This is a genomic window from Variovorax sp. OK212, from assembly GCF_900112425.1.
GTDB lineage: Bacteria > Pseudomonadota > Gammaproteobacteria > Burkholderiales > Burkholderiaceae_C > Variovorax.
In genome coordinates this window covers 1-55,646 of the sequence record NZ_FOLP01000013.1, presented here as the reverse complement: position 1 = coordinate 55,646, position 55,646 = coordinate 1, and the positions used below count along the sequence as shown (strand labels likewise).

Sequence of the window (55,646 nt, the reverse complement as noted above, 5' to 3'; positions counted from 1 at the left end):
TGGCCGATCCTGCGGCTGACGCTGGCGGTGGCCATCGTCTCTTTCCTGGTCAACGTGGTCACGGTGCAGCCGCACCGCGCGGCGGCGTTCTATTCGCCGCTGTCGCGCGCGTGGGAGCTGATGGCCGGCGGGTTGCTGGCGGCGATGCGCCTGCAGGCCGCGAACGCAACGAGTGCGGCGTCGGTCTCGACGGATCCGCGGCCCTGGACGAAGCACGTGCAGTCCATCGTCGGCGTGGGCCTGCTCGTGCTGGGCCTGTTCATGACGCGCAGCACCAAGGCCTTTCCGGGCTGGTGGGCGCTGCTGCCGGTGCTGGGCGCGGTGAGTTGCATTGCCGCGGGGCCGAACGGCGTGCTGAACAAGTACCTGCTGTCGAACCGGGCGATGGTGTGGATCGGCCTCATCAGCTACCCGCTGTACCTGTGGCACTGGCCGCTGCTTTCGTATGCGCGCATCGTCGCGGGCGGGGAGCCTTCGCTGCAGGTGCGCATCGCGATGGTGGTGGCGGCGATCGTGCTGGCGTGGGCCACGTACCGTTTCCTGGAGCGCTTCGTGAAGCTGCATCTGTCGCAGGGCATGCTGCGCGGGCTGGCGGCCAGCGGCGCTGCGCTGGCGCTGGCTGGCGTGGTGGTGTTCCTGGGCACGCCGCTGCCGCGCAACGACAGCCAGGCCTTGCAGGCCGTGGCCGATGCCACGCGCGAGGACAACTACTACGATGGCTTCGAAGAAGCCGCGCTGGGCGACCAGTTCGTCTACCGCGCTGGCAACGGCAAGCACAACGTGCTGTTGATCGGCGACAGCCACGTCGAGCAGTACGCGCCGCGCGCGCTCGAGCTGCAGCGCACGCAGCCCGGCAAGGCGCGCACCGTGTACTTCGCGACCAAGGGCTCCTGCCCGCCGGTGCCGGGCCTGTTCAGCGGCGCCGACACGTCGTGCGACGAGCGGCGCGCAGCGGTGCTCGACCTGGCGCTCAAGCCGGAAGTCGATTCGGTGGTGATCGGAGCCTGCTGGAGCTGCTACTTCACCGGCGCCGGGCCCACGGTGAACTACTTCGTCGACGGCAAGACGGCCGTGCATCCGTTCCTCAATGGCGATGGCATCGACCTGTCGCTGCAGTCGCTGGGCGAGGTGCTGAAGCGGCTGTCGGCGCACAAGAAGGTCTACCTGGTGCTGGGCAACCCGGTCGGCATGGACTTCGATCCGCTCAAGCAGATTCGAGGCAGCCGACTTGGCGGCATGACCGCCGAGAGCGGGCAGCTCAAGGCCCCGATGCCGGAAGACCAGGCGCAGTTCAACGCGCGGTTGAAGGCGGTGGCCGAGGCCAACGGGGCGCAGGTGATCGCGCCTTTCGCCAGCTTGTGCGCGAACGGCCAGTGCCTGCGCAGCATGCCGGACGACGGTTCGCCGGCGTACAAGGACATCGGTCACCTCCGGCCACGCTATGCGCGCAGCTTCGCGACCTACATGGATCCGGCACTGCTGGACGAGGACGCGGGCGGCAAGTAGCCTGCGTGGCGCGGCCGTGGGCCGCTCGATCGACTATTGAATCTTGGGATCGCCGAACGGCTCGTCGTCGGGCGGAGCCTCGGCCGGCATGCGGAATTCTTCGCTCGCCCAGGCCCCCAGGTCGATGCCCTTGCAGCGCGCGCTGCAGAACGGCCGGTAGGCATTGCTCGGCGCGTAGATGCTGTCGCCGCCGCACGAGGGGCAGCGAACGATCCGCTCGCCCTTGTCGTTCACCGCGGTCATGCGCAGAGGGTCAGCTCGAAGGGCGCGTCGTCCGAGCTTTGGTGCAGGCGGTCGTCCTTGTCGTGGCGCATGAGGCGCACGGACACCATGAGACGGTTGCCGCTGATTTCAGGAATCAACCCCAGCTTGGGATCGATGCGCAGGCGCAGCAGCTGGAAGCTGCGGCCCTGCGGCAGGTTCTGCTGGAACTGGCCGTGGGTGGCGATGACCTTGTAGGGCACGTCGGTGTCGCGCAGCAGCTTGAGCAGCAGGTAGATCGACGATGCCAGTGGGGAGAGGGTGTTCGACCAGCGCTCCAAGTCCGCGCGGCGGTTGGGTGCGGGGCGGTGCTGCCAGGCGTAGTAGGCCGGCAGATCGAACTCGCAGGTGCCACCCGGAATGCCGGCGCGGCTGCGGATGCTCATGAGCCACTCGTTCTCCGTCAACGCCTGGCCGGCCTTGCCCGCCACGCCGTTGAGCGTGGTGAAGTTGCGTTCGAGCTGGCCGACGACCTGGTCGAGCACGGCCTCGGCGATCGCCGGATTGCCGCGGTAGCTGTTGAAGACGTTCTTGTGCTTGTCCAGGTCGCGCAGCACGTCGGCCTTCAGGTCGGCGCGCGCGGCGACGTCCATGATCTCGAAGATCGTGATCAGGGCGTAGTGATGGGACAGCGGCGATTCGGAGGGCACCAGCTCGCCGAGGCGGCGAAACAGGTGCTCCAGCCGCAGGTACGTGCGGATGCGCTCGTTGAAGGGGTACTCGTAGAGGATCACGCGTATCGGTTTTTCACGTCAGGTTCGAGCTTGTTGCGCTCATTGCGATTTGGCAGCCGGGGCGGGCAGCACCTGGCGTACAGCCTCCAGCATACGCTGACCGAAAAGAATGTAACCCCGGGTCGAGACGTGGGTCTCGTTGGCGGGGAAAAGATCCATCATCTTGAAGCGATTCTGCTCGGCAAGCTCGAACAGGTCCGGCCCGACATTCTGCGGGTTGAACACGGCCCTGAACGCGTCGGCATGGTTTTGTTGCAAATACACCGTGCTCTTGTTGGGCACGACCATCCACACGACCTTGTAGGGCGCGGCGGTGGTCTCGAAGCTCTTCATGAAGCGTGCCGACCCGGGCGACAGCGCATCGTTGACGCGGTCTTCGGCCGTCACCAGCAGCTTGTTGCAGGCGTGGTGGCTGAACTGCTTGCAGCCGTCGGGCACCACGCGCGAGTCGATCAGCGGACCCCAGCGCTCGGGCGTGTTGGTCCAATTGTCGGAGCGCAGGATGGCCTTGGTGTTGTGGTACGTGAACCAGCCGCTGAGCAACTGGGCATCCCAGTTGAGCTGGAAGCCGGGCGCGGGCCTGGCCGGGTTCTCGAAGGGCGGCGGCGTCGGCTTGAAGGCGTGCTTCATGGTCTTGCAGCCCTCGGACTTCTTCATGCGGTCCTCGAGCAGGCGCTCGATGCTCTCGACGATGACGACCTTGCCCTTGAAGCCCGACTTCTGGAGCCAGCCCGGGAAGTCCTCGCACAGCGCGCCGTTGAGGTTGTCCCAATGGGTGGTCGTCACCTTGTAGCCGGCGCCCACGAGCGACGCCTGCCAGGCGTAGCGCACGGAGAAGCTGTCGCCGATGACCAGGACGTCGGATTCGTTGATCGGCCAGGTCTTGACGTCGGCGTCGGGGATGGGCGGCGGCGGCGTGTGCCAGCCGAACTCGCGCTCCGAGATGCGGCCGATGCGCGTCAGGTCGCCGTAGGGAATGGGCGTGAAGAGGCTGACCAGCAGGAGTGCGCAGCACACCAGGTAGCCCGCGGCGAAGATGCGAAGCCAGGTCTTGGCCGATTTTGTGTCGTCCATGTCAGAACTGGAAATAGAGGAACGGGCTGTAGCTGCCGAACTTCGACACGCACAGGCCAAAAAGATAGATGCAGCCCAGGCCCGTGACCACGGTCGCCAGGCGCTGCAGGCGCGGCCGTCCGGCCAGGCCCGCCACGCTCGGGATCCAGCGGTCGAGCGTGATGGTGGGTGGCAATGCCAGGCAGATCAGCAGGCCGACGAAGAGGGTCTGGAAGAACTCGGGCTTGCGGAACGGCACGCGGAACTCGCTGAAGGCCGACACGGGCGCGCCGTGCAGGCCCAGCATGCCCTTGTAGATCTCGATGGCCGCCGGCAAGCTGTCGGCGCGGAACACGACCCAGGCGATCATCACGCACAGGAAGGTGATGAACCAGCCGATCACGCGGCCGTACCAGGTGGTCTTGGTGTTGCCGCGGCGCACCTTGGCGTTCCAGAAGTGGTTGACCATCAGGTAGGCGCCGTGCAGCGCGCCCCAGATCACGAAGGTCCAGGCGGCGCCGTGCCACAGGCCGCCCAGCAGCATGGTCAGGAACAGGTTGATGTAGCGGCGTGCCGGGCCCTTGCGGTTGCCGCCCAGCGGCACATAGAGGTAGTCGCGCAGAAAGGTCGACAGCGAGATGTGCCAGCGCCGCCAGAACTCGATCATGTTGGTCGATTTGTAGGGCGAGCGGAAGTTCAGCGGCAGCTGCACGCCCAGCACCAGCGACAGGCCCACCGCCATGTCGGAGTAGCCCGAGAAGTCGAAGTAGATCTGCAGCGTATAGGCCAGCACGCCGAACCACGCCGTGTACAGCGAGGGCATCACGCCTTCGTGCACGCCCTTGAACATCATGTCCGCGTACTGGCCCAGCGGGTCGGCGATCAGCATCTTCTTGCCCAGGCCGAAGACGAAGATGCCCAGCCCGAGCGCCACATTGTTGGCGTTGATCCTGTAGGTGGCCGGGTTGTTGAACTGCGGCATCATCTGCGCGTGATGCAGCACCGGACCCGCGATCAGGTGCGGGAAGTAGGTCACGAACAGTGCGTAGTGGATGAAGCTGCGCTCGTGCACCTTGCCCTGCCAGCAGTCGACCAGGAAGGCGATCTGCGTGAAGGTGTAGAACGAGATGCCGATCGGCAGCACGATGTGCACCAGGTCGATCTGCGAGAAGCCCGCAGCGGCCAGGCCGGCGTCGATGTTCTCCAGGAAGAAGTTGGCGTACTTGAAGACGGCCAGCACCCCGAGGTTGAGCACCAGCGCGATGATCAGCAGGGCCTTGCGGTGCTTGTCGTCGCGGCCGGGCGAGGGCGTGAGCCGCAGGCCGAACCAGTAGTTGACGCAGATCGACCCCAGCAGCAGGGGCAGCGCCTTGACGCTCCACCAGCCGTAGAAGAAGAGCGAGGCCAGGGCCAGGAAGCCCGCCGCCGATCGGGGACTGCGCGCACCGATCAGGAAGAAACCGATCAGGACCAGCGGGAAGAAAACGAAGATGAAGGGATACGAATTGAAAAGCATCGTGAGGGGCGCTGAGGCGTGCGCCGTTTGACGTGATCGTCGTGTAGCCGTCGCGGCGTCAACCCTAAATTATCGCGTGCCGGCCCGAACCCACCGTTCCCAGAGACCCCACACCTGCGAACCGAGTTCCGCCAGGCTCAGGGTCTCGTTGTAAATAACCGCGTCAGCGGCCGCCCGGCGCGCCTTGCGCGGGGCCTGCTGGACGATCACCGCCTTGACGGCGTCGGGCGCCCAGCCCGAGCGCGCGATCACGCGTTGCAGCTGGGTTTCTTCGGTTGCGTCGACCACCAGCACCCGGTCGACGATGGCGCGCCAGCGGCCGGATTCGACCAGCAGGGGCACGTCGAACACGACGATCGCGTCTTCACCGGCGGCCACGGCCTGGCGCTGTGTTTCGGTACCGATCAGGGGGTGGAGGATGGATTCGAGGCGCAGCTTGGCGCCGGCATCCGCGAAGACGATCTGGCGCATGGCGGCCCGGTCCAGCCCACCGTCGGGGCCGATGACGCCGCGGCCGAAGGCGCTTTCGAGCGCTGGCATGGCGATGCCGCCGGGCAGGGCGATGGCGCGGGCGATGGCGTCGGTGTCCACAAGGACCGCGCCCTGCTGTACGAGCAGTCCGGCGACAGTGCTCTTGCCGCTGCCGATACCGCCCGTCAGGCCGATGCGCCGCACCATGCCCGTGTCAGTGGATCAGTGCGCCCAGGGGGAAGGCGAACGGAATCCAATGCCTCACGACTTCAGGGCCTGCAACGAGGCAGATGAGGCCCGCTCCGGCCAGGAAGGGGCCGAAGGCGATGGGAATGTCCTTGTGCGCCAGCTTGCCGGCCACGCGCAGCGTGATGCCGATCACCGCGCCCACCAGCGAAGACACGAGGATGATCGCGATGAGATAGTCCGCGCCGAGCCATGCGCCCAGCGCGGCGAGCAGTTTGAAGTCTCCATAGCCCATGCCTTCCTTGCCCGTGACCAGGCGAAAGGCATGGTACACAAACCAGAGGCTCAGGTAGCCGAACACCGCGCCCCAGAGGGCCGAACTCAGCGGCACGCCGGTCCAGCCCATGGCCGCACCGATCAGCCCGAGCCAGAGCAGCGGGTAGTTGAGCGAGTCCGGCAGGAACTGGGTGTCGAAATCGATCAGGAACTGGCAGACCAGCAAGGCACCGAAGGCCGCCCAGAGCGCGCCCGACGGCGTGATACCGAAGCGCCACGCGCACAGCGCGAAGAGGCCGGCCGTGACCAGCTCGACCAGCGGATAGCGCGGGCTGATGAAGGTCTTGCACGACGCGCAACGCCCACGCAGCGCGGCATAGCTCAGCACGGGGATGTTCTCGTACCAGCGGATCTTGTGGCCGCAGGCGCCGCAGCGCGAGGCGGGGCGGGTCAGGTCGAAAGGAGGCTGCGCTTCGATGACCTCGGCCGCCTTGTCCGCCGCGGCTTCCAGCCCCGCAGGCGAAGCGACCTTCGGGCCGAAGGCCAGCGACCACAGCGAGGGCGCGTCCTTCGACGACATGAGATTGGCGACCGCATCGGCGAGCCAGTCGCGGTACATCATCACCGGCGTGCGGTAGATGACGACGTTGAGGAAGCTGCCGATCAATAGCCCCAGCACACCGGCGAACGCGGTGTCGAACTCCCTCGAAACGAGCATCAGACGACCTGGCCGAGCTTGAAAATGGGCAGGTACATCGACACCACGATACCGCCGATGATGGTGCCCAGGAACACGATGATGATGGGTTCCATCAGGCTGGACAGGCCGGCGACCATGTCGTCCACTTCGGATTCGTAGAAGTCGGCGGCCTTGCCGAGCATGTGGTCGATCGAGCCGGATTCTTCGCCGATGGCGGTCATCTGGATGACCATCGAGGGGAAGAGGTTCACGTTGGTCATGGCCGCGGTGAGGCTGGTGCCGGTGGAGACTTCCTGCTGGATCTTTGCGGTGGCGTCGCCGTAGACGGAATTGCCGGAGGCGCCGCCCACGGAGTCGAGTGCTTCGACCAGCGGCACGCCAGCGGCGAACATGGTGGCAAGCGTGCGGGTCCAGCGGGCAACGCAGGATTTTTCGATCAGTGTGCCGAAGATCGGGATGCGCAGCAAAACGCGATCCATGGCTCTCTGGAAGCGCTCATTGCGTTTCCAGGCCTGCAGGAAAAAATAGATTCCGCCGCCGATGCCGCCGAAGATCAGCCACCAATATGAAACGAAGAATTCACTCATTCCCATCACAAACAGAGTCGGTGCAGGCAGATCAGCTCCGAACGAAGTGAATACCTGTTTGAACGCCGGAATCACGAAGATCATGATGATGGCCACGACCACGAACGCCACGACGACCACTGAAGTGGGGTACATGAGCGCCGACTTGATCTTCGACTTGATCGCCTCGGTTTTTTCCATGTACGTGGCCAGTCGGTCCAGCAGGTCTTCCAGGATACCGGCCGCTTCGCCTGCCTCCACCAGGTTGCAGTAGAGGTTGTCGAAGTACTTCGGGAACTTGCGGAATGCGGCCGATAGCGAGGTGCCGGTTTCCACGTCCGTACGGATATCGTTGAGCAGCTTTGCCACGCTTGCGTTCGCGTTGCCGCGGCCGACGATGTCGAAGGACTGCATCAACGGGACACCAGCCTTCATCATCGTCGCCAACTGGCGCGTGAAGATTGCGATGTCCTTGGGTTTGATCGCCTTGCCCGAGCGCATGCGGCGCTTCTTGATCTTCGAGGCAAGCACGCCTTGGCGGCGCAGCGCGGCCTGCACCTGGTTTTCTCCGGCGGCCCGAAGTTCGCCGCGTACCAGTTTGCCGTTACGGTCCTTGCCTTCCCACTCGAAGACAAATTCCTTGTGGGTGGGCTGTGAGCGGGTGGATGCCACGGTTGCCATTCGATCTCCGGTTTCTCGGTGTGTTCGTTATAAGTTGGTGCAGGCCACCACTTCTTCGAGCGAAGTGAGACCTTGCATGACCTTGCGCAAGCCCGATTGCCGCAGCGAACGCACGCCTTCGGCCTCCGACTGCTGCGCGATGTCGAGTGCGCTGCCGTCGCGCAGGATGATTTCCTGGATGGCCTCGGTGATCGGCATCACCTGGTAGATGCCGACGCGGCCCTTGTAGCCGCCGTTGCAGACTGAGCAACCAACTGGGCGATAGGGCTTCCAGCTTCCGTCCAGTGCATCTTCCTGGAAGCCAGCCTCCAGCAGCGTTTCTCGCGGAACGTCGGCGGGTGCCTTGCATGCGGGGCACAGCCGCCTTGCAAGCCGCTGCGCAGTGATCAGGATGACGCTCGATGCGATGTTGAACGGTGCGATGCCCATATTGCGCATTCGCGTCAGCGTGGTCGGTGCGTCGTTGGTGTGCAGCGTGGAAAGTACCAAGTGGCCGGTCTGTGCGGCCTTGATCGAGATGTCGGCGGTTTCCAGGTCGCGGATTTCGCCGACCATGATGATGTCGGGATCCTGCCGCAGGAAGGCACGCAGCGCGGCCGCGAAGGTCAGTCCAGCCTTTTCATTGACGTTGACCTGGTTGACGCCGGGCAGGTTGATTTCGGACGGGTCTTCCGCCGTCGCGATGTTCACGCCGGGCTGATTCAGCAGGTTCAGGCAGGTGTAGAGCGACACCGTCTTGCCCGAACCCGTCGGGCCGGTCACCAGCACCATGCCGTAGGGGCGGCCGATTGCGTGGAGGAGGCGTTCCTTTTCGTCGGCGTCGTAACCCAGCGCATCGATGCCCAGGCGGGCGCTGCTCGGGTCGAGAATCCGGATGACGATCTTCTCGCCGAACAGCGTGGGCAGGGTGCTCACGCGGAAGTCGATGACGCGGTCAGGCCCGATCTTGAGCTTCATGCGGCCGTCTTGCGGCACGCGCTTCTCCGAGATGTCGAGCCGTGAGATGACCTTGATGCGCGAGGCCAGCTTGTCCTTGATGACGGTGGGCGGGCTGGCGATCTCGCGCAATTCGCCGTCGATCCGGAAGCGCACACGGTACTGGTGCTCGTACGGCTCGAAGTGGATGTCCGAGGCTCGCATGCTGATCGCGTCGAGCAGCATCTTGTGCAGGAAGCGCACGACCGGCGCGTCTTCTACTTCTGCGACCGCTTGATCGTTGGCTTCGCTTGAAGTTTCAGCGGAAGCCTCGTCGAATTCGAACTCGCTACCAACGATGCTGTTGATGGTCTCCGCAGCGCTCGCAGCGGTGGCCTCGACCATGCGCGACAGCTTGTCGTATTCGGCGATGACCCAGTCGACACCCATCTGAGAGGCGAACTTGATCTTCTCCGCCGCCTGCTGATCCGAAGGATCGGCCGTCGCAACGATGAGACGGTTGTTGCGCTTGCTGAGCACCACGATGCGGTACGCGTGGCACAGCTTGGGGTCGAGCAGGTCCCTGGGCAGGCGCTGCGGATCGATGGCGTCGAGGTCGAGCAGCGGTGCGCCGAAGGCTGTCGACAGCGTGTGCGCCAGATCGGCTGCCGACACGGCACCGGAGCCCGTCAACTCCGCGATGAAGCTGGTACGGCCGCTCAGTGACTTTTGATAGATGTCCTCCGCGGATTTGGCGGGGAGCTTGCCGGCCGAGACGAGGGCACGCGCAAGCCCTGGGAGTGCGATTTGCGAGTTTTCTTTGACGGGAAGTTCGGCAGCGGCCATTCAGCAAATGCAAAAGATGTGAAAAAGTGCTTCACGATCATCGCTGAACAGGCCTGTGCTGTAAATCGCCACACAGCAACAGGCACGGCCATTTATTTATGCCAGCCAAAGGCTGGTCGGGGTGAGAGGATTCGAACCTCCGGCCTCTACGTCCCGAACGTAGCGCTCTACCAGGCTAAGCTACACCCCGATGGTTGCAAGAAAAAAGTAATCGTTCCTAGATGCCAACTCAATGAGGTGTTCAGGCACGTCGCTCAAGCAACTGAGCCGCCAATTGTAGCAAACCTGAAGCGTGCAAATTGGACGGGAAGCCTTTTAATGCGTGAATCGCGCGCTCTGCTTCGGCGGCTGCGGCTGCGCGCGAGGCGTCGAGGGCGCCGGTTTCGCGCACGATCTCGACGATCTTGCCCAGTTGCGCAGTGTCTCCGGCCTCGATGGCGGCGCGCACCAGTTCGCTCTGGGCAGAGGTGCCGCGCTGCATTGCAAAGATGAGCGGCAGCGTGGTCTTGCCTTCGCGCAGGTCGTCACCGACGTTTTTTCCGGTTTCCTGTGCATCGCCTGCGTAGTCGAGAACGTCGTCGATCACCTGGAAGGCGGTGCCAAGCGCTTGTCCGTAGGTGGCGCAGGCTTCCTCGACTTCAGGCGTGGCGCCGGCAAGAACGGCGGCGAGCCGGGTGCTGGCTTCGAAGAGCTTGGCGGTCTTCGAGCGGATCACTCGCAGGTAGGCCGCTTCGTCCAGTGATGCGTCGTGCATGTTCATCAACTGCAGCACCTCGCCTTCCGCGATCACATTGGTCGCCTCGGCCAGGATCTGCATCACGCGCATGTTGTTTGCGTCCAACATCATCTGGAATGCACGTGAATAGAGGAAGTCGCCGACCAGCACGCTGGCCGGGTTGCCGAACGACTCATTGGCGGTGGCGCGGCCACGCCGCAGGGTCGATTCGTCGACCACATCGTCGTGCAGCAGGGTCGCTGTATGGATGAACTCCACGACGGCCGCGAGATTGAAGCGCTGTTCGCCGGTATAACCGAGCGCGCCCGACATCAGCAGCAGCAGTGCGGGCCGCAGGCGCTTTCCGCCCGCGGAGATGATGTATTTGGAAACTTGGCTGACCAGCGGCACGCCTGTATCGAGGCGGCGGGCAATCACACGGTCGACTTCGACCATGTCGCCGGCAATCAGGTCCAGCACTGTGGCGGTGGGGGGGGTGTCGGCGGCGGGAACTGGCAAGGCGTGGGCGCAGAGCGCTGCTGGAAGGGGGCGACCCAAGTAAAAAGAGGGTCGGAAGCCTCAAATTATAGGGAGCCATCGCCTTGCGCCGGTTACGCGCCGGGCTCGGGCTGGCTCGCGACCGCAAACCGCGCTATAATCTTGGGCTCTGCGGAATTCGCTGCGGAGACTCAATTTCTAAGAGGTTTACATGTACGCGGTCATAAAAACCGGCGGCAAGCAGTATCGCGTTGCTTCCGGCGAAAAAATTAAAGTAGAACAGATTGCTGCGGACGTAGGCCAGGAAATCGTGATCGACCAGGTTCTGGCTGTCGGAAACGGCGCTGAAATCAAGGTTGGCACGCCCCTGGTGTCCGGCGCAACGGTGACAGTCACGGTACTGTCGCACGGCAAGCACGACAAGGTCGGCATCTTCAAGATGCGCCGTCGCAAGCACTATCAGAAACGTCAAGGCCATCGCCAGCAGTTCACCGAACTGCAAATTGGCGCGATCGCCGGCTAAGGAGCACATTCCATGGCACAGAAAAAAGGCGGCGGCTCAACGCGAAACGGGCGCGATTCCAAGCCCAAGATGCTCGGCGTGAAGGCGTTCGGCGGCGAACTGATCAGCGCAGGCTCGATCATCGTGCGCCAGCGCGGCACCCAGTTCCACCCCGGCGTGAACGTCGGCGTGGGCAAGGACCACACGCTGTTTGCCCTGGTCGACGGCCACGTGTCGTTCGGTCACAAGGGTGCTCTGAACAAGCACACGGTCAACGTGACCCCCGCGGCGTAAGCCTCGCAGTCACTTCGATCACCCGAGGCCCCGCATTGCCGGGGCTTCTTCATTTGTAAACTGGACATCCCATGAAGTTCGTCGACGAAGCCTTCATCGACATCGCCGCGGGCGATGGCGGCAACGGCTGCGTGTCGTTCCGTCATGAGAAGTACAAGGAATTCGGCGGCCCCAACGGCGGCGACGGCGGCCGCGGCGGCCACGTCTTCGCGGTAGCCGATTCCAATCTCAATACCCTGGTCGACTTCCGCTACTCGCGCCGCCACGAGGCCAAGCGCGGCGAGCACGGCATGGGCTCCGACATGTTCGGCGCCGCGGGCGATGACATCACCCTGAAGATGCCGGTCGGCACGATCATCTCCGACGCCGAAACGGGCGAGGTGCTGTTCGAGCTGCTGAACGAGGGCGAGGTCATCACCATCGCCAAGGGCGGCGACGGCGGCTTCGGCAACATGCGCTTCAAGAGCGCCATCAACCGCGCGCCGCGTCAGAAGACGCCCGGCTGGCCTGGTGAGAAGCGCAGCGTCAAGCTCGAGCTGAAGGTGCTGGCCGACGTGGGCCTGCTCGGCATGCCCAATGCGGGCAAGTCGACGCTGATCAGCGCCATCTCCAATGCCCGTCCGCGCATCGCGGACTACCCCTTCACCACGCTGCACCCGAACCTCGGTGTGGTGCGCGTCGGTCCGGAGCAGAGCTTCGTGGTGGCCGATCTCCCTGGTCTCATCGAAGGTGCCGCCGAAGGCGCCGGCCTGGGCCATCTCTTCCTGCGCCACCTGCAGCGCACGCGTTTGCTGCTGCACGTCATCGACATGGCGCCGTTCGACGACGCCGTCGACCCGGTCGCGCAGGCCAAGGCCATCGTCGGCGAGCTCAAGAAGTACGACGCTGCGCTCTATGAAAAGCCGCGTTGGCTCGTGCTCAACAAGCTGGACATGGTGCCGGCCGAAGAGCGCCCGGCGCGTGTCAAGGACGTCGTGAAGCGCCTTCGCTTCAAGGGCCCGGTGTTCGAGATCTCGGCGCTCACGCGCGAAGGCTGCGAGCACCTGGTGCAGGCCGTCTACCAGCAGGTCAAGGCGCAGCAGGTGGCCGAGCAGGAGCCGGTCGTCGTCGATCCGCGTTTCGTGCCGCTGCCACCCGAGGGCACCTGAGCGGCACCGCCGCACCGCCTCGCGGTGCTGCCCAAAGACAGACAGACAACACAGCAGCATTCAAGACCGCACCGCCCCAAATGACCTCGAACTCCGGATCCACTGCCTTGCGGGACGCCCGCCGAATCGTCGTCAAGGTGGGCTCCAGCCTCGTGACCAACGAGGGGCGCGGTCTTGATGAAGCGGCCATCGGCGAGTGGTGCCGGCAGCTCGCGGCACTGGTGCGCGATGGGCGCGAGGTCGTCATGGTGTCTAGCGGCGCGATCGCCGAAGGCATGAAGCGCCTTGGCTGGCGCACCCGCCCGCATGAAATCAACGAGCTGCAGGCGGCCGCGGCCGTGGGCCAGATGGGCCTGGCCCAGATGTACGAGACCAAGTTGCGCGAGAACGAGATCGGCAGCGCCCAGGTGCTGTTGACGCACGCCGACCTGGCCGACCGCGAGCGCTACCTCAACGCACGCTCCACGCTCGTCACCTTGCTCAAGCTGGGCGTGGTGCCCGTCATCAACGAGAACGACACCGTCGTCAACGACGAGATCAAGTTCGGCGACAACGACACGCTCGGCGCGCTCGTGGCCAACCTGGTCGAGGCCGACGCGCTGGTCATCCTGACGGACCAGAAGGGCCTGTACACCGCAGATCCGCGCAAGGACCCCGACGCCAAGTTCGTCCACGAAGCCGCTGCCGGCGACCCGGCGCTCGAGGCGATGGCAGGCGGCGCGGGGTCGAGCATCGGCCGCGGCGGCATGATCACCAAGATCCTCGCGGCCAAGCGCGCCGCCGGGTCGGGCGCTTCCACCGTCATCGCGTGGGGCCGCGAGCCCGAGGCGCTGTTGCGCCTGACGCGCGGCGAGTCGATCGGCACCCTGCTGGTGGCGCAGACCGCCAAGCACCAGGCCCGCAAGCGCTGGATGGCCGATCACCTGCAGCTGCGCGGCGCCGTGGTCGTCGACGCAGGCGCGGCCGCCAAGGTGCGCGCAGAAGGCAAGAGCCTGCTGCCGATCGGCATGACCAGCGTTTCGGGCGAGTTCTCGCGCGGCGACGTCATTGCCGTGCGCGACGACAGCGGTGTCGAACTGGCGCGCGGTCTTGCCAACTACTCGAGCGTGGAAGCACGGCTTTTGTGCCGCAAGCCGTCGACCGAGTTCGAACGGCTGCTGGGCTACGTGGCGGAGCCTGAAATGGTCCACCGCGACAACATGGTGTTGATGCCGGGCTGAAAATAAAAAACGGGGCACAAGGCCCCGTTGTTGTTTGTCTCTCCGTGCAGGTTTACTGCACTTCCCGCACCGGGTTCCGCAGGTTCTGCACCATCGCTCCCACCGAGTCGCGCGGCGCGTTGCCGCGGCACAGGGCCTGTGTCGACAGAGCTCGCGTGTAGCTGGAGTTCATGTCGTTCAGGCGCTTCCACTCCGGCTTCGGCGTGTCCTGCCAGGCGCCGTTGTTGTAGCGGGCGTAGCTCTTCATTTCCGCGGTCGAGCAGCGCACGCCCTCGTAGAAGGCGTTCACTGCGCCGCCGCTCTTGTTGTGCGCGACCACCACGTAGCGAACGATGCCGTCGCCGGTGATGGCGATCGTCTGCGGGTCGACCCCGAAGCGCAGGCTCATGTACGGCGGCATCTCGATCGGCAGCAGCCGGCTTTCGCTGAAGGTCGGCGGCGCTGGCGTGGCGGTCTCTTCCCACTCCCTGTCCGTCTCGTAGCGCTTCGGTGGAGGTGGCATGCCTGCCTGCGCCCAGTCGGGGTTCTCCGTGTCGTGCGGACCCGATGCGCATCCCGCGAGGATGCCGAAGCAGGCGAGGAGGAGGGCGCGTTCAGCGTGGCGTCGGAAGGAAGGGCGCTTTGTTGTGGGGAAGAGGAGGTTCATCGCTCGCGGAAGGAATGTCGGGATGCGGATCGAAACTGCCGCCGGGCGGCAGGTCCAGTCCGGGAGGCGCTCCGGCGTCCAGCGAGTGGCGCTCGAACTCTCGAGCACGCACGTTGCTGCGCAGGAAGCGGTTGCGGAAATCCTGCCGTGGCAGGTAGCGAGCAAGCTCGGTCAGCGCCATCTCGTAGACGCCGCGCTTGAACTCGACGACCACGTCGAGCGGCACCCAGTAGTCGTGCCAGCGCCAAGCGTCGAACTCCGGATGGTCGGTGGCACGCAGGTTGAGATCCCAGTCGTGGCCGACGAGTTGCAGCAAATACCAGATTTGTTTCTGGCCCTTGTAGTGGCCCCGTGCGTCACGGCGGATGAACCGATCCGGCACCTCGTAGCGCAACCAGTCGCGGGTACGGGCCACGATGCGCACATGCTCCGGGTGGAGCCCCACTTCCTCGTGCAGTTCCCGAAACATGGCTTGCTCGGGACTCTCGCCGCGATCTATGCCGCCTTGCGGGAACTGCCAGGAATGTGTGCGTATGCGCTTGCCCCAGAAAACCTGGTTTCTCTGGTTGAGCAGGATGATGCCGACGTTGGGCCTGAAGCCGTCCCGGTCGAGCATAATCAAACCCCAATTTTTGAACTGAGTCGATTATGCATGCCGGGGTGCCCCCGGCAAGCTGCCGATGCCAGGCTCTCAGGGTCTCTCCGGGGGAGCAGTCCCCCACTTCCGAACCTCGAATCCAGCCAATCCATCACCACGATCCCGATGAAAGCTTCCCGATTTTTTGTCTCCACCCTCAAGGAAGCGCCGGCTGACGCAGAGGTCGCGAGCCACCGGCTCATGACGCGTGCCGGCATGATCAAGAAGCTCGGCACGGGCATCTACACCTACATGCCCATGGGCCTGCGCGTGATCCGCAAGGTCGAGGCGATCGTGCGCGAGGAAATGAACCGTGCCGGTGCCGTCGAGATGACGATGCCCGTGGTGCAGCCCGCCGAGTTCTGGCAGGAGACCGGCCGCTTCGAGAAGATGGGCCCCGAGCTGCTGCGCATCAAGGACCGCCACGACCGCGACTTCGTGATCCAGCCGACCAGCGAAGAGGTGGTGACCGACATCGCGCGCCAGGAGATCCGCAGCTACAAGCAGCTGCCGAAGAACTTCTACCAGATCCAGACCAAGTTCCGTGACGAGCGCCGTCCGCGCTTCGGCCTGATGCGCGGGCGCGAATTCATCATGAAGGACGCCTACAGCTTCGACCGCGACCTCGACGCCGCCAAGGCCAGCTACCAGGTCATGGCACAGGCCTACCGCAACATCTTCGATCGCTTCGGCCTGCGCTACCGCGCCGTCGCGGCCGACAGCGGCGCCATCGGCGGCGACCTGAGCGAAGAGTTCCAGGTCATCGCCGCGACGGGCGAGGACGCCATCGTCTACTGCCCCGACAGCAATTACGCGGCCAACATGGAAAAGGCCGAGGCGCTCGCTCCGGCCGGCCCGCGTCCCGCCGCCGCCAACGCGCTCGAGAAGACGCCCACCCCGGGCAAGAGCACTTGCGAAGACGTGGCCGTGCTGCTCGGCGTGCCGTTGTCGACCACGGTGAAGTCGCTCGTGCTGGCCACCGAGATCGTCGACGCCGCCGGCAACGCCAAGGGCTCGCAGGTCTGGCTGCTGCTGCTGCGCGGCGACCATGACATGAACGAGATCAAGGTCGGCAAGCTGCCCGGCCTCGACAAGGGCTTCCGCTTCGCGACCCTGGCCGAGATCGACGAGCACTTCGGCTGCAAGCCGGGCTACCTGGGCCCGCTCAACCTCAAGAAGCCCGTGAAGATGGTGGCCGACCGCGAAGTGGCGGTCATGGCCGACTGGATCACCGGTGCCAACGAGGCCGACTTCCACATGACCGGCGTCAACTGGGGCCGCGACCTGCCCGAGCCCGAAATCGTGGCCGACCTGCGCAACGTGGTGGCGGGCGACGCCTCGCCCGACGGCAAGGGCGTGCTGGCCATCGAGCGCGGCATCGAGGTGGGCCACGTGTTCGTGCTGGGCACCAAGTACAGCAAGGACATGAACGCCACCTACCTCGACGAAGGCGGCAAGCCGCAGTTCCTCGAGATGGGCTGCTACGGCATCGGCATCACGCGCCTGCCCGCCGCCGCCATCGAACAGAACCACGACGAGCGCGGCATCATCTGGCCCGACGCGATCGCGCCCTTCACCGTGGTGGTCTGCCCGATCGGCATGGACCGCAGCGCCGAGGTCAAGACCGCCGCCGAGGCGCTCTACGAAGAGCTGCTGGCCAAGGGCGTCGACGTGCTGCTCGACGACCGCGGCGAACGCCCCGGCGCGATGTTCGCCGACTGGGAGCTCATCGGCGTGCCGCACCGCGTGGTCATCTCCGACCGCGGCCTGAAGGAAGGCCAACTGGAATACCAGGGCCGCCGCGACACCGCTGCCACCAAGGTGCCTGCGGCCGGCATCGCCGACTTCATCGCCGGCAAGCTCGGGAAATGAGCCTGGAGGGCGGCCTCTCGCGACGCCAGTGCCTGGGCGCCGCCGTGACGGCCGCCGGTGCCCTGGCCGGGCTGTCGCTGCCGCAGACCGCCCTGGCCGGTGCACAGATCGAGGAGCCGCTGATCGACTCGGTGCGCACCGCGTTGAGCTCGGCCATCCACAACAAGGCCCCGCCGGTGCCGCAGTTCGCGAACACCGACGCCCGGCTGGCCTACCTGCGCTGGCTCGGCGAGATGAGCGAGCGCCTCAAGAAGAAGGTGGCCGACGCGCCGTCTCGCATCGAGTTCCTGCAGACCGCCTGGTACGAAGCCAAGCGCTCGGGGCTCGAGGTGAGCCTGGTGCTGGGGCTGGTGCAGGTCGAGAGCAACTTCCGCAAGTTCGCGGTGTCCAGTGCCGGCGCGCGCGGCTACATGCAGGTCATGCCGTTCTGGACGCGTGTGATCGGCGACAGCGACTCGGCCAAGCTCTTCCACATGCAGACCAACCTGCGCTTCGGCTGCGTCATCCTGCGCCACTACCTCGACCGCGAGAACGGCGACCTGTACATGACGCTGGGCCGCTACAACGGCAGCCGCGGCAAGTCGCCGTACCCCAACGCCGTGTTCGCGAACCAGCGGCTCTGGGCCTTCAGCGACAAGGAACGCGAGCGGGACAACAAGGACCGCGTCGCCGCGGGCTGAACCGCGGTCGAGTCCCGTCAGCCGGCCGGCGCCTTCGCGGTGCCCGAGCCCTTCGTGACCATCACCTGGTCGATGCGGTAGCTGTCCACGTCCATCACCTCGAAGGTGTAGCCGCCCCAGGTCACGTTGTCGGTGCGCTTGGGCACGCGGCGCAGCATCACCATCAGGAAGCCGGCGAGCGTTTCGTACTCTTCGGGGTGCGGCAGCTCGTCGATGTGCAGCGCGCGCTGCACGTCCTGGATGGGCGTCACGCCGTCGATGAGCCACGAGTTCTCGTCGCGCTGCACGATCTGCTCTTCGTCGGGCATCGACACCAGGTCGCCCATCACCGTGCTCATCACGTCGTTGAGCGTGATCACGCCCACCACCAGGCTGTACTCGTTGACGATGATCGCGAAGTCTTCATGCGCCTGCTGGAACTGCTCGAGCACTTCGGTGAGCGACAGCCGGTCGGGAATCACCAGCGCCTTGTGCAGCGGCAGGCCCTGGTCGAAGGCCAGCGGCTGGCCGCTGAGCACGCGCTGGAACATGTCCTTGGCGTCCACGTAGCCCAGCACATGGTCGATGTCGCCGTCGCACACCGGGTAGGCCGAGAAGGGCTCGGCCACGATGCGCGCGCGCAGCACGGTCTCGGGGTCGTCATGCAGGAACCAGGCGATGCTGTCGCGCGCGGTCATCACGCTGCTCACCAGGCGCGTCTCCAGCTCGAACACGTTGGCGATCACCTGCTGCTCGCGCACCGCGAGCACGCCGGCGCGCGCGCCGGCTTCGGTCATGGCGAGGATGTCGGCGGAGGTGATCTTGTCGTCGCGCGCCATCGGCATGCCCAGCACCTTGAACAGCAGGTCGGTGCAGCGCGTGAAGAACCACACCAGCGGCTTGAAGGTGGTGATGAGCAGCTGCATCGGCCCGACCATGCGCACCGCCAGCTGCTCGGGGTTGCTCATGCCCAGGCGCTTGGGGAACAGGTCGGCGAACACCAGGAACACCGCGATGACGATCACGAACGAGCAAAGGAAGGCCACGCTGGCCGAGGCCTCCACGCTCAGCCAGCGCTCGAAGAAACCCGCGAAGTAAGGGCTCAGCGAACCCTCGCCGACCACGCCGCCGAGGATGGCCACCGCGTTCAGGCCGATCTGCACCACGGTGAAGTAGTGGCCGGGCTGCTCCTGCACACGCAGCACCTTCTCCGCGCGCGGGTCGCCCTCGTCGGCCATCTGGCGCAAACGCAGGCGGCGCGAGGCGGCCAGGGTGATTTCGGCAAGGGAGAAGAACGCGCTCAACGCGATCAGCAAGACGATGATGAGCAGGCTTTGGGTCAGGGTCATGGTGGCACTGTGAAGAGCGCCATGGTGCCATGACTCGGCCCGCTGGAAACGCTCAGACGCCGCCGTGCGGGTGGGTCGGGTCGACCCAGAGTACCGATTCGGGCTTTTCCACAGGCTCGATGTCGAGGTTCACGGCCACTGCCTCGCCGTCGCTGCGGCACAGCACGCATTCGAGCGGCTCGGTCGCGCTGGCGTTGATTTCCTGGTGCGGCACATAGGGCGGCACGTAGATGAAGTCGCCCGGTCCGGCCTCGGCCGTGAACTCGAGCTTCTCGCCCCAGCGCATGCGGGCCCGCCCGCGCACCACGTAGATCACCGACTCGAGCGGGCCGTGGTGATGGGCGCCGGTCTTGGCGTCCGCGTGGATGGTGACGGTGCCGGCCCACAGCTTTTGCGCACCGACACGCGCGAAGTTGATGGCGGCCGCCCGGTTCATGCCGGGCGTCTGCGCGGTATTGACGTCGAGCTGGTTGGCGCCGACCACGCGCACGCCGTCGTGCTTCCAGGCCGGTGCGGCCTCATGGCCGTCGTCATGCGGGTGGCCGTGATCGTGGCTCATGGCGTGCGCCGTGAAATCAGGCGATCAGGCCGGGCTGCCGTTCACCACTTGCTGCAGCTCGCCGGATTCGTACATCTCCATCATGATGTCCGAGCCGCCGATGAACTCGCCCTTCACGTAGAGCTGCGGAATGGTGGGCCAGTTGCTGTATTCCTTGATGCCCTGGCGAATGCCGTCGTCTTCGAGCACGTTGACGGTCTTGAGCGCCTTGGTGTCGACACCGACCGCCTTCAGGATCTGGATCGCGCGGCCCGAGAAGCCGCACATCGGGAAACTGGCGTTGCCCTTCATGAAGAGCACGAGTTCGTTGGTTTTGACGAGATCGTCGATGCGTTGTTGAGCGTCGGACATGGGGACTCCTGAAAAGTGGGCTGAGGGGATTATTTCACTGCGCGCCAGATTCCGCCGGAGCAGCGCGGGATGCCGGCGAGGTCGTCGCGGCTTTGCACCTCGGCAAAACTGCGATCGGCGAGCAGTTGGCGCACGGCGGCGGCCTGGTCGTGGCCGTGTTCGAGCAGCAGCCAGCCGCCCGCTGCGAGGTGCGCGGGGGCGTGGCGCACGATCTGGCGGATGTCGTCGAGGCCGTCGGCGCCCGCGACCAGCGCGGAAACGGGTTCATGGCGCAGGGCGGGCAGGTGCGGATCGCCGGCGGCGATGTACGGCGGGTTGCTGGCGATGACCATGTAGCCGCTGGCGGCGCCGTCGAGCCAGTTCGCCTGGGCGAAGCGCACCGGCAGGCCCAGGCGCCTGGCGTTGGCTTCGGCCACCGCAAGCGCATCGGCGCTGGCATCGACCGCATCGACCTGCGCGTCGGGCCGGGCGTTCTGCAGCGCCAGTGCGATGGCGCCGCTGCCGGTGCCGAGGTCGAGCACGCGCGGGGCGGGCTGGCCTTCGAGGCACAGCAGCGCCCATTCGACCAGCGTCTCGGTGTCCGGGCGGGGCACCAGCACGCGGGCATCGACGTGCAGGTCGAGGCCGTGGAATTCCTTCTCGCCCAGCAGGTAGGCCACCGGCTCGCCCGCCAGGCGGCGCGACAGCTGCGCGGCCAGCGCGGACCAGGCCGCCTCGGGCATGGCGTCGGTGTCGTGCGCCAGCAGCCACGCCCGGTCGTGCGGGGCCCGGCCCAGCGCATGCAGCAGCAGCAACTGCGCGTCGAGCCGGTCCGCGCCCAGCGCAACGGCCGCGGCCAGCGCCTGCGCCACGGTCGACGGCAACGGGTTCCCGGTGTCCATCACGCCGGCAGGCTCGACTCGAGCTCGGCCAGTTGTTCGGCCTCGCGCGCGGCGCGCAGTGCTTCGAGCACGTCGCCCATGTCGCCCTCCATGATGGCGAGCAGCTTGTAGAGCGTGAGGTTGATGCGGTGGTCCGTGAGCCGGCCCTGCGGGAAGTTGTACGTGCGGATGCGGTCGGAACGGTCGCCGCTGCCGATCAACCCCTTGCGCATGGCGGCGTCCTTGGCGGCGCGCTCGCTGCGCTCCTTCTCCTGGATGCGCGCCGACAGCACCTGCAGCGCCTTGGCCTTGTTGCGGTGCTGGCTGCGGTCGTCCTGGCATTCGGCCACGATGCCGGTCGGAATGTGCGTGATGCGCACGGCCGAGTCGGTCTTGTTGATGTGCTGCCCGCCGGCGCCGCTCGCGCGGTAGGTGTCGATGCGCAGGTCGGCGGGGTTGATCTGCACCGCCACGGTTTCATCGGGCTCGGCCAGCACGGCGACCGTGCAGGCGCTGGTGTGGATGCGGCCTTGTGTCTCGGTGGCCGGCACGCGCTGCACGCGGTGGCCGCCCGACTCGAAGCGCAGGTGGCCGAACACGTCGTCGCCCGAGATGCGCACCACCACTTCCTTGTAGCCGCCGAGCTCGCTCTCGCTCTCGCTCACCACCTCGCAGCGCCAGCCGGCGCGCTCGCAGTAGCGCGTGTACATGCGCAGCAGGTCGCCCGCGAACAGGGCCGATTCGTCGCCGCCCGTGCCCGCGCGGATTTCGAGGAACGCGTTGCGCGCGTCGTCCGGGTCCTTGGGCAGCAGCAGGCGTTGCAGCTCTTCCTCGAGCTGGACCAGCTCGGCCTCGGCGCCGTCGATTTCTTCCTTCGCCATCTCGGCCATGTCGGGGTCGTCGAGCATGTCCCGGGCGCCGGCGATGTCGGATTCACGCTGCTTGAAGCGTTCGTAGCGGCCCGCGATCTGCGTGATTTCGGCATGCTCGCGCGAGATGGTGCGGTACTGCGCCATGTCGCTCATGATGTCCTCGCGCGAAAGCAGGAAGTCGAGTTCGCCCAGGCGCTGGGCATAGCGTTCGAGTTGGTGGCGCAGGAAGGATTTCACGGCTGAAAAGGACTCGGGAAAGCTCGAAAAAATGAGGAGTGCCGCCGTGCGGCCGCAGGGCGCATGAAGAAGCCGCGGCCGCGAAGGGCCCGGCGCCGACCAGCGTCGCTAACGCTCTTTGCGCAGGAACAGGCGCGAGATGGTCTGCGCCGTCTGTTCGCGCGAGGCGGCGTCGCCCGCGTGCAGCTCGGCCATGGCGCCGTGCATCATCTTCTGCGTGAGCCCGCGCGACATGGCCTCGAGCACGGCCTCGACCGGTTCGCCCTTGGCCAACAGCTTGCGGGCGCGCGCCATCTCGGCGGCGCGCCACTCGTCGGCCTGCGCGTTGAGCTGCTGGATCAGCGGCACGGTGCCGCGCTGGCCCAGCCAGTGCATGAAGCTCTGCACGCCGGCGTCGATGATCACTTCGGCCTGCGCCACGGCGGCCTGGCGGTTGGCCTGGCCCTGTTGCACGACCTGTGCGAGGTCGTCCACGGTGTAGAGGTAGATGTCCTCGAGCGCCTTCACTTCGGGCTCGATGTCGCGCGGCACGGCCAGGTCGACCATGAACATCGGGCGGTGCTTGCGTGCCTTGAGCGCGCGCTCCACGGCGCCCAGGCCGATGATCGGCAGCGTGCTGGCGGTGCAGCTCACGATGATGTCGAACTCGGCCAGCCGCGAGGGCAGGTCGGCCAGCCGCATGGCCTCGCCGCCGAAGCGCGAGGCCAGCTTCTCGCCGCGTTCGAGCGTGCGGTTGGCAATGGCGATCGACTTGGGTTCCTTGGCCGCGAAGTGCGTGGCCGCGAGGTCGATCATTTCGCCCGCGCCGACGAACAGCACGCGCGTGGTGCGCAGGTCTTCGAACAGCTGGCCGGCCAGGCGCACGGCGGCGGCGGCCATGCTGATGGAGTGCGCGCCGATCTCGGTGGCGGTGCGCACTTCCTTGGCGACGGCAAACGAACGCTGGAACAGCTGGTTCAGCGTGCTGCCGAGCGCGCCGGCGGTTTCGGCCGCGCGCACGGCGTCTTTCATCTGGCCGAGGATCTGCGCTTCACCAAGCACCATCGAGTCGAGCCCGCTGGCCACGCGGAAGGCGTGGCGCGCGGCTTCGTCGTTGTGCAGGGTGTAGGCATGGGAGCGCAGCAGGGCCGGGGCCACGCCGCCGCTTTGCGCCAGCCAGCCGAAGGTGTGGTCGAGCGCGATGTGCTCGGAGGCGCAATAGATCTCCGTGCGGTTGCAGGTGGAGATGATCGCGGCCTCGACCTGGGGGTGGTGGCCGGGGGCAAAGGAACTGCGCAGGCTCTGCAGCGTCGGGGCGATCTGGTCGAGCGCGAACGCGAAACGACCGCGCAGATCGAGCGGCGCGGTCGTGTGGTTCAAGCCAAGAGCCCAGACAGACATGCGCGTGATTATAAAATCAGCAGCCGCACCAGGCTTGCGCGGGGACAAATGGCTTTCCCTATGACAGCCATACCCCTTGCCGCATGGCCTCGCGCCTGCGGCCCCCTCCCGATACACCCCGATGGACCTGCTGGCCCTCCTGAATCACCTGCTTAATTTTGTGGCACCCGCGGCCTTCCTGGCGCTGGTGCTGGCCTTTGCCGGGCGCTTCCTGGGCGGCCGGCGCGCTGGCGTGCCGGGCTGGTGGGTGCAGTGCGCGTTCACCTTCCTTGCAGGCGTCGCCGTGCTGGTGGCCGGCCTCGTGGTGTCCGGGCGCGACGGGCTGATGACGACCTATGCCGCGCTGGTGGTGGTCTGCGGCGTCGTCCAGTGGCTGGCGATGCGCGGCTGGCGCCGCTGAAAGCCAGGCGAGCCGGGCCGGCCGGTCAGTCCAGCCGCCGCATCATGAAAACCGAATCGCCGGGGTAGGTGGCCAGCCGGGCCAGTTGCCCGGGGCCGGCGGGCTGTGTCGCCACATAGCCCTGGCGCTCCCAGAACCCCACCGACGACTGCACCGACACCAGCGTCGAATGCCGCCAGCCGGCCTGTGCCGCATGCGCCCAGGCATGGCGCACCAGCCGTGGCCCCAGGCCCAGCCCCGAGGCGTCCGGGTGCACGGCCAGGTCGTGCAGGTAGAGCGCATCGGCGGCGGCTGCCACCTCGAACTCCCCGTGCAAGGGCGTGAGCTTGCCCACCATCGACGGATACCCCGCCAGGTAGGCCCGCACGTGTCCCAGGTGATCCGCGACCCAGCCCGTGTGCGGCGCAGCCGCAAGCCGCCGCGCGATCAGCTCGCCGCTCTCCACGAACCCCGCGCCGTAGCAGGCGAGCTGGACCGCGAGCACGGCGTCGAGGTCGTCCGCGCGCATGGCGCGCACGAGGGGGGTGGCCGATGCGTCCATCAGGCCAGCAGCAGCTTGTCGTCGTCCAGCTTCTCGCCGCGCGTCTGCTCGAACATGCGCAGCAGGTCGGGCACGTCCAGCCCCGCGCGCTGCGGCCCGGCCACGTCGAGGATCACCTGGCCCTCGTGCAGCATCACCGTGCGCGAGCCGTAGTCCAGCGCCTGGCGCATGCTGTGCGTCACCATCATCGCGGTGAGCTGGCCGGCCTCGACGATCTTGGCCGTGAGTTCCAGCACGAAGGCAGCGGTCTTGGGGTCGAGCGCGGCGGTGTGCTCGTCCAGCAGCAGGATGCGCGAGGGCTTGAGCGACGCCATCAGCAGGCTCACCGCCTGCCGCTGGCCGCCCGACAGCAGCCCGATGCGGTCGGCCAGCCGGTTCTCCAGCCCCAGCTTCAGGATCGACAGCTTCTCGCGGAACAGTTCGCGCAGCTTGCGGTTCAGCGCAAAGCCGAAGGCCCGGCGCTCGCCGCGCTTCCAGGCCAGCGCCATGTTCTCCTCGATGGTCAGCGCCTCGCAGGTGCCGGCCATCGGGTCCTGGAACACGCGGGCCACCATGCCCGAGCGCTGCCAGGCGTTCATGCGCGTCACGTCCTTGCCGTCGATCTCGATGCGGCCCTTGTCGACGATCAGGTCGCCGCTCACCGCATTGAGAAAGGTCGACTTGCCCGCGCCGTTCGAGCCGATCACGGTGACGAACTGTCCGGTGGGAATCTCCAGGCCGAGCCCGCGCAGCACGCGGTTCTCGATGGGTGTGCCCGGGTTGAAGGTCATCTCGAGTTGTTGGGCGCGCAGCATCAGTTCTTCCCCTTGAAAAGCGCGCGCAGCTTGCGCTTGTACGCGGGCACCAGCAGCGCGAAGGCCACCAGCACGGCGGTCACGAGGTTCAGGTCTTGCGCCTGCAGGCCCATGAAGTCGGTGTTCAGCGCCAGCGCGATGAAGAAGCGGTACAGCAGCGCGCCCAGCACGCAGGCCAGCGTGGTGATGACCATGCTGCGCGCGGGCAGCAAGGTCTCGCCGATGATCACCGCGGCCAGGCCGATCACGATGGTGCCCACGCCCATCGAGATGTCGGCCGTGCCCTGGCTCTGCGCGAACAGCGCGCCGGCCAGCGCCACCAGCGCGTTCGACAGCGCCAGCCCCGCCATGGTGTGGAAGTCGGTCGAGATGCCCTGGGCCCGCGCCATGCGCGCGTTGCCGCCGGTGGCGCGCATCGCCAGGCCGGCTTCCGAGGCGAAGAACATGTCGACCACGATCTTGGCCGCGATCACGATCAGCAGCAGCAAAAGCGGCTTGGCCCACTGCTCCGGCATGCCGCCGAAGTCGATCATGCTGAACACCGTGGGCTCGGTGATGAGCGCCACGTTGGGCTTGCCCATCACGCGCAGGTTGATGGAGTACAGCGCGATCATCACCAGGATGCTGGCGAGCAGCTGCATGATCTTCAGCTTGACGTTGAGCCAGGCCGTGATCAAGCCCGCCGCAGCGCCGGCCACGCAGGCCGCCGCGGTGGCGGCCACCGGGTTCCAGCCGGCGACGATCAGCGTCGCGGCCACGGCGGCGCCGAGCGGAAAGCTGCCGTCCACCGTGAGGTCGGGAAAGTTGATGATGCGAAACGACATGAAAACGCCCAGCGCGACCAGTCCGAATATCAGACCGATCTCGATGGCGCCCAGCGATGCAATGAGGGACATGTGGGGGCTTCCGGCAGGCAGCGAGACAGGAACAGGCGCGCGCCCCGGCCGCTGAGGGCGGGGCGCGGGCCCGTCGGAGGGCTTACTTGGTGCTCACGACCTTCGCGGTCTTCAGCAGCTCGTCGGACAGGGTCACGCCCTGTGCCTTGGCCGCGCCGGGGTTCACCACCAGCTCGAAGTTGGTGCTGGTCTGCGAGGCGATGGTGCCGGGCTTCTCGCCCTTCAGGATGCGCACCACGATCTTGCCGGTCTGGCGGCCGATGTCGCTGTAGTTCAGGCCCAGCGCCGCCACGGCGCCGCGCTCCACGGTGGCCGTGTCGGCCGCCACCACCGGCAGCTTGGCCTGCTGCGCCACCTTCACGATGCCTTCGAAGGCCGAGACCACGTTGTTGTCGGTGGGCGTGTAGATCACGTCGGCCTTGCCGACCAGGCTCTGCGCGGCGGTCGGCACGTCCACCGTGCGGGCGGCGGCGGCCTCGACCACGGTCATGCCGGCGTCGGCGGCGGCCTTCTTCAGCGCGGCGACGATGGCCACCGAGTTGGCTTCGCCGGGGCTGTAGATCACGCCCACGCGCTTGGCGGCGGGCACCACCTGCTTGATGAGGGCAATGTGCTTTTCCAGCGGCGACAGGTCGGACACGCCCGTCACGTTGGTGCCCGTGGCGTCCCAGTTCTTCACCAGCTTGGCGGCCACCGGGTCGGTGATGGCCGAATACACGATCGGAATGGTCTTGGTCGAGGCGACCACGGCCTGTGCCGACGGCGTGGCGATGGCCACGATCACGTCGGGCGCATCGCCCACGTACTTGCGGGCGATCTGGGCGGCGGTGCCCACGTTGCCCTGCGCGCTCTGGTAGCTGAACTTGAGGTTCTTTCCTTCTTCGTAGCCGGCGGCCTTCAGCTCGGCCTTCACGCCGTCGCGCACCGCGTCCAGCGCCGGATGCTCGACGATGGCCGTCACGGCCACCGACTTGGTGTCGGCCGCGAACGACGGGGCGGCGGCCAGCATGCCGAGGGCCAGGGCCACTGCGCTGAAGGGGGTGCGAAGCAAAGCGTTTTTCACGAGAAAGAGTCTCCGGGTGGGGATGGAATGCGTCTGAAACCGCCGGCGCGGGCCGGTGGTGGGGGATTCAGCGGCCTCGGATCGCGGCATGCGTTTCCGGGGCGCTTCGGAGTCTAGATCGTACTTTGCACAATTAAGGTGCATGACAGGCCGGGATTTACCCCGCTTTGCGCCATAAAATTGCATGAATTTGGTGCATGAGGAGAGTAAATTGCATGACGTCGCACTGGATCGGATCGACCGGAAGATTCTCGAGCACCTGCAGGTGAACGGCCGCGCGTCCAACCTGGAGCTGGCGGAGGTGGCCAACCTTTCGCCCGCGCAGTGCCTGCGGCGGCACCGGCGGCTGGAAGAACTGGGCCTGATCCACGGCTACGCGGCGCGGCTGAACGCGCGCCGCATCGGGCTGGGCGTGATCGCCTTCATCCACGTGACCATGGCGCGCGGCCATGTCGACGAGCTGCCCAAGTTCCAGGACCTGATCGCCGACATGAAGCAGATCCTGGAGTGCTATTCGGTGACCGGCGACTTCGACTACGTGCTCAAGGTGGTCGCGCAGGACCTGGAGGCGCTTTCGCAGTTCCTCATGCACACGCTGATGCACATGCCCGGCGTGTCGGCGGTGCGCTCGAGCGTGTGCCTCAACGAGGTCAAGTTCACCACGGCTCTGCCACTGGAATGAGCGCTGGAGCGAGCGCTGCCGGAGAGCGCGCGTTCCGCCAGCCTCAGGTCTGCACGCCGGGAATGGGCGAGGCCGGCGACGAAGGCACGCTGGGCGTCGCCAGCGGCTCCGGCGTGGCGGTGGCCGCCATCACCATCGTCGGCACCGCCAGTGGCAGCGAGGCTTTCTTCAGCTCGTCGAGGATCACGAACAGCAGGTCGCTGCGCACACCGCCCGCCAGCCGGGGGCTCGGCACGTAGGCAATGGCCTGGAAGATCAGCAGCCCGTTTTCGATGCCTTCGAGCGTGAGCGACGGCGCCGGTGTTTCCAGCACGCCCTCGTGCGCCTTGCAGGCGGCCAGGATCAGGTCGCGCACGCGCAGCGCGTCGGTGGTCAGCGGCATCGGCAGGCGGATCAGCACGCGGCCCTCGGCATTGGCCAGCGTCATGTTGCGCACGGTCTTGGTGATGAACTCCGAGTTCGGCACGATCAGCGTGGAGCGGTCGCCCAGCTGGATCTCGGTGGCGCGCACGTTGATGCGCCGCACGTCGCCCTCGGCCGTGCCCAGCACCACCCAGTCGCCCACCTTCACCGGCTGCTCCGCCAGCAGGATGAGCCCCGAGATGAAGTTCTGCACGATCGCCTGCAGGCCGAAACCGATGCCCACCGACAGCGCGCTGGCCACCCACGCGATGCGCTCGATGCCGATGCCCAGCGCCGACAGCGTGAACGCGATCACCAGGATGCCGCCCACGTAGCCCAGCAGCGTGGTGATCGAGCTCTGCATGCCCGGCTCGAACTGCGTGTTCGGCAGGTAGCTGCGCGTGAGCCAGCGCTTGAACACCCGCAGCACGATGAAGCCCACCACCGCCACCGTGAGCGCGCTCAGGATCGCGCCCGGCACCAGCTGGAACTCGCCCACCTTCACGCCCGTGCCGAGCTTGCCGCTGCGCTGGAACACCTCGCCCGGCGTGGTGCCCAGCGGCGCGGCGAGCGCGATCAGCATGTAGACGAACAGCGCCACGCGGCTGATGCCCGACAGCACCGTGGCCGCCTGGTCCAGCGTCTGCGGCGCGAGGCCGAAGCTCTTCTGCAGCTTCTGGCCGAAGGTGCTGCGCGACGCCACGATGGCCATGAACACGTCGTCGGCGAACTTGAACAGCACGTAGAAGGCCGCGGCCACGATGCCGCTCCAGGTCAACTGCGACGCCAGGAAGCTGCCCAGCGCCACGTAGCCGAGCGCCACCAGCACCCAGATGGCGATCATCAGCATGCCGATCAGCGCCACCAGCAGGCCGACCCACATCGGCCGCTCGGGCAGGCCGGCCTCGGGCGCATCGGCGCGCAGCGCCTTGAGCCGGTAGATCACCGTGCCCACCAGGGCCGTGAGCACCAGCGCCGTCAGCACGTGCGTGGCCACCACGGCCGCGAAGCTGGCGTCGATCAGCGCGTTGATCTCGGCCGGCGTCCAGGCCAGCGCCGCCACCAGCGCCACCAGCCAGGGGAGCACGGCGAGCTTGCTGGCCGTGGCGTCGGGAATCGGCGGCAGCCGCCACGAGGGGCGGCCGGTGGCCAGCAGCGCGCGGCCCAGGCCGATCACGAAGGCCATGAAGGTCAGCGCCTGCGCCGCCGATTGCAGCGCCTTGCGCGCCTGCGAGTCCCAGGTGGCGTAGTTCTTGAGCACTTCCACGAAGCCGTGCGCGGCCACCGCCACCAGCAGCACGTGGGCCGCGACGATGGCGATCACCAGCAGCGAGCGGCGCAGCCGGCCGGCCGGCAGCATGCGCGTGGCGAGCCGCGTCAGGGCGTGCTCGGCGGCCCACACGCCCAGGAAGGCCAGCAGCAGCGCGCCGATCAGCGCGGCGATCACCGGCGTGCGCGACGTGCTCGCCAGGGCCTGATCGAGGCCGTCGCCCAGCGCCGTGCCCATGGCCTGCAGCCGGTCCAGGTCGTCGGGCCAGGCCTCCTGCAGGTCGTTCCAGAAGGTGTCGGAGAGCGGCGACGCCGCGCGCTCGGTCAGCTGGGCCTCGAACAGCGCGCGCCGCTGCGTGACCAGGTCGGCGCCGCGCTGGCGCACGTCGATGGACAGCAGCTTCGCCAGCCGGATGTCGGCGTCGAGCGCGTTGCGCTCCTTGGTGAGCCGCGCGCGCTGGCGCGTGATGTCGGGGTCTTCGGTGCTGCCGGCGGCGGGCGGGTTGCCGAGTTCGCCCAGGCGCGCGTTGAGGTCGGCGAGGTCGCCGGTGCGCGCGGCGACGAACTTGTCGGCCTGCGCGCCGATGTCGTTGATCTGCGCGAGCTGCTTGCGCGGGTCTTCGTCGGGGCTGTCGCCCTTGCCGTCCTTGCCTGAATCGGCCGTGAGCTTGTTGAACTGCGTGCGCAGCTCGGCCACGGTGGGCGCGGGGACGGCGGCCGCCGCCGCTGCGGCCGCGGCCGCGCTGTTGTTCGGGTTGCCGGAGCCGGCGTTCATGCTGGCATCGGGCTGTGCGAGCGCGCCGCCGCACATCGACAGGGCCAGCAGGATGGCGAGGCCGCAGCCCGCCAGGCGAGAGGTCCAATTCATGGCCGCATCATAGAAGCGGCCATGAGGTAAGCGCCTGTAAGAAACGTGCGCCTCAGCCGGCCGGGCTGAACAGGTCGACCCGGTCGGTGATGATGCCGTCGGTGCCCAGTTCGATCAGGCGTTGCGCGGCCCACTCGTCGTTCACCGTGTAGCTCAGCGCGCGCATGCCTGCTTCGTGCACCTGCGCCACCACCGCGGCGTCCCACAGCGCGTGGTTGCAGACGATGGCCACGCAGCCGAGTTGCTTCGCGGTGCCGAGCCAGCCGTCCCACAGCCTGTCGAGCAGCAGCCCGCGCGGCAGTTCGGGTTGCGCGGCCTGCGCGCCCTTGAGCGAGTCGACCTGGAACGACGTGAGCAGCGGCGGCACGGCCGCGCCTTGCCACAGGCGCGCGGCGTCGCGCGCCACCACTTCGCCGGTCTCGCGCTCGGCGCCCGGCGTGGGCTTGATCTCGATGTTCAGCAGGTAGCCGTTCGCCAGGCAGTAGCGCGCTAGGTTCTCCAGCGTGGGCAGCGGCTCGCCCGCATAGGCGCGCGAATGCCAGCCGCCCGCGTCGAGCTGTGCCAGCGCGCTCCAGGGCTGCGCGCCGCCGGTGCCATGGCCGTTCGTGGTGCGCTCGAGCGTGGCGTCGTGCATCAGGAAGGGCACGCCGTCGGCGCTGAGCTTGGCGTCGCACTCGAACATGCGGTAGCCGTGCGCGGCGCCGAGCCGGAACGCGGCCAGCGTGTTCTCGGGCGCCAGCTTGCCCGCGCCGCGGTGCGCGACCCAGCGCGGGTAGGGCCAGGGTGTCGGCGCGGCCATCGGTCAGTCGGCGCGCTTGCCGGAGCCGGCGTCGAACCAGTGCAGCTTGTCTTCGCGCGCGGCGATCTTCACCGTGTCGCCGGCCATCGGCGGATGGTCGCCTTCGTCGGTGCGCATGATGATCTGCTCGTCGCCGATGCGCCCGTACACCAGGCGCTCGGCGCCCAGCAGTTCGACCTGCTCGACCTGCACCGTCCAGCCGCTTTCGTCGAGCTTCATGTGCTCGGGGCGGATGCCCAGGATCTGGCCCGGGCGCACGCCCGGCGCGTGCTTGAGCAGGTTCATCGGCGGCGAGCCGATGAAGCTGGCCACGAAGGTGGTGGCGGGGCGGTTGTAGACCTCTTCGGGCGTGGCGAACTGGTCCATCACACCGCCGTTCATCACGATGATGCGCTGCGCCAGCGTCATGGCCTCGACCTGGTCGTGCGTGACGAACAGCGAGGTGATGCCCAGCTCGCGGTGCAGCTTCTGGATTTCGAGGCGGGTCTGCGCGCGCAGCTTGGCGTCCAGGTTCGACAGCGGTTCGTCGAACAGGAACACCTGCGGCTGGCGCACGATGGCGCGGCCCATGGCCACGCGCTGGCGCTGGCCGCCGGAGAGTTCGCGCGGCTTGCGCTCCAGCAGGTGGCCGAGCTCGAGGATCTTGGCGGCCTTGTCGACGCGCACCTTGATCTCGTCGACCGGCACCTTGGCGATCTTCAGGCCGTAGGCCATGTTCGCGAACACGCTCATGTGCGGGTACAGCGCGTAGTTCTGGAACACCATGGCGATGTCGCGCTCGGAAGGTTCGAGCTGGTTCACCACCTTGTTGCCGATGGCGATCTCGCCGGCCGAGACTTCCTCGAGGCCGGCCACCATGCGCAGCAGCGTGGACTTGCCGCAGCCCGAGGGGCCCACGATCACGATGAATTCATGGTCGGCGATCTCGGCGCTCACGCCGTGGATGACCTGGTTGGCTTTCGGCCCGTGGCCGTAGCGCTTGATGACGTTGCGTAGAGAGAGAGCAGCCATTTTTCGTTCAGCGTTTTATTTGTCGGTATCGACCAGGCCCTTGACGAACCACTTCTGCATCAGCACCACCACGATGCCCGGCGGCAGCATGGCCAGGACGGCGGTGGCCATCACCACGTTCCAGTCCACCGGCGACTCGCCGTTGCCGGTCATGGCCTTGATGCCCACCACGATCGGGTACATGTTCTCGCTGGTCGCGGCGATCAGCGGCCAGAGGTACTGGTTCCAGCCGTAGATGAACTGGATCACGAACAGCGCCGCGATACTGGTCTTCGACAGCGGCAGCAGGATGTCCTTGAAGAAGCGCATGGCGCCCGCGCCGTCGACGCGCGCGGCTTCCACCAGCTCGTCGGGCACCGTCAGGAAGAACTGGCGGAACAGGAAGGTGGCCGTGGCCGAGGCGATCAGGGGCACCGAGAGCCCGGCGAAGGTGTTGATCATGCCGAGGCTGGCCACCACCTGGTAGGTCGGGCCGATGCGCACTTCGACCGGCAGCATCAGCGTGATGAAGATCAGCCAGAAGCACAGGCTGCGCAGCGGGAAGCGGAAGTACACCACCGCGAAGGCCGACAGCAGCGAGATGCTGATCTTGCCGAAGGTGATGATGAAGGTGATGACAGAGCTCACCCAGATCATGCGTGCCACCGACACGTTGGTGCTGGTGCGCCCGCCGCCGGTGAGCGCCGCCTTGTAGGTTTCCCAGAAGTGGCCGCCGGGCAGGATCGGCATCGGCGCCTGCATGATTTCCTGCGGCGTGTGCGTGGAGGCCACGAAGGCCAGGTAGATCGGGAACACCACCAGGATCACGCCGAAGATCATGATGGCGTGCGCGAGGATGCCCAGGGAGGCGCGGCGCTCAACCATGGCGGGCCTCCGTCGTCGAGAGATTGAATTGCATGGGGGAGGTGAAGGAGGTCATCAGTACTGGACCTTCTTTTCGACGTAGCGGAACTGCAGCACCGTGAGGCAGATGACGATGGCCATCAACACCACCGACTGCGCGGCGGCGCCGCCGAAGTCCATGCCGCGGAAGCCGTCGAAGTACACGCGGTAGACCAGCGTGGCGGTCTCCTTGCCCGGGCCGCCTTGCGTGGTGGCGTCGATGATCGCGAAGGTGTCGAAGAAGGCGTACACCATGTTGATCACCAGCAGGAAGAAGGTGGTGGGCGTGAGCAGCGGGAACTGGATGGTCCAGAAGCGCCGCATCGGGCGCGCGCCGTCGATGGCGGCCGCCTCGATCAGCGACTTCGGGATCGACTGCAGGCCCGCGAGGAAGAACAGGAAGTTGTACGAAATCTGCTTCCACACCGCCGCCATCACGACCAGCGCCATGGCGTCGTTGCCGTTGAGCAGGTGGTTCCAGCTGAAGCCCATCTTCTTGAGCCAATAGGCCACGATGCCGATCGACGACGAGAACATGAACGACCACAGCAGGCCGGTGACCACCGGCGCCACGGCGTACGGCAGGATCAGCACGCTGCGGTAGAAGCGCGAGCCGCGCACCACGCGGTCGGCGAAGACGGCCAGCAGCAGCGCGATGCTCAGGCCCAGCACCGTGACCAGCGCCGAGAAGACCAGCGTGGTCTGGAACGAGGCCATGTAGGTGCTGTCGTTCCACAGCGCCACGAAGTTGTCGAGGCCGACCCAGGTGATCGAATTACCGAACGCATCCTGCTGCTGCAGCGATTGCACCAGCGCCTGGCCGGCGGGCCAGAAGAAGAAGACGCCGACGATGATCAGCTGCGGGGCGAGCAAAGCCCAGGGCAGCCAGCTCGAACGAAAAAGGACGCGTTTTTCCATGAGGGAGCGTTCAGGTCACAGACACACTAATAAGCAAACAGCCAGCACTGCACGGAGGCAGGCTGGCTTGCGGGGGTAAAACGAACCGAAACGAACATTCGTTCGCGCCGGTCAGCCGGGTGCAGAGCTTACTTGTTTGCGGCCTGGAATTTCACCAAAAGTTCGTTTCCGCGCTTCACGGCGCTGTCCAACGCTTCTTTCGGGGTCTTCTTGCCGGTCCAGATCAGCTCGGTTTCCTCGTCTTCGATGGCGCGGATCTGGGGCAGGTTGCCCAGGCGCACGCCGCGCGACTTGTCGGTGGTCTTCTTGATCATCTGGTTCACGGCAACGTCCGTACCCGGGTTTTCCTTGTAGAAACCGGTCTTCTCGGTCAGCTCATAGGAAGCCATGGTGATCGGCAGGTAGCCGGTGCGCATGTGGCTGTCGGACTGGACCTTGGGGCTCGACAGGAACGTGAAGAACGCGGCCACGCCCTTGTAGTTGGCGGCCGGCTTGCCCGACATCACCCACAGGCTGGCGCCGCCCACGATGGTGTTCTGCGGCGTGCCCGCCACGTCCGGGTAGTACGGCAGGGCCGACTCGGCGAACTTGAACTTGGCGTCGCGCTTCACGCTGGCGTAGCTGCCCGACGAGCCGATGAACATCGCGCATTCACCCGAGGTGAACGACGTGATCGGCTTGCTGGCGCGGCCCTTGTAGACGAACAGGCCCTGCTTGGACATGTTCGACAGGTTCTCGAAGTGGCGAACGTGCAACGGCGAGTTGAATTCCAGGCGGGCGTCGAGGCCGCCGAAACCGTTGTTCTTGGTCGCGTACGAGGTGTTGTGCCATGCCGAGAAGCTCTCGAGCTGGGCCCAGCTCATCCACGAGGTGGTGAAGGGGCACTGGTTGCCGCTGGCCTTGAGCTTGGCGGCGGCCGAAACGACTTCAGGCCAGGTGGCGGGCGCCTTTTCGGGGTCCAGGCCGGCGGTCTTGAAGGCGTCCTTGTTGTAATAGAACACCGTCGTGGAGCTGTTGAACGGGAACGACAGCATCTGGCCGTTGGGGGCCGTGTAGTAGCCGGCCACGGCGGGAATGTAGGCCTTGGGGTCGAACTTCTGGCCGCCTTCCTTCATGACGTCGGCCACGGGCTTGATGGCGCCCTTGGAGTACATCATGGTGGCGGTGCCCACTTCGAAGACCTGCAGGATGTCGGGCGCGTTGCCCGAGCGGTAGGCGGCGATGCCGGCAGCCATGGACTGGTCGTATTCACCCTTGTAGGTGGGCACGATCTTGTAGTCCTTCTGGCTTTCGTTGAATTGCTTGGCCAGGTCGTTGACCCAGTCGTTCAGGGCGCCGTCCATCGAATGCCACCACTGGATTTCCGTCTGGGCCTGGGCGATAACTGGCATCGCCAGCGTGGTGGCCAAAGCCGAAGCGATGGCAAGCGTCTTGAAGCGCATGAAGACTCCTGAAGGGGAATTTGAAAAGCCGCGATGTTAGGTTACATGTGTGAATGTTTCGCGGCGGATGTTGTCGCATGAAGCAGAAATAGCTCAAACCCGGGGAAACCCTTTTGACTGTCCGCGCTCATGCCTGGTGCATCCGCTTGCTGCGCTGCACCATGCTAGCCTCCGGGAATGAGCAAAACCTCTCTCGACAAAAGCAAGATCAAGTTCCTTCTTCTTGAAGGCGTTCATCCTTCGGCCATCGAGGTGATCCGCGGAGCTGGCTACAGTCAGATCGAGACCCTGCCGAAGGCCCTGCAGGGCGAAGAGCTCAAGGCCAAGCTGGCCGACGTGCACTTCCTGGGCATCCGGTCGCAAAGCCAGCTCACCGCCGACGTGCTGTCGGCCGCGCCCAAGCTGGTGGCGGTGGGGTGCTTCTGCATCGGCACCAACCAGGTCGACCTGAACGCGGCCCGCGAACGCGGCGTGGCGGTGTTCAACGCACCCTATTCGAATACGCGCTCGGTGGCCGAACTGGTGCTGGCCGAGGCCATCCTGCTGCTGCGCGGCATTCCCGAGAAGAACGCGCTGGCGCACCGCGGCGGTTGGCTCAAGTCGGCCGTCAACTCGCACGAAATCCGCGGAAAAACGCTGGGCATCGTCGGTTATGGCTCCATCGGCACGCAACTGTCGGTATTGGCCGAGGCGCTGGGCATGCATGTGGCCTTCTACGACGTGGTCAGCAAGCTGCCGCTGGGCAACGCCCGACAGGTGCCCAAGCTGCACGACCTGCTGGCGCAGAGCGACATCGTCACCCTGCACGTGCCCGAGCTGCCCTCCACCAAATGGATGATCGGCGAGGCCGAGATCGCCGCCATGAAGCCGGGCGGCATCCTGATCAACGCCGCGCGCGGCACGGTGGTCGAGATCGAGGCGCTGGCCAACGCGATCAAGACCAAGAAGCTCTGGGGCGCCGCCATCGACGTGTTCCCGGTCGAGCCGGGCAGCAACAAGGACGAGTTCGTGTCCGCGCTGCGTGGCCTGGACAACGTGATCCTGACGCCGCACATCGGCGGCTCGACCATGGAGGCGCAGGCCAACATCGGCGGCGAAGTGGCCGAGAAGCTGGTCAAGTACAGCGACAACGGCACGTCGATCTCGTCGGTCAATTTCCCGGAAGTGGCGCTGCCTGCCCACCCGGGCAAGCACCGGCTGCTGCACATCCACAAGAACGTGCCGGGCGTGCTGTCCGAGATCAACAAGATCTTCTCGGACAACAACATCAACATCGCCTCGCAGTTCCTGCAGACCAACGAGAAGGTCGGCTACGTGGTGATGGACATCGACGCCGCCTCGTCCGACCTCGCGCTCGAGAAGCTGGCCCAGGTGCCGGGCACCATCCGCAGCCGGGTGCTGTTCTAGGCCTTCGCGGGGACCCCGGGGCACGTCTCCGGGCGCTGTCCTAAAATCTCCGGCCCGGCTGAATGGGCACGCAGTGCCTGGCCGTGGCGCCACCCCGATGAATGCTCCGACCGCGTTGAACACGCTGTTGTCACAGGCCGCAGAGCCTGTGCGACTGCGCGAGATCCCGTACAACTACACCAGCTTCTCCGACCGAGAAATCGTGATTCGCCTGCTCGGCGAGCGCGGCTGGGAACTGCTGCAGACCCTGCGCGCCGAGCGCCGCACCGGCCGGTCGGCGCGCATGCTCTACGAGGTGCTGGGCGACATCTGGGTGGTCCAGCGCAACCCGTACCTGGTCGACGACCTGCTGGACAACCCGCGCCGCCGAGGCCAGCTGGTCGATGCCTTGAAGCACCGCCTGAGCGAGGTGCAGAAGCGCCGCACCCCCGACAGCGATGCCTCGCGCGACCAGCTCGTGGGCGAGCTCACCGCGCTGGTGGGCGAGGCGGTGGCCGCCTTCGACACCACCTTCCGCGAAGTCGCCTCCCTGCGCCGCAAGGCCACGCGGGTGCTGCGCCGCCTCACGGCCAAGGACAACATCAAGTTCGACGGCCTGTCGCGCGTGTCGCACGTGACCGACGCCACCGACTGGCGCGTGGAATACCCGTTCGTGGTGCTGTGCCCCGACACCGAGGCCGAGATGGCGCTGCTGGTGAAGGGCTGCATCGAGCTGGGCCTGACCATCATTCCGCGCGGGGGCGGCACCGGCTACACCGGCGGTGCCATTCCGCTGACCTGGAAGAGCGTGGTCATCAACACCGAGAAGCTCGAGGCGATGACCGAGGTCGAGCACATGCCGCTGCCCGGCCTGGCCGACCCCGTGCCCACCATCTGGACCGAGGCCGGCGTGGTCACGCAGCGCGTGGCCGACGCGGCCGAGCGCGCGGGCTTCGTGTTCGCGGTCGATCCGACCTCGGCCGAAGCTTCGTGCGTGGGCGGCAACGTGGCCATGAACGCGGGCGGCAAGAAGGCCGTGCTGTGGGGCACGGCGCTGGACAACCTCGCTTCGTGGCGCATGGTGACGCCGCAGGCCGAATGGCTCGAGGTCACGCGCATCGGCCACAACCTCGGCAAGATCCACGACGCCGAAAGTGCCCTGTTCGAGCTGCAGTACTACGCCGCCGACGGCAAGACCAAGCTGCGCACCGAGCGCCTCGACATTCCCGGGCGCACCTTCCGCAAGGAAGGCCTCGGCAAGGACGTGACCGACAAGTTCCTCTCGGGGCTGCCGGGCATCCAGAAAGAGGGCTGCGACGGCCTCATCACCAGCTGCCGCTGGGTGGTGCACAAGATGCCGGCGCACACGCGCACCGTGTGCCTGGAGTTCTTCGGCAACGCCAAGGACGCGGTGCCCAGCATCGTCGAGATCAAGGACTTCATGTTCGCCGAGCAGAAGCGCTCGGGCGTGCTGCTGGCCGGCCTGGAACACCTGGACGACCGCTACCTGAAGGCGGTGGGCTACGCCACCAAGTCGAAGAAGCACGGCGGCCTGCCGAAGATGGTGCTGTTCGGCGACATCGCCGGCGACGATGCCGACGACGTGGCGCGCATCACCTCGGAAGTGGTGCGCATCGCCAACTCGCGCAGCGGCGAAGGCTTCATTGCCATCAGCCCCGAGGCGCGCAAGAAATTCTGGCTCGACCGCAAGCGCACGGCCGCCATCAGCAAGCACACCAACGCCTTCAAGATCAATGAAGACGTGGTGATCCCGCTGCCGCGCATGGCCGAATACAGCGACGGCATCGAGCGCATCAACATCGAGCTGTCGCTGCAGAACAAGCTCGCGCTGACCGACGAGCTCGAGGCCTTCCTCACGCGCGGCAACCTGCCGCTTGGCAAGACCGACGACGCGCACGAGATTCCCGCGGCCGAGCTGCTCGAAGACCGCGTGGCGCAGGCCGTGACGCTGGTGCAGGAGGTGCGCGCGCTGTGGGCCGGCTGGCTGCAGAACGTGGATGCGCAATTCGCCCAGCTGCAGGACCACTCGCTGCGCGCGAGCTGGAAGACCCAGCTGCGCCAGCCGCTGCAGGAAATCTTCGCGGGCGCCGAGTTCGCGCCGATCCTGGCCGAATGCACGGCCGTCCACAAGCGCGTGCTCAAGGGCCGCGTGTGGGTCGCGCTGCACATGCACGCGGGCGACGGCAACGTGCACACCAACATCCCCGTGAACAGCGACAACTACGACATGCTGCAGACCGCGCATGCCGCGGTGGTGCGCATCATGGCGCTGGCGCGCAGCCTGGACGGCGTGATCTCCGGCGAGCACGGCATCGGCATCACCAAGCTCGAGTTCCTGAGCGACGAAGAGCTGCGTCCGTTCACCGAATACAAGGCCCGGGTCGACCCCGAAGGCCGCTTCAACAAGGGCAAGCTGCTGCGCGCCCCGGCCGGCCAGGCCCAGACGCTGCACGCCGACCTGACCAACGCCTACACGCCGAGCTTCGGCCTGATGGGCCACGAGTCGCTGATCATGCAGCAGAGCGATATCGGCGCCATTGCCGACAGCGTGAAGGACTGCCTGCGCTGCGGCAAGTGCAAGCCGGTGTGCGCCACGCACGTGCCGCGCGCCAACCTGCTGTACAGCCCGCGCAACAAGATCCTCGCGACCTCGCTGCTGGTGGAGGCTTTCCTCTACGAGGAGCAGACGCGCCGCGGCATCAGCATCAAGCACTGGGAAGAGTTCGAGGACGTGGCCGACCACTGCACCGTGTGCCACAAGTGCCTCACGCCGTGCCCGGTGAAGATCGACTTCGGCGACGTGTCGATGAACATGCGCAACCTGCTGCGCAAGATGGGCCAGAAGAGCTTCCGCCCCGGCAACGCCGCCGCGATGTTCTTCCTGAACGCGACCAACCCGCAGACCATCAAGGCGGTGCGCGCGGGCATGGTGGGCGTGGGCTTCAAGGCGCAGCGCCTGGCCAACGACCTGCTGCGCGGCCTTGCGAAGAAGCAGACCGCCGCGCCCCCGGCCACGCTGGGCCCGGCGCCCATCAAGGAGCAGGTGGTCCACTTCATCAACAAGAAGATGCCGGGCAACCTGCCCAAGCAGACGGCGCGCGCGCTGCTCGACATCGAGGATGCCGACTACGTACCGATCATCCGCAACCCGAAGGCGACCACCTCCGAGACCGAGGCGGTCTTCTACTTCCCCGGATGCGGCTCCGAGCGCCTGTTCTCGCAGGTGGGGCTCGCCACGCAAGCCATGCTGTGGCATGCGGGCGTGCAGACGGTGCTGCCGCCGGGTTACCTGTGCTGCGGCTATCCGCAGCGCGGCAGCGGCCAGTTCGACAAGGCCGAGAAGATGATCACGGACAACCGCGTGCTCTTCCACCGCGTGGCCAACACGCTGAACTACCTCGACATCAAGACGGTGGTGGTGAGCTGCGGCACCTGCTACGACCAGCTGCAGGGTTACCAGTTCGACAAGATCTTCCCGGGCTGCCGGATCATCGACATCCACGAGTACCTGCTCGAAAAGGGCATCACCCTGGCCGGTGCCGGCGGTGCCGGCTACCTGTACCACGACCCCTGCCATTCGCCGATGAAGCAGCAGGACCCGATGAAGACGGTGAAGGCGCTGGTCGGCGACAACGTGCTCAAGAACGACCGCTGCTGCGGCGAGTCGGGCACGCTGGGCGTGTCGCGGCCCGACATCTCCACGCAGATCCGCTTCCGCAAGGAAGAGGAACTGAAGAAGGGCGAGGCCGCGCTGCGCGATGCGGGCAAGGTCGGCGCGAACGACAACGTGAAGATCCTCACCAGCTGCCCGAGCTGCCTGCAAGGCCTCTCGCGCTACGGCAACGACCTGAACAACGGGCTGCTCGAAGCCGACTACATCGTGGTCGAGATGGCCAACAAGATCCTCGGCGCCGACTGGATGCCGGCCTACGTGGCCGCCGCCAACCAGGGCGGGATCGAGCGGGTGCTGGTGTGACGAAGGCACCCGGCTGCGTGCTGTGCGAGGGCCTGGGCGGGCGCCTCGTGTTCGAAGGCGCGAAGCTGCGCGTCATCCATGCGGAGGAGGCCGGTTTCCCGGGCTTCTATCGCGTGGTGTGGCGCGAGCATGCGGTCGAATTTTCCGACCTCGACGCCGCCGACCGCGTGCTCTGCATGGACGCCGTGGCGGTGGTCGAGCAATGCCTGCGCGAGCACCTTGCGCCGGCCAAGATCAATCTCGCCGCGCTCGGCAACATGGTGGCGCACCTGCACTGGCACGTGATCGCGCGCTTTGCCGGCGACAGCCACTTTCCGGGTTCGGTGTGGGCGGCGGTGCAGCGCGAGCGCAATGCGTCGCAAGAGGCGGACATCGCCGCGCGGCTGCCCGCGGCCGAGGCTGCGATGATCGAACGATTGGGCAACAGGAGCTTCTGATGGCAGGTTTGAAACCGGGCGCACCGACGCCGCAATCGATCACCGTGCACGGCCAGTCGCGCGTGCTCGAGGTGGGTTTTTCGGACGGCGCGACCTTCCGCATTCCCTTCGAGCTGATGCGCATCTGTTCGCCGTCGGCCGAGGTGCAGGGCCACGGCCCGGGCCAGGAAATCCTGCAGACGGGCAAGCGCGACGTCGAACTGGTCGACCTCGAGCCAGTGGGCAACTACGCCGTGCAGCCGACCTTCAGCGACGGCCACAACACGGGCATCTACTCGTGGGACCTGCTCTACGAACTGGGTGCGAAGCAGGCCGAACTGTGGGCCACCTACGAGCAGCGGCTGGCCGCGGCCGGCGTCGATCGCGATGCGCCGATGATCGACAAGAGCGGCCACGCCTGCGGCAGCCACTGAGGTCCGCGAAACCGCCCGAATCTCCGGGCGTTGCTATTGAAAACATAGCCCTACGCCCAGGAAGGGCGGGACGAAAAAAGCAACAAATGCCCGCCGTGCGCGCGGGGTCGTCGGCTTGATGTGAAGGCTTCCGGCCTAACATCGGTCGCATGAGTACCACACACTTCGGCTTCGAAACAGTCGACGAAAGCGAGAAGGCTCGCCGCGTTCGCGGTGTCTTCGATTCGGTTGCATCGCGCTACGACGTCATGAACGACCTGATGTCGGCCGGCCTGCACCGCGCCTGGAAGGCGTACACCGTGATGGTCGCGAACGTGGGCGAAGGCTCGCGCGTTCTCGACATCGCGGGCGGCACCGGCGACCTCGCGCTGGCGTTCGCGAAGAAGGTCGGCGCCACCGGCCAGGTGGTGCACACCGACATCAACGAAGCCATGCTGCGCACCGGGCGCGATCGCCTGCTCGACGCCGGCGTGGTGCTGCCCACCACGGTCTGCGACGCCGAGAAGCTGCCCTTCGCCGACAACCACTTCGACGTGGTCACGGTGGCCTTCGGCCTGCGCAACATGACGCACAAGGACGCCGCGCTCAAGGAAATGAACCGCGTGATCAAGCCGGGCGGCAAGCTGCTCGTGCTCGAGTTCTCGAAGGTCGCCAAGCCGCTCGCCAAGGCCTACGACTGGTACTCCTTCAACGTGCTGCCGCGCCTGGGCAAGCTCGTGGCCGGCGACGACGCGAGCTATCGCTACCTGGCCGAATCGATCCGGATGCACCCCTCGCAAGAGGAACTCAAGACCCTCATGAAAGAGGGCGGTTTCGGACATGTGGACTATCACAACATGACGGGGGGCATTGCAGCCCTGCATGTTGGAATCAAATGTTGATGACGCGAATCTTTCGCTCGAGAGGAGACGACATGAAGAGTTTGGGTACTTTGTTTTTGGCGGCTGCGTTGGTGCTGGGCAGTGTCCAGGCCGAGGCAGCGCGCATGGGTGGCGGCAAGTCCTTCGGGCGCCAGTCGTCCAACGTGACGCAACGCCAATCGACGCCGCCTGCTGCGCCCGCGCAGCAGAACGCGACCAACGCCGCTGCGAAGCCCGCAACGCCCGCACCCGCGGCCGCTGCACCGAAACGTCCTTGGGGCGCGATGCTCGGCGGCCTGGCCGCCGGCCTGGGCCTCGCATGGCTGGCGCACTCGCTCGGCCTCGGCGCCGGGTTCGGCAACATCCTGCTGATCGGCCTGCTGGTGCTGGCTGGCGTGGTGGTGTGGCGCATGATCAAGGCGCGCTCGCAGCCCGCCGGCAACCGCCAGGGCGGCTTCGCCTTCCAGGGCGCAGGTGCCAGCCCGAGCAACGCCGCCGCGCCGGCGCAGTACAGCCCGGCCAACGTGGGCAACGACGCATCGGCCCGTCCGTGGGAGCGCAACAACGCGGCCTTCGACGCCGCGCCTTCGAACGACGCGCCGCACGGCAGCAGCCTCTCGGCAGCGGGTGCCGCGGCCGGTGGCAGCATGATCGGCTCGGCACTCGGCGGCTCGCAGTCCTGGGGCATCCCCGCGGGCTTCGATGTCGACGGCTTCCTCGGTGCCGCCAAGCGCAACTTCGTGACGCTGCAGGACGCATGGGATCGCGCCGACGTGTCGATGCTGCGTTCGATGATGACCGACAGCATGGTCGAAGAGATCCGCACGCAGCTGGCCGACCGCGCCGGCCACACGGGCGGCGCATCGAACAAGACCGAAGTCGTGATGCTTGACGCCAAGCTGCTGGGCATCGAAGAGTTGCCCGACGCCTACATGGCCAGCGTGGAGTTCTCCGGCATGATCCGCGAAGACGCCTCGGCGGGCCCGGGTCCGTTCCGCGAAGTGTGGAACATGACCAAGCCGACCAACGGCAACGGCGGCTGGCTGGTGGCAGGCGTGCAGGCACTGCAGTAAAAAGCTGAAACGCGGCCCTCACGGGGCCGCGGCACAGACGGGATAATGGGGACATGGCCACACCATCGTCCCCATTTTCTTTTCTCGGCGACCTTTTCAACCGCATCGGCGAGCGCCTGCAGCCGCCGGACTGGGCGGTCCACGAGATCCAGCACCGCGCGGTGCTGTTCCTGAACCATGTGCTGCAGCAGGAGCCCGAGGCCCAGCAGCGCCTGCTGCGCCAGCAGGGGCGGGTGGTGCGCTTCCAGTGGCGCTTCGTGACGATGGAGCTGGTGGCCACGCCCGCCGGCCTGCTCGACCTGGCACCCGCCGGCGCGGTGCCCGAACTCACGCTCACCGTCACCGAAGACTCCCCCTTCGACATTGCCCGTGCCACGCTGCGCGGCGACAAGCCCTCCGTGCAGATCATCGGTGACGTGCAGCTGGCCGCCGAGGTCAACTGGCTGGTCGACCACGTGCGCTGGGACATCGAGGACGACCTCGCTCGCGTGATCGGCGACGTGCCCGCGCACACGCTGGGCAATGCCGTGCGCCGCGTGGTGGGCGCGCTGCGCCAGTTCGTCGGCGACCGCACGGCCAAGGCTGGCGGCTCGGCGGCCGACGCGGCGGGCAAGGTCGAATGAGGCGCTTCTATCGCGGCCTGTTCATCGTCTGGGTCGCGCTGCGCTACGGTCTCGACGAGCTCGTGCTCACGAGCTTCCAGAAGCCCTGGCTGCGCGTGGTGGCGCGCGTCGTGTCCATCGGGCGCAACCTCGACGCGCCGCGCGGACAGCGGCTGCGCGAGGCGCTCGAGCGGCTCGGCCCCATCTTCGTGAAGTTCGGCCAGGTGCTGTCGACCCGGCGCGACCTGCTGCCGCCCGACATCGCCGACGAGCTGGCCTTTCTGCAGGACCGCGTGCCGCCGTTCCCCTCGTCGGTGGCCATTGCCACCATCGAGCGCGCGTTCCGCCGCCCGGTGAGCGACGTGTTCATCCAGTTCGACGAGACACCCATCGCCAGCGCGTCGATCGCGCAGGTGCACTTCGCGACCATCCGCACCAACCAGGGCGATGTGCGCGAAGTGGCCGTGAAGGTGCTGCGCCCCAACATGCGCGGCGTGATCGAGAAAGACCTGGCGCTCATGGCCATGATGGCCGGCTGGGTCGAAGGGCTCTCGGCCGACGGCAAGCGCCTGAAGCCGCGCGAGGTGGTCGGCGAGTTCGACAAGTACTTGCACGACGAGCTCGACCTGGTGCGCGAGGCCGCCAACGCGGCCCAGCTGCGCCGCAACATGGCCGAACTCGACCTGGTGCTGATTCCCGAGATGTTCTGGGACTTCTGCCACCCCGAGGTCATGGTGATGGAGCGCATGAAGGGCGTGCCCATTGCGCAGATGGACCGCCTGCGCGCGGCCGGCGTCGACATTCCCAAGCTGGCGCGCGACGGCGTCACGATCTTCTTCACGCAGGTGTTCCGCGACGGCTTCTTCCATGCCGACATGCACCCCGGCAACATCCAGGTGAGCCTGGAGCCCGAGACCTTCGGGCGCTACATCTCGCTGGACTTCGGGATCATCGGCACGCTGACCGAGTCGGACAAGGAATACCTCGCGCAGAACTTCGTGGCCTTCTTCCGGCGCGACTACAAGCGCGTGGCCGAGCTGCACCTCGAAAGCGGCTGGGTGCCGGTGGGCACGCGCATCGACGAGCTCGAGGCGGCGATCCGCACCGTGTGCGAGCCGTACTTCGACCGGCCGCTGAAGGAGCTTTCGCTGGGCATGGTGCTGATGCGCCTGTTCCAGACCTCGCGCCGCTTCCAGGTCGAGATCCAGCCGCAGCTGGTACTGCTGCAGAAGACGCTGCTCAACATCGAGGGGCTGGGCCGCAACATCGACCCCGATCTCGACCTCTGGGCCACGGCCAAGCCGTTCCTCGAAAAGTGGATGGTCGACCAGATCGGCCCGAAGAAGCTGCTGCAGCAGCTCAAGGCCGAGGCGCCGCGGTACGCCAAATTGCTTCCTCAATTCCCGCGGCTGCTGCACGATTTCTTGGAGAATCGCCCCGCCGACAACCGGCGCGAACTGCTCGAGCTGCTGGCCGAACAGAAGCGCACCAACCGGTTGCTGCAGGCCATCGTCTACGGTGGCATAGGTTTTGTATTGGGGTTGCTCGCCATGCAATTGCTGGTGCGCGTGCGTATTTTCTAGAGGAGTTCCCGTCGTGCTGCTGACGCTGGTCATCGTCTATCTGCTGGTCACCATCGCCATCGGCCTGTATGCCGCCAAGCGGGTGAAGAACACCACCGACTTCGCCATTGCCGGGCGGCACCTGCCGCTCTTCATGATCGTCACGACGACCTTCGCGACCTGGTTCGGCTCCGAAACGGTGCTCGGCATCCCGGCGAAGTTCATCGAGGGCGGCCTGAACGGCGTGGTCGAGGACCCGTTCGGCGCGGGCACCTGCTTGATCCTGGTGGGCCTGTTCTTCGCGGGCAAGCTCTACCGCATGACGCTGCTGACCATCAGCGACTACTACCGCGAGCGCTACGGCCGCACCGTCGAGGTGGCCTGTTCGCTGATCATCATGCTGAGCTACCTGGGCTGGGTGTCGGCGCAGGTCACGGCGCTGGGGCTGGTGTTCAACCTGCTGTCGGCCGGCGCCATCAGCATCCCGGTGGGCATGGTGATCGGGGTGATCTCGATCCTGGCGTACACGCTGTTCGGCGGCATGTGGTCGGTGGCCGTCACCGACTTCATGCAGATGATCATCCTGGTGACCGGCCTGGCCGTGATCGCGATGTTCGCGGGCAACATGGCCGGCGGCGCCGACAAGGTGGTGGCCTTTGCCGTCAGCAAGGACCTCTTCAAGTTCTGGCCCGAGCCCAATTGGCACGACATGGTGTTCTTCTTCGCCGCCGCCATCACGATGATGCTGGGCTCCATTCCGCAGCAGGACGTGTTCCAGCGCGTGATGTCGGCCAACAGCGTCAAGGCGGCGCAGCGCGGCCCCGTCATCGGCGGCGTGGCGTACATCCTGTTCGCCTTCGTGCCCATGTTCCTGGTGGCCAGCGCGCTGCTGATCATGCCGGAGCAGACCGCGACGCTGCTCAAGGAAGATCCGCAGAAGGTGCTGCCCACCCTGGTGCTCGAGAAGATGCCGTTCGTGATGCAGGTGCTGTTCTTCGGCGCGCTGCTCTCGGCCATCAAGTCGACCGCGTCGGCCACCTTGCTGGCGCCGAGCGTCACCTTCACCGAGAACATCTGGCGCCAGTTTCGCCCGGCCGGCACCGACCGCCAGAACCTCATGACGATGCGCATCACGGTGCTGCTGTTCAGCGCCGCGGTGCTGGCCTACGCCATCCGCATGCAGGGCACGCCGATCTACGAGCTGGTCTCGGGCGCCTACCAGGTGCCGCTGGTCGGTGCCTTCGTTCCGCTGGTGTGCGGCCTTTACTGGCGCCGCGCCACCACGCAGGGGGCGATTGCCTCGATCGTGCTGGGCATCGGCGTGTGGCTGCTGTTCCTGTGGATGCCCTGGGGCAGCGCATTCCCGGCCCAGCTGGCCGGCGTGCTGTGCGCTTTCGTGGGGATGGGGGTCGGTTCGCTGCTGCCGCAATGGTTGGCGAACACTCACACGCCGCATCGCCCGCTGGCCACGGAACCCGCCTGAAGGAGCGCCCCGGCGCCAGGGCTGGAGGGCCTTGGGCGGGGGCGGCCCTATAATCGAGGGCTTTGCGAGCGGCAGCTGCGCCGCTTTTTTGAACCCATTCCCATGCCCATTTACGCCTACAAGTGCAGTGCCTGCGGCTTTGCCAAAGACGCTTTGCAGAAGATGTCCGACGCGCCACTCACGGTGTGTCCGAACTGCGGCGCGAGTGCGTTCGAAAAGCAGGTCACGGCCGCCGGCTTCCAGCTCAAGGGCTCGGGCTGGTATGTGACCGATTTCCGCGACGGCGGTGGCAAGAAGACCGAGCCGGCGACAGCGCCCGCGTCGAGCGACACAGCCAAGTCCGGCGATTCGTCTTCCGGCACCACCGCCCCCGCGCCGAGTCCTGCACCCGCAGCGGCGCCCGCACCCGCTGCCCCGGCTCCCGCGCCGGCTCCTGCCGCCAAGAGCGGCGACTGATCCACACATACCGACCGCCATGCTCGCCCTGCGCAAATGGTTGTTCTCCGGCTTGCTGGTGATCGTTCCGCTGTTCATCACCCTCGCGGTGCTGAAGTGGATCATCGACACGCTGGACCAGACGCTCTGGGTGCTGCCCGGCGCGTGGCAGCGCTGGCTCTACGACAACAACGTGCGCGGCCTCGGCGTGCTGCTCACGCTGGCGATCTTGCTGGTGGTGGGCGCCATTGCCAGCAACTTCGTGGGCAAGCGCCTGCTGGGCTGGGGCGACGCCGTGGTGCGCCGCATTCCGGTGGTGCGCTCGATCTATTCGAGCGTCAAGCAGGTGTCGGACACGCTGTTCTCCGAGAACGGCAACGCCTTCCGCACGGCGGTGCTGGTGGAGTGGCCGCGTGAAGGGGTCTGGACCATCGCCTTCGTCACCGGCACGCCCGGCGCCGACGTGGTCGAGCACCTGGGCGGCGGCGACTACCTCGGTGTCTACGTGCCGACCACGCCCAACCCGACGGGCGGCTACTTCGTGATGCTCAAGCGCAGCGACTGCATCGAACTGAAGATGAGCGTGGACGAAGCGCTCAAGTACATCGTCTCGATGGGGGTGGTCGTTCCAGGCGGCCCCTCCACGGTGGCGGTGAAGTCTTCCAACTCATAAAAACGAACGCGCCCACAAGGCGCCGGAATGGATTCCTATGGCCATGCGTACTCACTATTGCGGTCTCGTGACCGAAGCCCTGCTGGGCCAAACCGTCACCCTGTGCGGCTGGGTCAACCGTCGCCGCGACCACGGCGGCGTGATCTTCGTCGACGTGCGTGACCGCGAAGGCTACGTGCAGGTGGTGTGCGACCCCGATCGCGCGTCGACCTTCGCCGTGGCCGAGAACCTGCGCAACGAGTTCTGCGTGCAGATCACCGGCCTGGTGCGCTCGCGCCCCGAAGGCACGACCAACGACCAGCTCAAGAGCGGCAAGATCGAAGTACTGTGCCACGAGCTGAAGGTGCTGAACCCCTCGGTCACGCCCCCGTTCCTGCTGGACGACGACAACCTGTCGGAAACCACCCGCCTCACGCACCGCGTGCTCGACCTGCGCCGCCCGGCCATGCAGCGCAACATGATGCTGCGCTACAAGGTGACGATGGAAACGCGCAAGTTCCTCGACGCCAACGGCTTCATCGACATCGAGACGCCCATGCTTGGCAAGTCCACGCCCGAAGGCGCGCGCGACTACCTGGTGCCCAGCCGCGTGCATGACGGCAGCTTCTTCGCGCTGCCGCAGTCGCCCCAGCTGTTCAAGCAGCTGCTGATGGTGGCCGGCTACGACCGCTACTACCAGATCGTGAAGTGCTTCCGCGACGAAGACCTGCGCGCCGACCGCCAGCCCGAATTCACGCAGATCGACATCGAGACCTCCTTCCTGTCGGAAGAAGAGATCCGCGAGATGTTCGAAGGCATGGTGCGCACCATGTTCCGCAACGCCGCGGGCATCGACCTGCCGGTGTTCCCGACCATGACGTACGGCGACGCGATGTTCAAGTACGGCTCGGACAAGCCCGACCTGCGCGTGAAGCTCGAGTTCACCGAACTCACCGAACTCATGAAGCGCGTGGAATTCAAGGTGTTCTCCAACGCCGCCACCATGACCGGCGGGCGCGTGGTCGCGCTGCGCGTTCCCGGCGGCGGTGCCGAAGGCGGCATGTCGCGCGGTGAAATCGACGCGTACCAGGAATTCGTCAAGATCTACGGCGCCAAGGGCCTGGCCTACATCAAGGTCAACGACGCTGCCGCGGGCCGCGAAGGCCTGCAAAGCCCGATCGTGAAGAACCTGGACGACAACACGCTGGCCGAGATCATCGCCCGCACGGGTGCGCGCAACGGCGACATCGTGTTCTTCGGCGCCGACAAGGAAAAGGTCGTCAACGACGCCATCGGCGCGCTGCGCGTGAAGATCGGCCACAGCGCCTTCGGCAAGAAGACCGGCCTGTTCGACGACCGCTGGGCACCGCTGTGGGTGGTGGACTTCCCGATGTTCGAGTTCGACGAGGAAGGCCAGCGCTGGAGCGCCGTGCACCACCCGTTCACCGCACCCAAGGACGGCCATGAAGACCTGATGGACACCGCGCCCGAGAAGTGCATCGCCAAGGCCTACGACATGGTGCTCAACGGCATCGAGATGGGCGGCGGTTCGGTGCGTATCCACCGCGAGGAAGTGCAGAGCAAGGTGTTCCGCGCGCTGAAGATCAGCGCCGAGGACGCGCAGCTGAAGTTCGGCTTCCTGCTGGACGCGCTGCAGTACGGCGCGCCGCCGCACGGCGGCATCGCCATCGGCCTGGACCGCCTGGTCATGCTCATGACCGGCGCCGAGTCGATCCGCGACGTGATCGCCTTCCCCAAGACCCAGCGCGCGCAGGACCTGCTGACGCAGGCGCCGAGCCCGGTCGACGAGAAGCAGCTGCGCGAACTGCACATCAAGCTGCGCAACACGCCCCAGGCGGTCTGACGCCGCCATGACGACTGGCCCCCGACCCTGGAAGATCCCGGAGTCGGTGCTGGTCGTGATCCACACGCCGGCGCTCGATGTGCTGCTGATCCGGCGTGCGGACGCCGAGACCGACTTCTGGCAATCGGTCACCGGCAGCAAGGACGCCGCCGACGAGCCGCTGGCGCTCACCGCGGCGCGCGAAGTGGCCGAGGAGACCGGCATTCGCTGCGGCGAGGGCACCGCGCTGGCCCCGCAGCTGGTCGACTGGCAGTTGCGCAACGTCTACGAGATCTATCCGCGCTGGCGCGCCCGCTACGCGCCCGGCGTGACCCACAACACCGAGCACCTGTTCGGCCTGTGCGTGCCCGAGCGCCTGACGCCGGTGCTCGATCCGCGCGAGCACACCGACTGGCGCTGGCTGCCGTACCACGCGGCGGCCGACGCCTGTTTTTCCCCATCGAACGCCGAAGCCATTCTGTTGCTGCCAGAATTTGTGCGATGAACCAGCCGGCATCAGCAGCAGCGCAGAACCTCCGCGTCGCCACCTACAACATCCACAAGGGTGTGCAAGGCATCGGCCCCGCGCGCAGGCTCGAGATCCACAACCTCGGCCACGCCATCGAGCAGCTCGACGCGGACATCGTCTGCCTGCAGGAGGTGCGCAAGATGAACCGTCAGGCCGCGGCGCGCTTCGCCCGCTGGCCCGAGCTGCCGCAGGCCGACTTTCTCGCGCCCGAGGGCTACACCGCCGTCTATGAGACCAATGCCGTCACGCGCCACGGCGAGCACGGCAATGCCTTGCTCACGCGCTGGCCGGTGGTGCGCACCAGCCACCAGGACATTTCCGACCACCGCTTCGAGCAGCGCGGCTTGCTGCACGTGGTGATCGACGTCGACGGCCAGCCGGTGCACGCCATCGTGGTGCACCTGGGGCTCATCAAGGGCAGCCGCGTGCGGCAGATCGCGCGCCTGCGCGAGTTCATCGAGCGCGAAGTGCCGCCCGAGGAGGCCGTGGTGGTGGCGGGCGACTTCAACGACTGGGGCGCGCGCATGCGCTACGCCATGAACGCCATGGGGCTGCGCGACACCAGCGACCTGCGCGGTGCGCGCACGCTCACTTACCCGTCGCGCCTGCCGGTGGCGCAACTCGACTTCATCTACGGACGCAAGCTGCAGCCGCAGGCGTGCGCGGTGCCGCGCGGTCCCATCTGGACCCGCATGTCCGACCATCTGCCGCTGGTCGCCGATTTCTCGCTACTCAATTGATAGCAATACTCCAAGAAGGGGCGGGCGCTGCAGGCCCGAATGCCCTGGAGTCATTCACTGGTACGATCCCCGCCATGCTGAGGAAAACCGACGTCGACCCGCGCCCCGATCGAAACGACGATGACGAGGGCACGCCCGTCTCCGTGAAGATCCGTGAGCGCATTGCCGCAGCGCGCAAGCGCTTCAATGCCAACGACAACATTGCCGAGTTCATCGAACCCGGCGAGCTGGAGGCGCTGCTCGACGAAGTCGAGGTCAAGATGAAGGGCGTGCTCGAAAGCCTGGTCATCGACGTCGAGAACGACCACAACACCGACAACACCGCGCGCCGCGTCGCCAAGATGTACGTGAACGAGGTGTTCCGCGGCCGCTATGTGGCGCCGCCCTCGCTCACCGAATTCCCGAACGCCGAACACCTGAACGAGCTGATGATCGTCGGCCCGATCACCGTGCGCAGCGCCTGCTCGCACCACTTCTGCCCGATCATCGGCAAGCTCTGGATCGGCGTGATGCCCAACGAGCACACCAACGTGATCGGCCTGTCGAAGTACGCGCGCCTGGCCGAATGGGTCATGGGCCGTCCGCAGATCCAGGAAGAAGCAGTGGTGCAGCTGGCCGATCTGATCCAGGAAAAGACGCAGCCCGACGGCCTCGCGCTGGTCATGGAAGCCGAGCATTTCTGCATGGCCTGGCGCGGCGTGAAGGAAATGGACAGCAAGATGATCAATTCCGTGATGCGCGGCGTGTTCCTCAAGGACCCCAGCCTGCGCCGCGAATTCCTTTCTCTTCTTCCCCGAAAGAGCTGAGCCATGCTGGTCCGACTTCTCTACGCCAGCCGCGCCGTCGACACCAGCCCGCAGGCCATCGAGTCGATCCTTGCGCAATCGCGCTCGCACAACACCACGTGCGGCATCACCGGCATCCTTTGCTACGGTGCCGGCACCTTCCTGCAGGCCATCGAGGGCGGTCGCATGGCGATCAGCGAGCTCTACGGCCACATCCAGCGCGACGCGCGCCACAAGGACGTGGTGCTGCTGCACTACGAAGAAATCTCCGAGCGCCGTTTCGGCGGCTGGACCATGGGGCAGGTCAACCTGTCGAAGCTCAACGCCTCGACGCTGCTGAAGTACTCCGAAAAGCCCGAGCTCAACCCGTACGCGGTGTCGGGCAAGGTCTCGCTGGCGCTGCTTGAAGAACTGATGGCCACTGCCGCCATCGTCGGCCGCCACTGAACCCGGGGTGCCGCTCTCCGCATTCGCGCTGATCCTGCTGGCCGGGGTCATTCATGCCGCCTGGAACATCGCCGCCAAGAAGGCGAACGGCGACGTGCGCTTCAGCTTCCAGACCAGCGTGTTCAACATGCTCATCTGGGCGCCCGTGGGCATCACGCTGGGCTGGAACGTGGTGCCGGGCTGGGGCGTCACCGAGTGGAGCTTCGTCGTGCTCAGCGGCGTGCTGCACATCTTCTATTTCATCGTGCTGCTGCGGGGCTACCGCAAGTCGGACCTCACGGTGGTCTATCCGCTTGCGCGCGGCTCGGGCCCGCTGCTGTCGTCGCTGGTGGCGGTGCTCTTTCTCGGCGAGAAGATCAGCCTTGTCGGCGTGGCGGGCATCGTGGGCGTGGTGGGCGGTGTGTTCCTCGTCGCCGGCGGACCGAAGCTCTGGCGCAAGGCGCACGACCCCGCGCAGAGCGAGCGCGTGCACAAGGGCATTCGCTACGGCGTGCTGACGGGCGGCTTCATCGCGGCGTACACGGTGGCCGACAGCTACGCGGTCAAGTTCCTCATGATGTCGCCGATCCTGCTCGACTACTTCGGCAACCTGGTGCGCATGGTGATCCTGGTGCCCGTCGCGCTGAAAGACCGCGCGACCACGGCGCGCATGTGGCGCGCGCAATGGAAGTACGCGCTGCTCGTGGCGGCGGTGAGTCCGGTGTCCTATGTGCTGGTGCTCTATGCGGTTCAGCAGGCGCCCATCTCGCACGTGGCGCCGGCGCGCGAGGTGTCGATGCTGTTCGCAGCGCTGATCGGCGGCCACCTGCTGCGCGAGGGCGACCGGCTGCTGCGCGTGCTGGGCGCACTGTTCATCGCCGCGGGCGTGGTGGCGCTGGCCCTGGGCTGAGGCCGCGGTGCTGTTCGGCTGCGACTTCTCGAGCGCGCCGACGCGGCGCAAGCCCATCGTTGTTGCAGTCGGCGAGGTAGTCGGTATGGACCGCGTGGTGCTGACCGGGCTGCAGCGCTTTGCCACGCTCGATGCATGGGGCGACTGGTTGTGCGCCACGCCGGCCTGGGTGGGCGGCTTCGACTTTCCGTTCAGTCTGCCGCGCGAGTTGGTCGAGCACCTGCGCTGGCCTGTTGAATGGGCGTCGCTGATGGCGCACTACGCAGGCCTGAGCCGCGCCGAGATCCGCGACACCTTTGCCGCCTTCTGTGCGGCCCGGCCCGTCGGCGGGAAGTTTGCGCACCGCGCGACCGATGGGCCCGCGGGCTCGAGCCCGTCGATGAAGTGGGTCAATCCGCCGGTGGCCTACATGCTCCACGCGGGCGTGCCGCGCCTGCTGGCGGCCGGCGCGCGCATTCCCGGCTTGCACGAAGGTACGCATGACGGGCGCGTGGCGCTGGAGGCCTATCCGGGCTTGCTGGCGCGCGAGCTCATTGGTCGCCGCAGCTACAAGAGCGACGACTTGGCGAAGCAGACGCCCGAGCGGCTGGCGGCGCGCGCCGATCTGCTGCACGCGCTCGAGGCCGGCACCAGCCGGCTGGGCCTGGCATTGGGCGTCGCCGCTGCGCAACGCGCCGAATTGCTCGCCGACGCGCGGGGCGACGACATCGACGCCGTGCTGTGCCTGCTCCAAGCCGCGTGGGGTCTGCATCGCGCGGCCAGCTCCGGGCCTGGCTACGGCTTGCCGGCGGTCGTCGACCCGCTTGAAGGATGGATCGTCACGGCTTGAGCCTTGTTGTCCTACAGCGCTTCGGGCTTCCGGCGGCGTTCGTCCCCACCGGGCGGCGCATAGATTGAAATCAGTGGGCCATTTCGGTTCCACGCATTTCACCTACTCAAGAAGGAAAGCGTCATGAACAAGGACCAAGTGGCAGGCCGCGTCGAGGAAGCCAAGGGCAAGCTCAAGGAAACCGCCGGCAAGGTGGTCGGCAACGAAAAGCTGCAAGGCGAAGGCGTGGCTGACCAAGCCGCCGGCAAGGTGCAGAAGACCTACGGCGACGTGAAGGAAAAGGCCAAGGACGCCATCAAGGACGGCGCCGACAAGCTGTGACCGGAGATGGGGCTGCATTCATCCGCAAACGGGTGTGTGCAGCCCTTTTCGTTTTTCAGCGAACGAACGATGTGATCGACAGGAGGTTTCCATGAACAAACAAGACCAGGACACCCGCAACCCGTCCTCGGCCATGCCGCACTCGCGTGCATGGCTCGCTGTGCTGGTGGCAGGCGCCGCGCTCACGCTGGCCGCCTGCGACAAGTCGGACAACCGCAGCGCTGGCGAGAAGCTCGACAGCGCGGTCGCCAAGACCGAGCAGGCCGCCGAGACCGCCGCGGCCAAGACCGGCGAAGCGGTGAAGGAGGCCAAGGCCAAAGTAGAGGCGTCCGGTACCACGGCCGAGATGAAGGAAGGCATGGCCAACGCCAAGGAGGCGGCTAAGAATGCCGGCGCCGCGGTAAGCGCTACGGTGGACGACGCGGCCATCACTGCTTCGGTGTCGGCGGGGCTGGCGAAAGACCCGGACCTCAGCGCGATCAAGATCAATGTCGATACGAAGGGCGGCGCAGTGAGCCTGAAGGGCCCGGCGCCCACAGTCGCCGCGAAGGCGCGCGCCGAGGAGATTGCCAAGGGCGTGCAAGGCGTGACGTCGGTGGACAATCAACTGGAAGTGAAGAGTTGATCTACGTCAGCGCATGCTGGATGCAGAGCCCGGGATGCCCGGGCTTTTTGTTGCCTGCTTAAAAAATTTGTCGTCCGTTGACCGAAGTGTCGAAAACTGTGCATAATCGAGGGCTCGGCTGACAGCGCATCGCAAGATGTTGCAGCGATCAAGCTCTTCGGGGCGAGCTCTTAGGAGTTGATTGAGTGGGTTGAGAAAAAGGTCTTCGAAAGTTGACGTTGTTTGAAAAAACAGTGCATAATCGAAGGCTCCGCTGAAAAG

57 protein-coding genes and 1 tRNA gene (1 of these 58 running past the window's edge) are annotated in these 55,646 nt (G+C 66.4%); 29 read left to right on the top strand and 29 right to left on the bottom strand.

What is annotated here, in order from left to right; all coding sequences use genetic code 11:
- Nucleotides 1-1,506, top strand: the 3' portion of a protein-coding gene (locus tag BM004_RS28415; protein WP_093218517.1) for an acyltransferase family protein. The gene continues 480 nt to the left of window position 1, outside the view; 1,506 of the gene's 1,986 nt are visible here — the last part of the coding sequence; its start codon lies off the left edge, out of view; the stop codon is at nt 1,504-1,506.
- Nucleotides 1,507-1,539: 33 nt separating this feature from the next.
- On the opposite strand, the gene BM004_RS28410 is transcribed toward BM004_RS28415, so the two are convergent.
- The 10 genes from BM004_RS28410 to BM004_RS28365 form a co-directional block, all read right to left on the bottom strand.
- Entirely contained in the window at nt 1,540-1,749 is a 210-nt protein-coding gene (locus BM004_RS28410) for a DNA gyrase inhibitor YacG (RefSeq protein WP_093134821.1), read from the bottom strand.
- A complete protein-coding gene (zapD, locus tag BM004_RS28405) occupies nt 1,746-2,501 on the bottom strand; it encodes a cell division protein ZapD (protein ID WP_093134824.1) in 756 nt (251 codons plus the stop codon). The genes BM004_RS28410 and zapD overlap by 4 nt, the downstream gene beginning before the upstream one ends.
- A 39-nt stretch (nt 2,502-2,540) precedes the next feature.
- A complete protein-coding gene (locus BM004_RS28400; RefSeq protein WP_093218513.1) occupies nt 2,541-3,575 on the bottom strand; it encodes a hypothetical protein in 1,035 nt (344 codons plus the stop codon).
- 1 nt (nt 3,576) lies between these two features.
- The gene (locus BM004_RS28395; RefSeq protein ID WP_093218512.1) at nt 3,577-5,070 is read right to left on the bottom strand and encodes an MBOAT family O-acyltransferase; all 1,494 of its coding nucleotides are present in this window, start codon (nt 5,068-5,070) and stop codon (nt 3,577-3,579) included.
- Nucleotides 5,071-5,139: 69 nt separating this feature from the next.
- The gene (gene coaE, locus BM004_RS28390) at nt 5,140-5,748 is read right to left on the bottom strand and encodes a dephospho-CoA kinase (RefSeq protein WP_177206629.1); all 609 of its coding nucleotides are present in this window, start codon (nt 5,746-5,748) and stop codon (nt 5,140-5,142) included.
- 7 nt (nt 5,749-5,755) lie between these two features.
- Nucleotides 5,756-6,721 carry a prepilin peptidase gene (locus BM004_RS28385; protein WP_093218510.1) on the bottom strand — a complete coding sequence of 322 codons (966 nt, stop codon included), beginning with the start codon at nt 6,719-6,721 and terminating at the stop codon, nt 5,756-5,758.
- Nucleotides 6,721-7,950 carry a type II secretion system F family protein gene (locus BM004_RS28380; protein WP_093218509.1) on the bottom strand — a complete coding sequence of 410 codons (1,230 nt, stop codon included), beginning with the start codon at nt 7,948-7,950 and terminating at the stop codon, nt 6,721-6,723. Before BM004_RS28380 ends, BM004_RS28385 begins: the two co-directional genes overlap by 1 nt.
- A gap of 27 nt (nt 7,951-7,977) precedes the next feature.
- Nucleotides 7,978-9,711: a type IV-A pilus assembly ATPase PilB gene (gene pilB / locus BM004_RS28375; protein ID WP_093218507.1), complete on the bottom strand. Its 1,734-nt coding sequence runs from the start codon at nt 9,709-9,711 to the stop codon at nt 7,978-7,980.
- Nucleotides 9,712-9,824: 113 nt separating this feature from the next.
- Nucleotides 9,825-9,901 (bottom strand) — tRNA-Pro (locus BM004_RS28370).
- Nucleotides 9,902-9,952: 51 nt separating this feature from the next.
- On the bottom strand, nt 9,953-10,945 hold the full coding sequence (locus tag BM004_RS28365; RefSeq protein ID WP_093218506.1) for a polyprenyl synthetase family protein: 993 nt from the start codon (nt 10,943-10,945) through the stop codon (nt 9,953-9,955).
- Between the two features lie 190 nt (nt 10,946-11,135).
- On the opposite strand from BM004_RS28365, the gene rplU reads away from it, so the two are divergent.
- From rplU to proB, 4 genes are all read left to right on the top strand, one after another.
- A complete protein-coding gene (gene rplU, locus BM004_RS28360) occupies nt 11,136-11,447 on the top strand; it encodes a 50S ribosomal protein L21 (RefSeq protein ID WP_042578903.1) in 312 nt (103 codons plus the stop codon).
- Nucleotides 11,448-11,459: 12 nt separating this feature from the next.
- Complete coding sequence (gene rpmA, locus BM004_RS28355; protein WP_007833244.1) at nt 11,460-11,720, top strand: 50S ribosomal protein L27; 261 nt, start codon at nt 11,460-11,462, stop codon at nt 11,718-11,720.
- Between the two features lie 71 nt (nt 11,721-11,791).
- Complete coding sequence (gene cgtA / locus BM004_RS28350) at nt 11,792-12,868, top strand: Obg family GTPase CgtA (RefSeq protein ID WP_093134838.1); 1,077 nt, start codon at nt 11,792-11,794, stop codon at nt 12,866-12,868.
- 80 nt (nt 12,869-12,948) lie between these two features.
- Complete coding sequence (gene proB / locus BM004_RS28345; protein ID WP_093134840.1) at nt 12,949-14,088, top strand: glutamate 5-kinase; 1,140 nt, start codon at nt 12,949-12,951, stop codon at nt 14,086-14,088.
- Nucleotides 14,089-14,140: 52 nt separating this feature from the next.
- Here proB and BM004_RS28340 read toward each other — a convergent pair whose 3' ends face one another.
- Together BM004_RS28340 and BM004_RS28335 are read right to left on the bottom strand one after the other, a co-directional pair.
- Nucleotides 14,141-14,590 carry a CNP1-like family protein gene (locus tag BM004_RS28340; protein WP_256220088.1) on the bottom strand — a complete coding sequence of 150 codons (450 nt, stop codon included), beginning with the start codon at nt 14,588-14,590 and terminating at the stop codon, nt 14,141-14,143.
- A 91-nt stretch (nt 14,591-14,681) separates the two neighbouring features.
- Nucleotides 14,682-15,350, bottom strand: coding sequence for an RNA pyrophosphohydrolase (locus tag BM004_RS28335; protein ID WP_093134845.1), 669 nt, complete (start codon nt 15,348-15,350; stop codon nt 14,682-14,684).
- A 147-nt stretch (nt 15,351-15,497) separates the two neighbouring features.
- Here BM004_RS28335 and BM004_RS28330 point away from each other — a divergent pair, with 147 nt between their 5' ends.
- Nucleotides 15,498-17,243: a proline--tRNA ligase gene (locus BM004_RS28330; RefSeq protein ID WP_093218504.1), complete on the top strand. Its 1,746-nt coding sequence runs from the start codon at nt 15,498-15,500 to the stop codon at nt 17,241-17,243.
- Nucleotides 17,240-17,923 (top strand): lytic transglycosylase domain-containing protein, encoded by a 684-nt coding sequence (locus BM004_RS28325; protein WP_093218503.1) that lies wholly within the window; start codon nt 17,240-17,242, stop codon nt 17,921-17,923. Before BM004_RS28330 ends, BM004_RS28325 begins: the two co-directional genes overlap by 4 nt.
- 17 nt (nt 17,924-17,940) lie before the next feature.
- Here the strand turns inward: BM004_RS28325 and BM004_RS28320 are convergent, their stop codons facing one another.
- The 6 genes from BM004_RS28320 to hemA all read right to left on the bottom strand — a co-directional run bounded on the left by BM004_RS28320 (nt 17,941) and on the right by hemA (nt 23,510).
- On the bottom strand, nt 17,941-19,251 hold the full coding sequence (locus BM004_RS28320; RefSeq protein ID WP_093134852.1) for a polyamine export protein PaeA: 1,311 nt from the start codon (nt 19,249-19,251) through the stop codon (nt 17,941-17,943).
- A gap of 52 nt (nt 19,252-19,303) precedes the next feature.
- Nucleotides 19,304-19,810 (bottom strand): cupin domain-containing protein, encoded by a 507-nt coding sequence (locus BM004_RS28315; protein WP_093218502.1) that lies wholly within the window; start codon nt 19,808-19,810, stop codon nt 19,304-19,306.
- Nucleotides 19,811-19,834: 24 nt separating this feature from the next.
- Nucleotides 19,835-20,161 (bottom strand): Grx4 family monothiol glutaredoxin, encoded by a 327-nt coding sequence (gene grxD / locus BM004_RS28310; RefSeq protein ID WP_093134857.1) that lies wholly within the window; start codon nt 20,159-20,161, stop codon nt 19,835-19,837.
- Between the two features lie 29 nt (nt 20,162-20,190).
- A complete protein-coding gene (prmC, locus tag BM004_RS28305; RefSeq protein ID WP_093218497.1) occupies nt 20,191-21,042 on the bottom strand; it encodes a peptide chain release factor N(5)-glutamine methyltransferase in 852 nt (283 codons plus the stop codon).
- Nucleotides 21,042-22,130: a peptide chain release factor 1 gene (prfA, locus tag BM004_RS28300; RefSeq protein WP_093218496.1), complete on the bottom strand. Its 1,089-nt coding sequence runs from the start codon at nt 22,128-22,130 to the stop codon at nt 21,042-21,044. The genes prmC and prfA overlap by 1 nt, the downstream gene beginning before the upstream one ends.
- 108 nt (nt 22,131-22,238) lie before the next feature.
- Nucleotides 22,239-23,510, bottom strand: a complete 1,272-nt coding sequence (gene hemA, locus BM004_RS28295) for a glutamyl-tRNA reductase (protein ID WP_093218495.1) — start codon at nt 23,508-23,510, stop codon at nt 22,239-22,241.
- Nucleotides 23,511-23,631: 121 nt separating this feature from the next.
- Here hemA and BM004_RS28290 point away from each other — a divergent pair, with 121 nt between their 5' ends.
- On the top strand, nt 23,632-23,910 hold the full coding sequence (locus BM004_RS28290; RefSeq protein WP_093218494.1) for a hypothetical protein: 279 nt from the start codon (nt 23,632-23,634) through the stop codon (nt 23,908-23,910).
- A 25-nt stretch (nt 23,911-23,935) separates the two neighbouring features.
- Here BM004_RS28290 and BM004_RS28285 read toward each other — a convergent pair whose 3' ends face one another.
- From BM004_RS28285 to BM004_RS28270, 4 genes are all read right to left on the bottom strand, one after another.
- Entirely contained in the window at nt 23,936-24,451 is a 516-nt protein-coding gene (locus BM004_RS28285) for a GNAT family N-acetyltransferase (protein WP_093218492.1), read from the bottom strand.
- Nucleotides 24,451-25,245: an ABC transporter ATP-binding protein gene (locus BM004_RS28280; protein WP_093134871.1), complete on the bottom strand. Its 795-nt coding sequence runs from the start codon at nt 25,243-25,245 to the stop codon at nt 24,451-24,453. Before BM004_RS28280 ends, BM004_RS28285 begins: the two co-directional genes overlap by 1 nt.
- Entirely contained in the window at nt 25,245-26,141 is an 897-nt protein-coding gene (locus BM004_RS28275) for an ABC transporter permease (protein ID WP_093218480.1), read from the bottom strand. Before BM004_RS28275 ends, BM004_RS28280 begins: the two co-directional genes overlap by 1 nt.
- Nucleotides 26,142-26,223: 82 nt before the next feature.
- Entirely contained in the window at nt 26,224-27,150 is a 927-nt protein-coding gene (locus tag BM004_RS28270) for an ABC transporter substrate-binding protein (protein ID WP_093218671.1), read from the bottom strand.
- Nucleotides 27,151-27,415: 265 nt separating this feature from the next.
- Between BM004_RS28270 and BM004_RS28265 the strand changes: the two genes are divergently transcribed.
- Nucleotides 27,416-27,886, top strand: coding sequence for an Lrp/AsnC family transcriptional regulator (locus BM004_RS28265; RefSeq protein ID WP_177206627.1), 471 nt, complete (start codon nt 27,416-27,418; stop codon nt 27,884-27,886).
- Nucleotides 27,887-27,929: 43 nt separating this feature from the next.
- On the opposite strand, the gene BM004_RS28260 is transcribed toward BM004_RS28265, so the two are convergent.
- From BM004_RS28260 to ugpB, 6 genes are all read right to left on the bottom strand, one after another.
- Nucleotides 27,930-30,425: a DUF3772 domain-containing protein gene (locus BM004_RS28260; RefSeq protein WP_093134877.1), complete on the bottom strand. Its 2,496-nt coding sequence runs from the start codon at nt 30,423-30,425 to the stop codon at nt 27,930-27,932.
- 52 nt (nt 30,426-30,477) lie between these two features.
- Nucleotides 30,478-31,224 (bottom strand): glycerophosphodiester phosphodiesterase, encoded by a 747-nt coding sequence (ugpQ, locus tag BM004_RS28255; RefSeq protein WP_093218478.1) that lies wholly within the window; start codon nt 31,222-31,224, stop codon nt 30,478-30,480.
- 3 nt (nt 31,225-31,227) lie between these two features.
- Nucleotides 31,228-32,235, bottom strand: a complete 1,008-nt coding sequence (gene ugpC, locus BM004_RS28250) for a sn-glycerol-3-phosphate ABC transporter ATP-binding protein UgpC (protein ID WP_093134883.1) — start codon at nt 32,233-32,235, stop codon at nt 31,228-31,230.
- A 15-nt stretch (nt 32,236-32,250) separates the two neighbouring features.
- Nucleotides 32,251-33,099 carry a sn-glycerol-3-phosphate ABC transporter permease UgpE gene (gene ugpE, locus BM004_RS28245; RefSeq protein ID WP_093134885.1) on the bottom strand — a complete coding sequence of 283 codons (849 nt, stop codon included), beginning with the start codon at nt 33,097-33,099 and terminating at the stop codon, nt 32,251-32,253.
- Nucleotides 33,100-33,153: 54 nt separating this feature from the next.
- On the bottom strand, nt 33,154-34,035 hold the full coding sequence (gene ugpA / locus BM004_RS28240) for a sn-glycerol-3-phosphate ABC transporter permease UgpA (protein ID WP_093218469.1): 882 nt from the start codon (nt 34,033-34,035) through the stop codon (nt 33,154-33,156).
- A gap of 128 nt (nt 34,036-34,163) precedes the next feature.
- The gene (ugpB, locus tag BM004_RS28235; protein ID WP_093134890.1) at nt 34,164-35,477 is read right to left on the bottom strand and encodes a sn-glycerol-3-phosphate ABC transporter substrate-binding protein UgpB; all 1,314 of its coding nucleotides are present in this window, start codon (nt 35,475-35,477) and stop codon (nt 34,164-34,166) included.
- Nucleotides 35,478-35,654: 177 nt separating this feature from the next.
- Between ugpB and serA the strand changes: the two genes are divergently transcribed.
- From serA to BM004_RS28135, 20 genes are all read left to right on the top strand, one after another.
- Complete coding sequence (serA, locus tag BM004_RS28230) at nt 35,655-36,884, top strand: phosphoglycerate dehydrogenase (RefSeq protein WP_093218468.1); 1,230 nt, start codon at nt 35,655-35,657, stop codon at nt 36,882-36,884.
- A 97-nt stretch (nt 36,885-36,981) separates the two neighbouring features.
- Complete coding sequence (locus BM004_RS28225; RefSeq protein WP_093218463.1) at nt 36,982-40,860, top strand: DUF3683 domain-containing protein; 3,879 nt, start codon at nt 36,982-36,984, stop codon at nt 40,858-40,860.
- A complete protein-coding gene (locus tag BM004_RS28220; RefSeq protein ID WP_177206626.1) occupies nt 40,857-41,297 on the top strand; it encodes an HIT family protein in 441 nt (146 codons plus the stop codon). The genes BM004_RS28225 and BM004_RS28220 overlap by 4 nt, the downstream gene beginning before the upstream one ends.
- Nucleotides 41,297-41,710: a gamma-butyrobetaine hydroxylase family protein gene (locus tag BM004_RS28215; protein WP_093218462.1), complete on the top strand. Its 414-nt coding sequence runs from the start codon at nt 41,297-41,299 to the stop codon at nt 41,708-41,710. Before BM004_RS28220 ends, BM004_RS28215 begins: the two co-directional genes overlap by 1 nt.
- A 149-nt stretch (nt 41,711-41,859) precedes the next feature.
- Entirely contained in the window at nt 41,860-42,591 is a 732-nt protein-coding gene (ubiE, locus tag BM004_RS28210; RefSeq protein WP_093134903.1) for a bifunctional demethylmenaquinone methyltransferase/2-methoxy-6-polyprenyl-1,4-benzoquinol methylase UbiE, read from the top strand.
- A 32-nt stretch (nt 42,592-42,623) separates the two neighbouring features.
- Entirely contained in the window at nt 42,624-43,643 is a 1,020-nt protein-coding gene (locus tag BM004_RS28205; RefSeq protein ID WP_093218461.1) for a Tim44 domain-containing protein, read from the top strand.
- Between the two features lie 53 nt (nt 43,644-43,696).
- Entirely contained in the window at nt 43,697-44,266 is a 570-nt protein-coding gene (locus tag BM004_RS28200; protein ID WP_093218460.1) for a ubiquinone biosynthesis accessory factor UbiJ, read from the top strand.
- Nucleotides 44,263-45,828 (top strand): ubiquinone biosynthesis regulatory protein kinase UbiB, encoded by a 1,566-nt coding sequence (gene ubiB / locus BM004_RS28195; RefSeq protein WP_093218453.1) that lies wholly within the window; start codon nt 44,263-44,265, stop codon nt 45,826-45,828. Before BM004_RS28200 ends, ubiB begins: the two co-directional genes overlap by 4 nt.
- 13 nt (nt 45,829-45,841) lie before the next feature.
- Nucleotides 45,842-47,290 (top strand): high affinity choline transporter 1, encoded by a 1,449-nt coding sequence (locus tag BM004_RS28190; protein WP_093218452.1) that lies wholly within the window; start codon nt 45,842-45,844, stop codon nt 47,288-47,290.
- A 102-nt stretch (nt 47,291-47,392) separates the two neighbouring features.
- Nucleotides 47,393-47,746 (top strand): FmdB family zinc ribbon protein, encoded by a 354-nt coding sequence (locus BM004_RS28185; RefSeq protein WP_093134916.1) that lies wholly within the window; start codon nt 47,393-47,395, stop codon nt 47,744-47,746.
- 19 nt (nt 47,747-47,765) lie between these two features.
- Nucleotides 47,766-48,398: a DUF502 domain-containing protein gene (locus BM004_RS28180; protein ID WP_093134918.1), complete on the top strand. Its 633-nt coding sequence runs from the start codon at nt 47,766-47,768 to the stop codon at nt 48,396-48,398.
- A 37-nt stretch (nt 48,399-48,435) separates the two neighbouring features.
- The gene (gene aspS, locus BM004_RS28175) at nt 48,436-50,241 is read left to right on the top strand and encodes an aspartate--tRNA ligase (RefSeq protein ID WP_093218451.1); all 1,806 of its coding nucleotides are present in this window, start codon (nt 48,436-48,438) and stop codon (nt 50,239-50,241) included.
- 7 nt (nt 50,242-50,248) lie between these two features.
- Entirely contained in the window at nt 50,249-50,725 is a 477-nt protein-coding gene (gene nudB / locus BM004_RS28170) for a dihydroneopterin triphosphate diphosphatase (protein WP_093218449.1), read from the top strand.
- On the top strand, nt 50,722-51,489 hold the full coding sequence (locus BM004_RS28165; protein ID WP_093218448.1) for an endonuclease/exonuclease/phosphatase family protein: 768 nt from the start codon (nt 50,722-50,724) through the stop codon (nt 51,487-51,489). The genes nudB and BM004_RS28165 overlap by 4 nt, the downstream gene beginning before the upstream one ends.
- Nucleotides 51,490-51,563: 74 nt before the next feature.
- Nucleotides 51,564-52,295, top strand: a complete 732-nt coding sequence (folE, locus tag BM004_RS28160; protein ID WP_093134929.1) for a GTP cyclohydrolase I — start codon at nt 51,564-51,566, stop codon at nt 52,293-52,295.
- Between the two features lie 3 nt (nt 52,296-52,298).
- A complete protein-coding gene (locus BM004_RS28155) occupies nt 52,299-52,721 on the top strand; it encodes a BLUF domain-containing protein (RefSeq protein WP_093134931.1) in 423 nt (140 codons plus the stop codon).
- A gap of 7 nt (nt 52,722-52,728) precedes the next feature.
- Nucleotides 52,729-53,610, top strand: coding sequence for a DMT family transporter (locus BM004_RS28150; protein ID WP_093134934.1), 882 nt, complete (start codon nt 52,729-52,731; stop codon nt 53,608-53,610).
- Between the two features lie 7 nt (nt 53,611-53,617).
- Nucleotides 53,618-54,439 carry a DUF429 domain-containing protein gene (locus tag BM004_RS28145; protein WP_093218447.1) on the top strand — a complete coding sequence of 274 codons (822 nt, stop codon included), beginning with the start codon at nt 53,618-53,620 and terminating at the stop codon, nt 54,437-54,439.
- Between the two features lie 123 nt (nt 54,440-54,562).
- Entirely contained in the window at nt 54,563-54,760 is a 198-nt protein-coding gene (locus BM004_RS28140) for a CsbD family protein (RefSeq protein WP_093218446.1), read from the top strand.
- Nucleotides 54,761-54,851: 91 nt separating this feature from the next.
- The gene (locus tag BM004_RS28135; RefSeq protein ID WP_093218445.1) at nt 54,852-55,385 is read left to right on the top strand and encodes a BON domain-containing protein; all 534 of its coding nucleotides are present in this window, start codon (nt 54,852-54,854) and stop codon (nt 55,383-55,385) included.
- Between the two features lie 6 nt (nt 55,386-55,391).
- On the opposite strand, the gene BM004_RS41825 is transcribed toward BM004_RS28135, so the two are convergent.
- Nucleotides 55,392-55,646: hypothetical protein (locus BM004_RS41825; protein WP_218152739.1), on the bottom strand; the 255-nt coding region annotated here is incomplete at its 5' end.

Excerpts from the sequence above, each read along its gene's own strand:
- BM004_RS28410 (WP_093134821.1), bottom strand. The coding sequence starts at position 1,749 with ATGACCGCGGTGAACGACAAGGGCGAGCGGATCGTTCGCTGCCCCTCG.
- BM004_RS28400 (WP_093218513.1), bottom strand. The coding sequence starts at position 3,575 with ATGGACGACACAAAATCGGCCAAGACCTGGCTTCGCATCTTCGCCGCG.
- BM004_RS28395 (WP_093218512.1), bottom strand. The coding sequence starts at position 5,070 with ATGCTTTTCAATTCGTATCCCTTCATCTTCGTTTTCTTCCCGCTGGTC.
- coaE (WP_177206629.1), bottom strand. The coding sequence starts at position 5,748 with ATGGTGCGGCGCATCGGCCTGACGGGCGGTATCGGCAGCGGCAAGAGC.
- BM004_RS28385 (WP_093218510.1), bottom strand. The coding sequence starts at position 6,721 with ATGCTCGTTTCGAGGGAGTTCGACACCGCGTTCGCCGGTGTGCTGGGG.
- BM004_RS28380 (WP_093218509.1), bottom strand. The coding sequence starts at position 7,950 with ATGGCAACCGTGGCATCCACCCGCTCACAGCCCACCCACAAGGAATTT.
- pilB (WP_093218507.1), bottom strand. The coding sequence starts at position 9,711 with ATGGCCGCTGCCGAACTTCCCGTCAAAGAAAACTCGCAAATCGCACTC.
- rplU (WP_042578903.1), top strand. The coding sequence starts at position 11,136 with ATGTACGCGGTCATAAAAACCGGCGGCAAGCAGTATCGCGTTGCTTCC.
- rpmA (WP_007833244.1), top strand. The coding sequence starts at position 11,460 with ATGGCACAGAAAAAAGGCGGCGGCTCAACGCGAAACGGGCGCGATTCC.
- cgtA (WP_093134838.1), top strand. The coding sequence starts at position 11,792 with ATGAAGTTCGTCGACGAAGCCTTCATCGACATCGCCGCGGGCGATGGC.
- proB (WP_093134840.1), top strand. The coding sequence starts at position 12,949 with ATGACCTCGAACTCCGGATCCACTGCCTTGCGGGACGCCCGCCGAATC.
- BM004_RS28340 (WP_256220088.1), bottom strand. The coding sequence starts at position 14,590 with ATGCCACCTCCACCGAAGCGCTACGAGACGGACAGGGAGTGGGAAGAG.
- BM004_RS28335 (WP_093134845.1), bottom strand. The coding sequence starts at position 15,350 with ATGCTCGACCGGGACGGCTTCAGGCCCAACGTCGGCATCATCCTGCTC.
- BM004_RS28330 (WP_093218504.1), top strand. The coding sequence starts at position 15,498 with ATGAAAGCTTCCCGATTTTTTGTCTCCACCCTCAAGGAAGCGCCGGCT.
- BM004_RS28325 (WP_093218503.1), top strand. The coding sequence starts at position 17,240 with ATGAGCCTGGAGGGCGGCCTCTCGCGACGCCAGTGCCTGGGCGCCGCC.
- BM004_RS28320 (WP_093134852.1), bottom strand. The coding sequence starts at position 19,251 with ATGACCCTGACCCAAAGCCTGCTCATCATCGTCTTGCTGATCGCGTTG.
- BM004_RS28315 (WP_093218502.1), bottom strand. The coding sequence starts at position 19,810 with ATGAGCCACGATCACGGCCACCCGCATGACGACGGCCATGAGGCCGCA.
- grxD (WP_093134857.1), bottom strand. The coding sequence starts at position 20,161 with ATGTCCGACGCTCAACAACGCATCGACGATCTCGTCAAAACCAACGAA.
- prmC (WP_093218497.1), bottom strand. The coding sequence starts at position 21,042 with ATGGACACCGGGAACCCGTTGCCGTCGACCGTGGCGCAGGCGCTGGCC.
- hemA (WP_093218495.1), bottom strand. The coding sequence starts at position 23,510 with ATGTCTGTCTGGGCTCTTGGCTTGAACCACACGACCGCGCCGCTCGAT.
- BM004_RS28290 (WP_093218494.1), top strand. The coding sequence starts at position 23,632 with ATGGACCTGCTGGCCCTCCTGAATCACCTGCTTAATTTTGTGGCACCC.
- BM004_RS28285 (WP_093218492.1), bottom strand. The coding sequence starts at position 24,451 with ATGGACGCATCGGCCACCCCCCTCGTGCGCGCCATGCGCGCGGACGAC.
- BM004_RS28280 (WP_093134871.1), bottom strand. The coding sequence starts at position 25,245 with ATGCTGCGCGCCCAACAACTCGAGATGACCTTCAACCCGGGCACACCC.
- BM004_RS28275 (WP_093218480.1), bottom strand. The coding sequence starts at position 26,141 with ATGTCCCTCATTGCATCGCTGGGCGCCATCGAGATCGGTCTGATATTC.
- BM004_RS28270 (WP_093218671.1), bottom strand. The coding sequence starts at position 27,150 with ATGCTGGCCGCCGCCCCGTCGTTCGCGGCCGACACCAAGTCGGTGGCC.
- BM004_RS28260 (WP_093134877.1), bottom strand. The coding sequence starts at position 30,425 with ATGAATTGGACCTCTCGCCTGGCGGGCTGCGGCCTCGCCATCCTGCTG.
- ugpQ (WP_093218478.1), bottom strand. The coding sequence starts at position 31,224 with ATGGCCGCGCCGACACCCTGGCCCTACCCGCGCTGGGTCGCGCACCGC.
- ugpC (WP_093134883.1), bottom strand. The coding sequence starts at position 32,235 with ATGGCTGCTCTCTCTCTACGCAACGTCATCAAGCGCTACGGCCACGGG.
- ugpE (WP_093134885.1), bottom strand. The coding sequence starts at position 33,099 with ATGGTTGAGCGCCGCGCCTCCCTGGGCATCCTCGCGCACGCCATCATG.
- ugpA (WP_093218469.1), bottom strand. The coding sequence starts at position 34,035 with ATGGAAAAACGCGTCCTTTTTCGTTCGAGCTGGCTGCCCTGGGCTTTG.
- ugpB (WP_093134890.1), bottom strand. The coding sequence starts at position 35,477 with ATGCGCTTCAAGACGCTTGCCATCGCTTCGGCTTTGGCCACCACGCTG.
- serA (WP_093218468.1), top strand. The coding sequence starts at position 35,655 with ATGAGCAAAACCTCTCTCGACAAAAGCAAGATCAAGTTCCTTCTTCTT.
- BM004_RS28225 (WP_093218463.1), top strand. The coding sequence starts at position 36,982 with ATGAATGCTCCGACCGCGTTGAACACGCTGTTGTCACAGGCCGCAGAG.
- BM004_RS28215 (WP_093218462.1), top strand. The coding sequence starts at position 41,297 with ATGGCAGGTTTGAAACCGGGCGCACCGACGCCGCAATCGATCACCGTG.
- ubiE (WP_093134903.1), top strand. The coding sequence starts at position 41,860 with ATGAGTACCACACACTTCGGCTTCGAAACAGTCGACGAAAGCGAGAAG.
- BM004_RS28205 (WP_093218461.1), top strand. The coding sequence starts at position 42,624 with ATGAAGAGTTTGGGTACTTTGTTTTTGGCGGCTGCGTTGGTGCTGGGC.
- BM004_RS28200 (WP_093218460.1), top strand. The coding sequence starts at position 43,697 with ATGGCCACACCATCGTCCCCATTTTCTTTTCTCGGCGACCTTTTCAAC.
- ubiB (WP_093218453.1), top strand. The coding sequence starts at position 44,263 with ATGAGGCGCTTCTATCGCGGCCTGTTCATCGTCTGGGTCGCGCTGCGC.
- BM004_RS28185 (WP_093134916.1), top strand. The coding sequence starts at position 47,393 with ATGCCCATTTACGCCTACAAGTGCAGTGCCTGCGGCTTTGCCAAAGAC.
- BM004_RS28180 (WP_093134918.1), top strand. The coding sequence starts at position 47,766 with ATGCTCGCCCTGCGCAAATGGTTGTTCTCCGGCTTGCTGGTGATCGTT.
- aspS (WP_093218451.1), top strand. The coding sequence starts at position 48,436 with ATGGCCATGCGTACTCACTATTGCGGTCTCGTGACCGAAGCCCTGCTG.
- nudB (WP_093218449.1), top strand. The coding sequence starts at position 50,249 with ATGACGACTGGCCCCCGACCCTGGAAGATCCCGGAGTCGGTGCTGGTC.
- BM004_RS28165 (WP_093218448.1), top strand. The coding sequence starts at position 50,722 with ATGAACCAGCCGGCATCAGCAGCAGCGCAGAACCTCCGCGTCGCCACC.
- folE (WP_093134929.1), top strand. The coding sequence starts at position 51,564 with ATGCTGAGGAAAACCGACGTCGACCCGCGCCCCGATCGAAACGACGAT.
- BM004_RS28155 (WP_093134931.1), top strand. The coding sequence starts at position 52,299 with ATGCTGGTCCGACTTCTCTACGCCAGCCGCGCCGTCGACACCAGCCCG.
- BM004_RS28140 (WP_093218446.1), top strand. The coding sequence starts at position 54,563 with ATGAACAAGGACCAAGTGGCAGGCCGCGTCGAGGAAGCCAAGGGCAAG.
- BM004_RS28135 (WP_093218445.1), top strand. The coding sequence starts at position 54,852 with ATGAACAAACAAGACCAGGACACCCGCAACCCGTCCTCGGCCATGCCG.